At 65.6% G+C, this 57,671-nt stretch carries 51 protein-coding genes, 1 tRNA gene and 2 pseudogenes (2 of these 54 cut by a window edge); 27 read left to right on the top strand and 27 right to left on the bottom strand.

The features are described 5' to 3' along the window. A protein-coding gene (locus HQ354_RS16430; protein WP_068424686.1) for a response regulator transcription factor crosses the window boundary here: on the bottom strand, positions 1-233 show its start. 514 nt of this gene lie to the left of the window's left edge; only the first 233 of its 747 coding nucleotides appear in the window; it begins with the start codon at positions 231-233; the stop codon falls past the left edge of the window. Positions 234-246: 13 nt separating this feature from the next. After that, on the bottom strand, positions 247-453 hold the full coding sequence (locus HQ354_RS16425; RefSeq protein ID WP_068426045.1) for a hypothetical protein: 207 nt from the start codon (positions 451-453) through the stop codon (positions 247-249). A 115-nt stretch (positions 454-568) separates the two neighbouring features. On the opposite strand from HQ354_RS16425, the gene HQ354_RS16420 reads away from it, so the two are divergent. Further along, positions 569-1,912, top strand: coding sequence for a deoxyribodipyrimidine photo-lyase (locus tag HQ354_RS16420; RefSeq protein ID WP_222634679.1), 1,344 nt, complete (start codon positions 569-571; stop codon positions 1,910-1,912). 54 nt (positions 1,913-1,966) lie between these two features. Here HQ354_RS16420 and HQ354_RS16415 read toward each other — a convergent pair whose 3' ends face one another. Continuing rightward, positions 1,967-2,869, bottom strand: coding sequence for a DMT family transporter (locus HQ354_RS16415; protein WP_222634678.1), 903 nt, complete (start codon positions 2,867-2,869; stop codon positions 1,967-1,969). 66 nt (positions 2,870-2,935) lie between these two features. Further along, entirely contained in the window at positions 2,936-4,789 is a 1,854-nt protein-coding gene (locus HQ354_RS16410) for a propionyl-CoA synthetase (RefSeq protein ID WP_222634677.1), read from the bottom strand. 165 nt (positions 4,790-4,954) lie between these two features. On the opposite strand from HQ354_RS16410, the gene HQ354_RS16405 reads away from it, so the two are divergent. Next, entirely contained in the window at positions 4,955-5,818 is an 864-nt protein-coding gene (locus HQ354_RS16405; protein ID WP_222634676.1) for a DUF559 domain-containing protein, read from the top strand. Positions 5,819-5,951: 133 nt separating this feature from the next. Further along, positions 5,952-6,380, top strand: a complete 429-nt coding sequence (locus tag HQ354_RS16400) for a hypothetical protein (RefSeq protein ID WP_157105282.1) — start codon at positions 5,952-5,954, stop codon at positions 6,378-6,380. Here HQ354_RS16400 and HQ354_RS16395 read toward each other — a convergent pair. From HQ354_RS16395 to HQ354_RS16370, 6 genes are all read right to left on the bottom strand, one after another. Next, entirely contained in the window at positions 6,294-7,790 is a 1,497-nt protein-coding gene (locus tag HQ354_RS16395; RefSeq protein ID WP_068424668.1) for a carboxyl transferase domain-containing protein, read from the bottom strand. The genes HQ354_RS16400 and HQ354_RS16395 overlap by 87 nt on opposite strands. 11 nt (positions 7,791-7,801) lie before the next feature. After that, positions 7,802-8,998 (bottom strand): ABC transporter permease, encoded by a 1,197-nt coding sequence (locus HQ354_RS16390; RefSeq protein ID WP_222634675.1) that lies wholly within the window; start codon positions 8,996-8,998, stop codon positions 7,802-7,804. Then, positions 8,995-9,885, bottom strand: a complete 891-nt coding sequence (locus HQ354_RS16385; RefSeq protein ID WP_222634674.1) for an ABC transporter ATP-binding protein — start codon at positions 9,883-9,885, stop codon at positions 8,995-8,997. Before HQ354_RS16385 ends, HQ354_RS16390 begins: the two co-directional genes overlap by 4 nt. 10 nt (positions 9,886-9,895) lie before the next feature. Then, a complete protein-coding gene (locus HQ354_RS16380; protein WP_068424660.1) occupies positions 9,896-10,429 on the bottom strand; it encodes a hypothetical protein in 534 nt (177 codons plus the stop codon). Continuing rightward, positions 10,426-10,689, bottom strand: a complete 264-nt coding sequence (locus tag HQ354_RS16375; protein ID WP_068424653.1) for a helix-turn-helix transcriptional regulator — start codon at positions 10,687-10,689, stop codon at positions 10,426-10,428. The genes HQ354_RS16380 and HQ354_RS16375 overlap by 4 nt, the downstream gene beginning before the upstream one ends. A gap of 117 nt (positions 10,690-10,806) precedes the next feature. Continuing rightward, positions 10,807-12,441 carry an ABC-F family ATP-binding cassette domain-containing protein gene (locus HQ354_RS16370; protein ID WP_222634673.1) on the bottom strand — a complete coding sequence of 545 codons (1,635 nt, stop codon included), beginning with the start codon at positions 12,439-12,441 and terminating at the stop codon, positions 10,807-10,809. Between the two features lie 56 nt (positions 12,442-12,497). On the opposite strand from HQ354_RS16370, the gene HQ354_RS16365 reads away from it, so the two are divergent. Both HQ354_RS16365 and HQ354_RS25605 read left to right on the top strand, forming a co-directional pair. Further along, the gene (locus tag HQ354_RS16365) at positions 12,498-13,346 is read left to right on the top strand and encodes an aldo/keto reductase (protein ID WP_068424652.1); all 849 of its coding nucleotides are present in this window, start codon (positions 12,498-12,500) and stop codon (positions 13,344-13,346) included. A 73-nt stretch (positions 13,347-13,419) separates the two neighbouring features. Continuing rightward, positions 13,420-14,259 (top strand): uroporphyrinogen-III synthase, encoded by an 840-nt coding sequence (locus HQ354_RS25605; RefSeq protein ID WP_261768841.1) that lies wholly within the window; start codon positions 13,420-13,422, stop codon positions 14,257-14,259. 28 nt (positions 14,260-14,287) lie between these two features. Here the strand turns inward: HQ354_RS25605 and HQ354_RS16360 are convergent. The 6 genes and pseudogenes from HQ354_RS16360 to HQ354_RS16335 form a co-directional block, all read right to left on the bottom strand. Continuing rightward, positions 14,288-16,168, bottom strand: a pseudogene (locus HQ354_RS16360) (MMPL family transporter); the annotation flags it as partial. Between the two features lie 198 nt (positions 16,169-16,366). Continuing rightward, positions 16,367-17,281: a VWA domain-containing protein gene (locus HQ354_RS16355; RefSeq protein ID WP_222634689.1), complete on the bottom strand. Its 915-nt coding sequence runs from the start codon at positions 17,279-17,281 to the stop codon at positions 16,367-16,369. 69 nt (positions 17,282-17,350) lie between these two features. Then, positions 17,351-18,286 carry a MoxR family ATPase gene (locus HQ354_RS16350; RefSeq protein WP_222634671.1) on the bottom strand — a complete coding sequence of 312 codons (936 nt, stop codon included), beginning with the start codon at positions 18,284-18,286 and terminating at the stop codon, positions 17,351-17,353. Next, positions 18,283-19,119: a mycofactocin-coupled SDR family oxidoreductase gene (locus HQ354_RS16345; protein WP_222634670.1), complete on the bottom strand. Its 837-nt coding sequence runs from the start codon at positions 19,117-19,119 to the stop codon at positions 18,283-18,285. Before HQ354_RS16345 ends, HQ354_RS16350 begins: the two co-directional genes overlap by 4 nt. Next, positions 19,116-19,946: a mycofactocin-coupled SDR family oxidoreductase gene (locus HQ354_RS16340; RefSeq protein ID WP_068424640.1), complete on the bottom strand. Its 831-nt coding sequence runs from the start codon at positions 19,944-19,946 to the stop codon at positions 19,116-19,118. The genes HQ354_RS16345 and HQ354_RS16340 overlap by 4 nt, the downstream gene beginning before the upstream one ends. A 478-nt stretch (positions 19,947-20,424) precedes the next feature. Then, positions 20,425-21,537, bottom strand: a complete 1,113-nt coding sequence (locus HQ354_RS16335; protein WP_222634669.1) for an NAD(P)-binding domain-containing protein — start codon at positions 21,535-21,537, stop codon at positions 20,425-20,427. 17 nt (positions 21,538-21,554) lie between these two features. On the opposite strand from HQ354_RS16335, the gene HQ354_RS16330 reads away from it, so the two are divergent. The 3 genes and pseudogenes from HQ354_RS16330 to HQ354_RS16320 all read left to right on the top strand — a co-directional run bounded on the left by HQ354_RS16330 (position 21,555) and on the right by HQ354_RS16320 (position 23,847). After that, positions 21,555-22,286 (top strand): enoyl-CoA hydratase, encoded by a 732-nt coding sequence (locus tag HQ354_RS16330; RefSeq protein WP_068424634.1) that lies wholly within the window; start codon positions 21,555-21,557, stop codon positions 22,284-22,286. Positions 22,287-22,495: 209 nt separating this feature from the next. Next, a pseudogene (locus HQ354_RS16325) lies at positions 22,496-23,164 on the top strand (hypothetical protein). A gap of 56 nt (positions 23,165-23,220) precedes the next feature. Beyond that, positions 23,221-23,847, top strand: coding sequence for an FHA domain-containing protein (locus HQ354_RS16320; protein ID WP_068424629.1), 627 nt, complete (start codon positions 23,221-23,223; stop codon positions 23,845-23,847). On the opposite strand, the gene HQ354_RS16315 is transcribed toward HQ354_RS16320, so the two are convergent. Further along, positions 23,830-24,759, bottom strand: coding sequence for an alpha/beta fold hydrolase (locus HQ354_RS16315; protein WP_114330315.1), 930 nt, complete (start codon positions 24,757-24,759; stop codon positions 23,830-23,832). The genes HQ354_RS16320 and HQ354_RS16315 overlap by 18 nt on opposite strands. Positions 24,760-24,984: 225 nt before the next feature. Between HQ354_RS16315 and shbA the strand changes: the two genes are divergently transcribed. Beyond that, entirely contained in the window at positions 24,985-25,548 is a 564-nt protein-coding gene (shbA, locus tag HQ354_RS16310; protein ID WP_068424626.1) for an RNA polymerase sigma factor ShbA, read from the top strand. A 51-nt stretch (positions 25,549-25,599) separates the two neighbouring features. On the opposite strand, the gene HQ354_RS16305 is transcribed toward shbA, so the two are convergent. Beyond that, a complete protein-coding gene (locus HQ354_RS16305; protein WP_068424623.1) occupies positions 25,600-26,400 on the bottom strand; it encodes a crotonase/enoyl-CoA hydratase family protein in 801 nt (266 codons plus the stop codon). Positions 26,401-26,429: 29 nt separating this feature from the next. Beyond that, positions 26,430-27,395 (bottom strand): hypothetical protein, encoded by a 966-nt coding sequence (locus HQ354_RS16300; RefSeq protein ID WP_068424620.1) that lies wholly within the window; start codon positions 27,393-27,395, stop codon positions 26,430-26,432. A gap of 95 nt (positions 27,396-27,490) precedes the next feature. Between HQ354_RS16300 and HQ354_RS16295 the strand changes: the two genes are divergently transcribed. Further along, positions 27,491-28,075, top strand: a complete 585-nt coding sequence (locus tag HQ354_RS16295) for a TetR/AcrR family transcriptional regulator (RefSeq protein ID WP_068424618.1) — start codon at positions 27,491-27,493, stop codon at positions 28,073-28,075. Between the two features lie 58 nt (positions 28,076-28,133). Here HQ354_RS16295 and htpG read toward each other — a convergent pair whose 3' ends face one another. Beyond that, positions 28,134-30,059 carry a molecular chaperone HtpG gene (gene htpG, locus HQ354_RS16290; RefSeq protein WP_222634668.1) on the bottom strand — a complete coding sequence of 642 codons (1,926 nt, stop codon included), beginning with the start codon at positions 30,057-30,059 and terminating at the stop codon, positions 28,134-28,136. 198 nt (positions 30,060-30,257) lie between these two features. Here htpG and HQ354_RS16285 point away from each other — a divergent pair, with 198 nt between their 5' ends. The 14 genes from HQ354_RS16285 to HQ354_RS16220 all read left to right on the top strand — a co-directional run bounded on the left by HQ354_RS16285 (position 30,258) and on the right by HQ354_RS16220 (position 47,183). Next, on the top strand, positions 30,258-31,358 hold the full coding sequence (locus HQ354_RS16285) for an MBL fold metallo-hydrolase (protein WP_308115186.1): 1,101 nt from the start codon (positions 30,258-30,260) through the stop codon (positions 31,356-31,358). Between the two features lie 58 nt (positions 31,359-31,416). Continuing rightward, on the top strand, positions 31,417-33,822 hold the full coding sequence (locus HQ354_RS16280; protein ID WP_222634666.1) for an HAD-IC family P-type ATPase: 2,406 nt from the start codon (positions 31,417-31,419) through the stop codon (positions 33,820-33,822). Positions 33,823-33,867: 45 nt separating this feature from the next. Further along, entirely contained in the window at positions 33,868-34,056 is a 189-nt protein-coding gene (locus tag HQ354_RS16275; protein WP_222634665.1) for an antitoxin, read from the top strand. 82 nt (positions 34,057-34,138) lie between these two features. Further along, entirely contained in the window at positions 34,139-35,776 is a 1,638-nt protein-coding gene (locus HQ354_RS16270; RefSeq protein WP_222634664.1) for a Na+/H+ antiporter, read from the top strand. Then, a complete protein-coding gene (locus HQ354_RS16265) occupies positions 35,773-36,969 on the top strand; it encodes a lipase family protein (RefSeq protein WP_068424609.1) in 1,197 nt (398 codons plus the stop codon). The genes HQ354_RS16270 and HQ354_RS16265 overlap by 4 nt, the downstream gene beginning before the upstream one ends. A gap of 79 nt (positions 36,970-37,048) precedes the next feature. Next, positions 37,049-38,191 (top strand): sensor histidine kinase, encoded by a 1,143-nt coding sequence (locus HQ354_RS16260; RefSeq protein ID WP_254303512.1) that lies wholly within the window; start codon positions 37,049-37,051, stop codon positions 38,189-38,191. Continuing rightward, positions 38,188-39,015: a LytTR family DNA-binding domain-containing protein gene (locus HQ354_RS16255; protein WP_240931089.1), complete on the top strand. Its 828-nt coding sequence runs from the start codon at positions 38,188-38,190 to the stop codon at positions 39,013-39,015. Before HQ354_RS16260 ends, HQ354_RS16255 begins: the two co-directional genes overlap by 4 nt. A gap of 59 nt (positions 39,016-39,074) precedes the next feature. Then, positions 39,075-39,380, top strand: coding sequence for a hypothetical protein (locus HQ354_RS16250; RefSeq protein WP_261768839.1), 306 nt, complete (start codon positions 39,075-39,077; stop codon positions 39,378-39,380). 15 nt (positions 39,381-39,395) lie between these two features. Next, positions 39,396-41,132: a cation acetate symporter gene (locus tag HQ354_RS16245; protein WP_222634662.1), complete on the top strand. Its 1,737-nt coding sequence runs from the start codon at positions 39,396-39,398 to the stop codon at positions 41,130-41,132. 202 nt (positions 41,133-41,334) lie between these two features. After that, entirely contained in the window at positions 41,335-41,622 is a 288-nt protein-coding gene (locus HQ354_RS16240; protein ID WP_068424602.1) for a DUF485 domain-containing protein, read from the top strand. Then, complete coding sequence (locus HQ354_RS16235; protein ID WP_068424600.1) at positions 41,619-43,253, top strand: cation acetate symporter; 1,635 nt, start codon at positions 41,619-41,621, stop codon at positions 43,251-43,253. The genes HQ354_RS16240 and HQ354_RS16235 overlap by 4 nt, the downstream gene beginning before the upstream one ends. Before the next feature lie 78 nt (positions 43,254-43,331). Then, on the top strand, positions 43,332-43,766 hold the full coding sequence (locus HQ354_RS16230; RefSeq protein WP_068424598.1) for an SRPBCC family protein: 435 nt from the start codon (positions 43,332-43,334) through the stop codon (positions 43,764-43,766). A gap of 78 nt (positions 43,767-43,844) precedes the next feature. Continuing rightward, complete coding sequence (locus tag HQ354_RS16225) at positions 43,845-45,476, top strand: VWA domain-containing protein (RefSeq protein WP_068424597.1); 1,632 nt, start codon at positions 43,845-43,847, stop codon at positions 45,474-45,476. 57 nt (positions 45,477-45,533) lie between these two features. Beyond that, on the top strand, positions 45,534-47,183 hold the full coding sequence (locus HQ354_RS16220) for a VWA domain-containing protein (protein WP_068424596.1): 1,650 nt from the start codon (positions 45,534-45,536) through the stop codon (positions 47,181-47,183). 12 nt (positions 47,184-47,195) lie between these two features. Here HQ354_RS16220 and HQ354_RS16215 read toward each other — a convergent pair whose 3' ends face one another. Together HQ354_RS16215 and HQ354_RS16210 are read right to left on the bottom strand one after the other, a co-directional pair. Further along, a complete protein-coding gene (locus HQ354_RS16215) occupies positions 47,196-47,933 on the bottom strand; it encodes an energy-coupling factor transporter transmembrane protein EcfT (RefSeq protein ID WP_068424595.1) in 738 nt (245 codons plus the stop codon). Beyond that, a complete protein-coding gene (locus HQ354_RS16210; RefSeq protein ID WP_308115185.1) occupies positions 47,930-49,951 on the bottom strand; it encodes an ATP-binding cassette domain-containing protein in 2,022 nt (673 codons plus the stop codon). The genes HQ354_RS16215 and HQ354_RS16210 overlap by 4 nt, the downstream gene beginning before the upstream one ends. Before the next feature lie 72 nt (positions 49,952-50,023). Here HQ354_RS16210 and HQ354_RS16205 point away from each other — a divergent pair, with 72 nt between their 5' ends. Next, the gene (locus HQ354_RS16205; protein ID WP_254303511.1) at positions 50,024-50,467 is read left to right on the top strand and encodes a GNAT family N-acetyltransferase; all 444 of its coding nucleotides are present in this window, start codon (positions 50,024-50,026) and stop codon (positions 50,465-50,467) included. 4 nt (positions 50,468-50,471) lie between these two features. Here HQ354_RS16205 and HQ354_RS16200 read toward each other — a convergent pair whose 3' ends face one another. From HQ354_RS16200 to HQ354_RS16180, 5 genes are all read right to left on the bottom strand, one after another. Then, the gene (locus HQ354_RS16200) at positions 50,472-51,890 is read right to left on the bottom strand and encodes a DEAD/DEAH box helicase (protein WP_068424592.1); all 1,419 of its coding nucleotides are present in this window, start codon (positions 51,888-51,890) and stop codon (positions 50,472-50,474) included. Between the two features lie 254 nt (positions 51,891-52,144). Further along, a complete protein-coding gene (locus tag HQ354_RS16195) occupies positions 52,145-53,485 on the bottom strand; it encodes an HNH endonuclease (protein WP_254303482.1) in 1,341 nt (446 codons plus the stop codon). A 76-nt stretch (positions 53,486-53,561) separates the two neighbouring features. Next, the gene (locus HQ354_RS16190) at positions 53,562-53,990 is read right to left on the bottom strand and encodes a DUF732 domain-containing protein (RefSeq protein ID WP_222634661.1); all 429 of its coding nucleotides are present in this window, start codon (positions 53,988-53,990) and stop codon (positions 53,562-53,564) included. A gap of 43 nt (positions 53,991-54,033) precedes the next feature. After that, positions 54,034-54,109: transfer RNA gene (locus HQ354_RS16185), tRNA-Arg, on the bottom strand. Positions 54,110-54,310: 201 nt separating this feature from the next. Further along, a complete protein-coding gene (locus HQ354_RS16180; protein WP_068424589.1) occupies positions 54,311-55,543 on the bottom strand; it encodes a CdaR family transcriptional regulator in 1,233 nt (410 codons plus the stop codon). 413 nt (positions 55,544-55,956) lie between these two features. Here HQ354_RS16180 and HQ354_RS16175 point away from each other — a divergent pair, with 413 nt between their 5' ends. Further along, positions 55,957-56,775 (top strand): acyl-ACP desaturase, encoded by an 819-nt coding sequence (locus HQ354_RS16175; protein WP_068426022.1) that lies wholly within the window; start codon positions 55,957-55,959, stop codon positions 56,773-56,775. A gap of 129 nt (positions 56,776-56,904) precedes the next feature. After that, positions 56,905-57,671, top strand: partial view of a universal stress protein gene (locus tag HQ354_RS16170; RefSeq protein WP_068424587.1) — the 5' portion only. The gene runs 103 nt beyond the window's last position; the window shows 767 of its 870 coding nt (coding positions 1-767); its start codon is at positions 56,905-56,907; its stop codon lies beyond the right edge, outside the window.

Raw genomic sequence — 57,671 nt, 5'->3', positions numbered from 1 at the left:
ACGACGCTCGCTCCGTCGAGGACGGGCATGTTGATGTCGAGGACGACGACGTCGGGTGACTGGCTGGCGACGACGCTCAGAGCGGCGGCGCCGTCGACCGCGGTGATGACCGTGAAACCGGACAGGCGCAATCCGCGCTGCAGTGACGACAGAACGTCCTCGTCGTCGTCGACGACGAGGACGGTCGCGGTGCTCTCGGTCGCTGCGTGGTTGCTCGGTGCTGTCTCGGACACAGCCCCATTGTGCCTAGGCAGCCCAACTGTCGACGGTCTTCTGCCGTTCCTCGGGCGTTTGTGCGAAGAACTCCTCCAGGGCGCTACGACGCGTCGCGTCGGTGTCGAGAGACCAGGCGACCGTCGGCGCCTGCGAGTACAGGGCCTCGTAGTACTTCTCGAAACTGCAGGTGCTGTTCACCAGAGACTGCGCTCCCGGGAACCTCGGCGTGGTCTTCATGATGTGCTCCTTTCCTTCTCGTTCGTGCGTGTTTCCCAAGCTAGGGGGCGATTCTGCGGCGACTGTGAAGCAAGATTGGCGTTTCTCTGAGAAACCGGCGGGTATGTATCGGGCCATGTCTGTCATGTGGTTTCGACGCGATCTCCGACTCGACGATCTGCCCGCTCTCGGTGCCGCGTCGGAGTCGGGTGACCCGGTTCTCGGCCTCTTCGTGCTCGACGACGCCCTGTTGAAGCCGTCGGGTGGTCCTCGTCGCGATTTCCTGTTCCGAAGCCTGTCCGCGCTCGACGAGCAGTTGGACGGACGCCTGCTCGTCGTCAAGGGTGACCCGGCGACGGTGGTGCCGAAGGTCGCGAAAGCCGTCGACGCCGACGAGATCCACATCAGCGCCGACTACGGCCCGTACGGGCGGGAGCGGGACGAACGTGTCGGGAAGCGGGTGTCGTTGCACGCGACCGGCTCTCCGTACGCCATCGCGCCGGGGCGAGTGACCAAGGACAACGGCGAGCCGTATCGCGTGTTCTCGCCGTACTTCCGGCAGTGGATGAACCACGGTTGGCGCGGGCCGGCCGAGACGTCGGAGAAGACCGCGACGTGGCTCGACCCGTCGGACGTGTCAGGCCTACCGCGACGAGCGAAGATCCCGACCGAGAAGGATGCGTCGGAGGCGCCCGCGGGGGAGAAGGCGGCGCTCGACGAGTGGAAGGAGTTTCTGGGTCGGATCGAGGGTTACGACGACGAGCGCAACCGCCCGGATCTCGATTCGACGAGCCGCATGTCGGTGTACTTGAAGTACGGCAACATTCATCCGCGCACGATTCTGAAGGACCTGTCGACACTGCGCAACGAGGGAAGTGCCGCGTATCGACGGCAGATCGCGTGGCGAGACTTCTACGCGGACATACTGTTTCAGCGACCGGACAGTGCGCGAGAGAACTACGACAAGAAGTTCGACGGTATCGATGTCGACTCGGGCAAGCACGCCGACATCATGTTCGAGGCGTGGAAGGAGGGCCGCACGGGCTTCCCGATCGTCGACGCCGGAATGCGTCAGCTCGCGTCCGAGAAGTGGATGCACAACCGGGTGCGGATGATCGTCGCGTCGTTCCTCGTCAAGGATCTGCACCTGCCGTGGTGGCGCGGCGCCCGGTACTTCATGAACCAGCTCGTCGACGGCGACCTGGCCAACAATCAGCACGGATGGCAATGGACCGCGGGCACGGGAACGGATGCGTCACCGTACTTTCGCGTGTTCAACCCGATCACGCAAGGCGAGAAGTTCGACCCCGCAGGCGATTACGTGCGTCGCTGGGTACCGGAGTTGCGCGGCATCGAGGGCAAGGCGGTGCACGCCCTGAAAGGCGGTCGGCCCAAGGAGTATCCGGAGCCGATCGTCGATCACGGGCACGAACGTCAGGTGGCGATCGCGCGGTTCAATTCGCTCCCTCCGCGGGAGTGAAGCCTGCGGAACGACCCATTTATCGCCGGGAGTGAAGCCTGCGGAACGACCCGATCAACGCCGCCGTGACAGTCCGACTCCGACGAGGCAGACGACTCCACCGAGGACAGCGAGGTAGTGCGGGACCTCGCCGAGGAGCGCCCAGGCCATGAGAATCGTCAGCGGCGGGACGGCGTACGTGGTGACGCCCAGTCGGCCGTGGTTCATGCGTGACAGCGCGAATGCCCACGTGCTGAACGCGAGTGCCGTCGGGACGAGGCCGAGGTAGATCAGTCCGCCGGTGGCGCCCGCCGATGCGTGGCTCAGGTCACCCAGAAGCGCGGGTGCGAACGGCAGAGTGCACAGCGCGCCGATCGCGCAGGCCATCCACGTCACCTGCAGGCCGGGAATCGTGCGGAGCACCGGCTTCTGGCTCAGTACACCGATCGCGTAGGTGACGGCCGAGACGAGGCACAGCGCGATGCCGAGGGCGTCGGCGTCGGTCCTGGTGGTGTCGGTCGTCGTGACGGCGGTGACGACGCCGACCATGACGGCACCACCGAACGCGACGGCGGCACCGATGACGAGCCATTTCGGAAAGCCCTCGCCGAGCAGCAGTCCGGCGAACAGGGCCACCAGGATCGGGCCGATCTGGATGAACATCGACGTCGTGCCCGCGTCGACCCGTTGCTCGGCGGCGTTCAGCGCAACGTTGTAGATCGCGAACCAGAACACTCCGACGCTGAGGATCTGCAGCCGCTGTGTTCTGCTCGGCCGCACCCATGTCCTCCGGACGAGCAGGACGAGTCCGAGCGCGACCGTGCCGATGAGCAGACGCCCGAGCGCGAGAGGTCCCGCGCCGAACGACGTTCCGACGCCGCGGATCGCGACGAACGCCGACGCCCACGACAGCACGGTGATCGTGACGGCGCCGAGAGCGAGGAGGTCGGGTTTCGGGCGGGTGTCGAGCTCGGTCATAAGGAGAAACAGTAGGCGACGCCGTCACCCGTGCGTGCGAATGTGTAGAGGGGTATACATTCCCACTCACGAGCGGCGAAGCCGCTCCGCCAACGCGTCGAGCACCGCCGGATCCTCGATGGTCGACGGCACCCCGTACTCCTCACCCGCGACGATCTGGCGCATCGTCTTGCGCAGAATCTTGCCGGACCGGGTCTTCGGCAGCGCCCCGACGACGGTGACGTCACGGAACGTGGCGAGTGCACCGATCTGATCGCGCACCATCGCGACCAGTTCGTCGCGCAGCTGGTCTTCCTCGATCGTCTCACCTGCTTTCAGTACGACGTATCCACTGGGGCGCTGGCCCTTCAGGTCGTCGTGGATGCCGATGACGGCGCATTCGGCCACGGCCGGGTGACTCGCGACGACGGCTTCCATCGAACCCGTCGACAGTCGATGTCCCGCAACGTTGATGACGTCGTCGCTACGGCCGAGCACGAACACGTACCCGTCGGCGTCGATGTATCCCGAGTCGCCGGTGAGGTAGAAGCCGGGGAAGGTGTCGAGATAGGAACGCTGGAACCGTGATTCGTCGTTCCACAGGCCCACCAACGTGCCGGGCGGCAGCGGCAGCTTCACGACGACGTTGCCTTCGGTGCCCGCCTCGACGGGAGTGCCCGTCGCGTCGAGAATCTCGACCTGGAAGCCGGGAACGGGGACGGTCGCCGAACCGGGTTTGATCGGAAGAGGTTCCAGCCCACGTAGATTGGCGCAGATGGCCCAGCCGGTCTCGGTCTGCCACCAATGGTCGACGACGGGACGATTCAGCGTGCGGCTGATCCACTCGTACGTATCGGGGTCGAGGCGCTCGCCGGCGACGAACAGCGTCTCGAGCGACGACACGTCGTACTTCTCGAGTTCCGACGCGTGCGGATCGACCTTGCGGATCGCGCGCAGAGCCGTCGGCGCCGTGAACAGCGCTCGCACACCGTGATCGGCGATGACGCGCCAGAACGCGCCCGCGTCGGGAGTTCCGACGGGTTTGCCCTCGTACAGAACCGTGGTCGCGCCGGCGAGCAGCGGGCCGTAGACGATGTACGAATGTCCGACGACCCATCCGACGTCCGACGCCGTCCACATCACCTGGCCTGCTCCGACGTCGTAGATGTGGCGCATCGACCACGTCAGTGCGACGGCGTGGCCCCCGTTGTCGCGCACGACGCCCTTCGGCTTACCCGTCGTTCCCGACGTGTACAGGATGTACAGCGGATCGGTGGATTGCACCGAAACCGGTTCGGCGGCAGACGCGTCGGCGATCTCGGTGTCCCAGTCGAGCCAGGCGTGGTCGGCGGGAATCTCGTCGCGTTTTTTGACGATGACCGTCGTCGGAGAGGACAGAGACAGGGCCTTCTCGACGATCGGAAGATATTCGACGGTACGTCCCGGCTCCAGACCGCCCGACGCGGTGACGATCAGCTTCGGCTTCGCGTCGTCGATACGCGCGGCGAGTTCCTTGGCAGCGAATCCACCGAACACGACCGAGTGCACGGCACCGATCCGCGCGCACGCCAGCATCGCGACGACGGCCTCGGGGATCATCGGAAGGTAGAGCACCACCCGATCGCCGCGAGTGACGCCGTGTTTCGCCAGAACACCCGCGAACGTGGCCACCGAGTCCAGTAACTCCGCGTACGTGTAGGAACGCTGGGTGCCGACCATCGCCGAGTCGTAGATCAACGCCGTCCGATCACCGTGACCGGCCTGGACGTGGCGGTCGAGCGCGTTGAAGCAGGTGTTCAGCCGACCGTCGGGGAACCAGCCCGCGCCGTCGTACGCCCTGCTCGGCGGCGCGTCCCACGTGACGCTCTCGGCCGCATCCAGCCAGAACCCTTCGCGATCGGTGATGCTGCTGTCGAAGCTCTTTCGGTACTCGCCGCTCATGAAAACCACACTAGTTGCGGATACGCGCAATTGAGTGCACATTGTCAGGCCGAACTGGCGGGATCCCGTCCACATGGCCCGATAATGTGCACTCAGTCGCGGGCTATCCACAGGACGAAAATTGCCCCTACCACCGGGGGTCTCCATAGGCGACGGTTGTTCGTCATGGGGGTATCGACAGCGGCACAGCTGATTGCGTCAGGGATGAGTCGAAGTGCGATTTCCCGACGCGTGAAGTCCGGGGAACTTATACGTCTGCTTCCGGAGATCTATGCGACCGAGAAGCCGGACTACATGGATCTGTGCCGGGCCGTCGCGTTGTGGAAGCCGAAGGCGGTGGTCAGCCACACGACCGCAGCGTGGCTCTGGGGGCTGATCGACTACGAACCGCAGCGCGTCGAAGTCACGATCGATCCGTCGGGCCGATCACGTGCCCCCGATTGGGTGCGTATCTATCGCCGGACGCTGCCCACCGTTGCGACCTACGGAGGATTTCGGATCGTCGCGATCGAGCAGGCATTCGTCGATGTCGCTGCGGTTCTCCCGAAGCCCGAACTGGAGAAGTTCTTCGACGCTGCGATCGGCGCACGGATTCCGTGGCGACGAGTCGCGGAGATCTGCGATATTTCTGCCGGCATGAAGGGCATGGCGGCTCTTCGAGAACAGCTTCGACGCTGCTGCCCTGGCACCCGCTCCGAACCGGAGCGAATCGTCGCGCGTGCCTTGACCGCCCGAAATTTTCGGATGGCGATCAACGCGAGGGTGGGTCCGTTCTACGGTGACCTCGTCGACTTCCGTGCCCGCGTCATCGTCGAGATCGACGGACGCGAGTTCCACAGCGATCCGGCGACATTCAACAACGATCGCCGACGGCAGAACGCTCTGGTCCTCGAAGGATGGTTGGTGCTGCGGTATTCGGCCGCGACGGTGCTTGCCGACCTCGACCGCGTCGTCGAGGAGATCATTACCGTGGTGCGGCGGCGTCGGAAGTCGATCAATTCGTCCAGTCGTACTCTCCCGCGCAACTGAGTGCACATTGTCGGGCCGAACTGGCGGGATCCCGCCCGAATCGCGTCAACACTGTGCAGCCAGTCGCGGCTGGTCCGTAAGGGTTTCGTCAAAACTCTGGTAACCGCGGCGAACCCGACGAACACTCGACGACGTGACCCTTTTCGAACAACTTCCCTCCCTCCGAGCCGCGTGCCCGTCCCGATTCGACATGGCGATCTGGCCGTCGGCGACGCATTTTCACCTGGGGCGCCTGATGGTCGACGGCGTGTGCGTCGAGGATCTCGCCGACTGCGACGGAACTCCGACACGGCTGGGTGGCGTCGTCGTCACGCGGGTGAGGTCGGTACTCGCCGGAACAGTGCGTGTCGACGCGGCCGCGTGCGACTGTGTCGCAGCCGAGGTCGCCAATCGACATTCGGTGGCAGGACGGGAGTTCTTCGCGTTCGGCGACGGCAAGGTCGCATTGCCGTCGGACGTTCGGGCCGGCGACCTGCTAGCTCTGATCCCGAACTCCGAGCCGCCGGTACCTTTCCATACGCAGCGAGACGCGGTCCGGCCCGCCGGTCGCGATCTCACGTAGCTCGCGGGCGATCGCACCGGCGACGCGTGTCGAGAACTCGACGGGTTCGTCTGCCGCGTCCGGGTTCTCGGGGACGATGGCGTCGACGATCCCGTCACGCAACAGGTCTACCGACCGAATGCCCTGTGCCTCCGCCATATCGGGGGCGTGGGCGGTGTCTCGGTGGACGATCGCACTGGCACCTTCGGGCGGCAGCGGCGCGAGCCACGCGTTCTGCGCACACAGCGTTCGGTCTGCAGGCAGCAGGGCGAGAGCGCCGCCTCCCGTCCCCTGTCCGAGCAGCACCGAGACGGTCGGTGTGTTCACGGTGACGAGATCGCTGATGCACCGCGCGATCTCGGGTGCGAGACCACCTTCCTCGGCCTCTTTCGACAGTGCGGCACCGAACGTGTCGATGACGAGTACCAGCGGAATGCCCAGTTCCTCGGCCAAGCGCATTCCCCGACGCGCTTCTCGGAGTGCGGCCGGCCCCATGGTTGCGGTGACGCTGTGACTGCTGCGGTCGTTGCCGAACACCACGCACGAGATTCCGCGGAACCTGCACAGCGACAACAGAATAGTGGTGTCCGATTCGCCCTGACCGGTGCCGCTCAACGGAACCTGTTCGGTCGCAGCGTGTTCCAACAGCTCCCGGACGCCCGGACGGTCTTCGCGTCGGGATGCCTCGACGGAATGCCACGCGGAGTGCTCCGGAATGTCGGCCGGGGCGGGTTCCAACTCGGCGGGAATCTCGGTCTCACCAGTGACGACGCGTAGGGCACGTACGAGCAGGTGGCGGAGGCTGTCGATCGGCACGACCCCGTCGATGACGCCGTGGTGGTACAGATTCTCGGCGGTCTGGACGCCGTCGGGAAATGGCTTGTCGTACAACGCCTGATACACGCGGGGTCCGAGAAAACCGATCAGTGCGCCGGGCTCCGCGAACGTGACGTGCGCCAGCGATCCCCAGGACGCGAACACTCCACCGGTCGTCGGGTTGCGGAGGTACACGAGGTACGGCAGTCCGGCCGTCTTGTGTACGGTGACGGCGCCTGCGATCTTCACCATCTGGACGAACGCGAGCGTCCCTTCCTGCATACGCGTTCCGCCCGACGTGGGAGACGCGATCAACGGCAGTCCCTCGGCCGTCGCCCGTTCGATGGCGGTGACGATCCGTTCCGCGGCGGCCACGCCGATGGATCCGGCGAGAAAGGCGAATTCGCAGGCGACGACGGCCACCGGTCTGCCGTCGATCATGCCGCGTCCGGTCAGAACCGACTCGTCGACGCCGCTCTTCTCCCGCGCCCTGTCGAGGTCCGCCGCGTAGGCCGGGCCGGGGGAGACGTCGAGCGGCGGGGAATCCCACGACACGAACGATCCGCCGTCGAGAATGGCATCGAGAATCTCGGCGGCGGACGTTCGCGTGCTCATGGAACTGGAGCTTAGCGGGCGAATGCTTCCTTCCACGTGACGGTCTTGCCGATCCGCAGGATCGAGCGCTGGTAGATCTTCGCGGCGACGACGGCCAGGGCTGCGGTGGTGGCAGCCATGATGAGCACCGTGCCGACGACCTGATAGACCGGCGCCACACCGGCCGCGATGCGCAGCGGCATCATGACGGCGGAGAACGGGGGAATCCAGCTCAGGACGTTGCTGAGCGTGCTCTCGGGATCTCCGACGGAGTAGAACGCGGAGAAGAACATTGCCATGATCAGCAGGAGCAACGGCATGGTCGTCGAGTTGACGTCCTCCTGCCGCGAGACCATCGAACCGCCTGCCGCGTACAGCACCGCGAAGAACGCGAAACCGAGGACGAACCAGCCCAGGGTGCTGGCGAAGACCGTGATGGCCGTTCCGGTGACGGTGAGAGTGCCGGTGGCGAGTCCCGCTCCGACACCCGCTGCCCCGTACAACGCGAGTTGCAGAATGCCGACCGCGCCGATCCCGATGATCTTGCCCCACAACAACTGCAGCGGCCGAACCGTCGACAGCAGCAGTTCGACGACACGCGACGACTTCTCCTCGACGACGCCCATCGCGACGTACATCCCGAATCCGATGATCTGCGCGTACAGCACGAACACCGCGGCGAGTGACAGCGCAACACGTTGTCCCGCTTCGGGATCCGGAGGATCGATCGCCTCGACCGTCACGGTTGCCTGCGACGCGGCCGCTGCCAATGCGTTCTGGTCGACGCCTTGCGCGGCGAGAGCGGTGTCGGTCGCCTGCGTCTGCACGCTTCCTTCGACGACGGCGCGGAGAGTTCCCTCGAGCTCCGAGTCGGTGATCGCCGTGTACGCGCCTGCGCTACCCGGTACGAGAGCGACTGCGACATCACCGGATTCGACGTCGGCGCGCGCGGTGTCGGCGTCGGAGATTTCGCGAACCTCGACCGGGCTGCCGACGGCGGTGCCGGTCTGCTCCAGGATGGACGCGATCGAAGAATCGCCGACGACGCCGACGACGTCACGTTCCTCGTCGTCACCCCCGGAGAAGATCGAGTAGGCGATGATGCCGCCGATGATGACGGCGAGAATGATGACGTTGCTGATGACGAAGCTCTTCTTCATCACCTGAACGGTGAACTCGCGCTTGGCGATCAATCCGATGGCGCGACTCGAACTCATCTGTTGACTCATGCCACTGCCTCTCGGAACAGGTCGCTCAACGACGGTTTGCGGAAGGAGAATTCGTGCACGGGTCCGGTGGCCAGCGCTGCGCGGAGGATGGCTTGGTCGTCGGCGCCGCTCTTGACGCTCAGGATGGTGCGCCCGTCGGAATGACCGATCGGCGTGACGCCTGCGATGGCGTCGGCCCAGCCTTCCTGGGCGCCCGGCGCGTGTACGAGAAGTTGTGCGTCACCCGCCCCGCGAAGCTCGTCGACGGTGCCGACGGCCTTCATCGAACCGCCGGAGATGATGCCGACCCGATCGCACAGCCGCTGCACGAGATCCAACTGATGACTCGAGAAGATCACGGGCACACCGGACGACGCCTTCTCTCGCAGCACGTCGCTCATGACGTCGACGGCGACGGGATCGAGGCCCGAGAACGGTTCGTCCAGAACGAGTACCGCGGGGTCGTGCACGAGTGCGGCGGCGAGTTGAACGCGCTGTTGGTTGCCGAGACTGAGCGCGTCGACCGTGTCGTTCAATCGCTCGGCGATGCCGAGTCGTTCGGTCCATCGCGCGACCGCGGCCTTCGCGTCGGCCGACGACAGTCCGTGCAATTCGGCCAGATACGCCAGCTGCGGCCCGACCTTCATTTTCGGGTAGAGCCCGCGTTCCTCCGGCATGTAGCCGATGGTTCGGCGGACGTCGAGGTCGACGGGATTGCCGCCCAGGAGAACTCGTCCGGAGTCGGCCGACAGCACGCCGAGGACGATGCGCATCGTGGTGGTCTTGCCCGCTCCGTTGCTGCCGACGAAGCCGAAGAGCTCGCCCGGCCGAACGTCGAAGGTCAGGGAATCCAGGGCGATCTTGTCGCCGTACCTTTTCGAGATGTCGTCGATCGTGAGGGTGCTCATGGGGCCTCTTTCAGAGATCTTCGGGATCGGGGTCGGGGGTTATCCAGGCAAGAATTATTGCGGGAGAACAGATTCCGGTCAGGAGGGCAACCAGGGTCCAGAGGCCGCCTGCGTAGGCGAGGCGGTCGTTGTCGAGGGTGGTGGACAGGAAGACGAGCGCGATGACGGCGGTGAGAACAGTACCTTGGGTGACCGTCAGGCCGATGGAGCGAGCTTCGTTGCGCTGCTCCACTTCCCACTCGTCGAGTGCTCCCACGGGTGCGTCGCTGTGGCGGCCCGACACGGTCTGCAGGATCGTCCACAGGACGAGGAACGCTGCGGTGGCCGGGAGCCACGCAAGGGGCGCCCACTTCCAGAACAGGGTGGAGATCGACAGAACGAGAAGAACGAACAGGGTGGCCAGAACGGCGACGGCCAGAACGCGTCGGCGATGCTGTGTGCGCCAACCCGGCAACCAGTGGCGCGTCTTGGCGTCGTTCTCCAGGAAGCGCCGCGTTCGATAGGTCTGGTAGCGGCTGAGGATGTTCGTGTCCGGGGTACTCATGGTTCCCTTCTGAACAGTTCGGCGGAGAGTGGTCCGAGCTCCGTGCGCGAGAAGACGGCCTCGATGGGGAGGTCGAAGACGTCGCAGATGCGCATGGCCAGGTCCAGGCTCGGGTAGTGGTCACCTCGTTCGAGCGCCCCCACGGTCTGTGGGTTGACGTCGACGAGTTCGGCCAGTTGCGCGCGGCTCATCTTGCGTTCGGCTCGCAGAACTCCCACCCGGTTGTAAATCGGGAGCGTGGTCGCACGCTTGGGGCTCATAGAACGAAGTGTTGTATAAACCCAACGATCTGTCAACCGTTGACGACGCTCCAACGCATCGATGGACCGCGGCAATCGTCTATCGGATGCCACGGTCCATCGATGCCGACGGGAGAGTCACACCTCCGTCAACCGGCCGCCGTCCATGACCCACCGTCGCGTCGCGCGGACGGTGTCGAGCATGCGGCGGTCGTGCGTGACCAGCAGCAACGTGCCCTCGAAGTTCTCCATCGCCCGTTCGAGTTGCTCGATCGCGGGCAGGTCGAGGTGATTGGTCGGCTCGTCCAGCACGAGCAAATTCACGCCACGCGCTTGCAACAGGGCCAAGGCCGCGCGAGTGCGCTCACCCGGGGACAGAGAATCGGCGGCCCGCAGCGCGTCGTCGCCCCGCAGGCCGAATTTCGCGAGCAACGTACGTACATCGGCGTCGGGCCAGTCGGGAACCGCGGCACTCAATGACTCGGCCACCGTCGCCGCTCCGGTGAACAACCCTCGCGCCTGGTCGATTTCACCGACCGCGACGCCGGAGCCCAGCGACGCGGTCCCCTCGTCGGGCACCAGTTTGCCGAGGAGTACCGACAACAACGTGGTCTTTCCCGAACCGTTCGCGCCGGTGATCAGCACACGGTCACCGAATTCGATCTGCGTCGTGACGGGTCCGAACGTGAAGCCCGGCCGACGCACGACTGCCCCACCGAGCACCGAAACGACGGTGCCGCTGCGGGGTGCCGCGGCGATTTCCATCCGCAGTTCCCACTCCTTGCGGGGCTCCTCGACGACCTCGAGCCGTTCGATACGGCGTTGTGTCTGACGCGCTTTCGCGGCCTGTTTCTCGGTGGATTCCGCGCGTGTCTTGCGGCTGATCTTGTCGTTGTCCGTTGCTTTGCGACGCGCATTCCGGACGCCGGATTCCATCCAGTTCCGCTGCATCTGCGCGCGGGACTCCAACGATGCCTTCGTGTCGGCGTAGTCGTCGTACTTCTCCCGTGCATGCTGTCGCGCGATTTCCCGTTCGGCGAGGTAGGACTCGTAGCTGCCGTCGTACACGTCGATGCGGCGCTGACCCCGATCCAACTCGACGATGCCGGTGACCGTCCGCGCGAGGAATTCACGATCGTGACTGACGACGACGATTGCCGCTCGCGTTTCCACGACGAACCGTTCCAACTGCTCGAGCCCCGCCAGATCGAGATCGTTGGTCGGCTCGTCGAGCAGAAGAATGTCGTACCGGGCGAGCAGAATGGCGGCGAGCCCTGCCCGCGCGGCCTGACCACCGGACAACGACGTCATCAGAGCAGAACCGTCGACCGCGAGACCGAGGTCGGCAAGCACCTTTTCGGTCCGTTCGGCCAGGTCGGCGCCACCCAGCGCCAGCCACTTCTCCAGCGCGGGCGTGTAGAGGTCCTCGTCCGAGCCCGAACCGAGCGCCTCGGCCGCGTCGTTCATCGTCTGTTCGGCGGCCGTGACTCCGGTGCGGCGACCGATGAACTGGACGACGGTTTCTCCTGCCCGACGGTCCGGCTCCTGCGCGAGATATCCGACGGTGGCGTCGGGCGGGCTCGTGTATATCTCACCCTCGAACTCGGCTGTTCCGACGCCCGCGAGCAGCGTCAACAACGTCGACTTACCTGCACCGTTCGCGCCGACGAGGCCGATGACGTCGCCCTCGGTGACCGTGAGGTCGAGCCCGGCGAACAGGGTGCGGTCGCCGTGGAAGGCAGAAAGATCGTCGATCCGGAGCGTTGCAGTCACACCCGCCATTATCGCGTGCAGGGAACAGAGAAACCCCCTCGGGAGTTGGCATTCGTATGACGTTTTCACCGAAGACCAGTTCTGTTCCGACGATCGTGCTGAACGACGGGCATGCGATTCCCCAGCTCGGCTTCGGCGTGTGGCAGGTTCCCGACGACGGCGCATACGACGCGGTCGCGGAAGCACTGAAGGTCGGCTACCGCAGCATCGACACCGCGAAGGTGTACGAGAACGAAGCCGGCACCGGCAAGGCGATCGCGGAATCCGGCATCGCACGCGACGAGCTGTTCGTCACGACCAAGTTGTGGAACGACGATCAGGGCTACGACTCCACGCTGACCGCCTTCGATGCCAGCATGGACCGTCTGGGACTCGACTACCTGGACCTGTACCTCATTCACTGGCAGCAGCTCGACCGTGACAAGTACATCGACACGTTCAAGGCGTTCCAGAAGCTGAAGGCCGACGGTCGGATCGGATCCATCGGCGTCTCCAACTTCACCATCCCGACGCTCGAGAAACTGATCGACGCGGTCGGCGAGGTTCCGGCCGTCAACCAGATCGAGCTGCACCCGCGGTTCAATCAGGAAGAGCTGCGCGCGTTCCACACGTCGAAGGGCATCGCGACCGAGGCGTGGAGCCCGCTCGGTTCCGGCACGATTCTGGACGACCCGGCGTTCGCGACCATTGCCGACGCGCATGGCGTCACCCCGGCCCAGGTCATCCTGCGGTGGCACATTCAGCTCGGCAACGTGGTGATTCCGAAGTCGGTGACGCCGGCGCGCATCGCGAGCAACTTCGACGTCTTCGGTTTCGAGCTGTCGAGCGACGAGATTCAGCAGATCAACGCGCTGGACACCCCGGACGGCCGCACCGGCCCTGATCCGGACGTGTTCGCGGCATAGCCACCCGTGCGTGCATAGTTGGGCAGGAGTCCAACTATGCACGCACAGGTGCGGAGCGCCTATCCTTTCCGGCATGGCTCCACTGTCGGGGAAGACGATCGCGCTGACCGCCGAACGGCGGGCGGACGAGTTCGCCGCGCTGCTCGAACGCCGCGGCGCACGGACCGTGCACGTCCCCGCGATTCACGTTCTCCCTCTTCTCGACGACTCGGATCTCCGTGAGAAGACCGCCGACTTCATCGAACGCCCTCCCGAACTGACGGTCATCAGTACCGGTATCGGATTCCGCGGCTGGCTCGACGCGGCCGAAGGCTGGGACAACCGTGAGGAACTCCTGGCGGCCCTCGGGTCCACGCGCATCATCGCGCGAGGCCCCAAGGCGCGCGGCGCCATTCGCGGCGCCGGTCTCCGCGAGATCTGGTCGCCGACGACCGAGGCATCCCAGGAAGTCGCCGATCATCTCGCAGCGGAAGGCGTTGCGGGCATGGACGTCGCTGTCCAGTTGCACGGCACCATCACCGAGTGGGAGCCGACGATCCACCTCAGCGAGGCTCTGGGCAGACTCGGCGCCGACGTCCGCGCTATCCCCGTCTATCGCTGGATTCGGCCGGTCGATCAGCAGCCGCTGATCGACCTTCTGGCCGAGATCCTGAACCACGATGTCGACGCCGTCACCTTCACCAGCGCCCCGGCCGTCGCATCGATGTTGTCGACGGCCAAGGACAACGGACTTCTCGACGAATTCCTCACTGCGCTACGGGGTCCCGTCGTCGCGATCTGCGTCGGACCGGTCACCTCGGCGCCGTTGGACGCTCTCGATGTTCCGACGCGTATGCCGGAGCGGGCTCGGTTGGGTGCTCTTGCGAAGTATGTGGTCGAGCAGCTGGGTGCGGGACCGCAGCCTGCGGAGTGACCCGGGTTCGCGGACTCATAGGCGTCCACCAATTCCATTGTCCGAGAAGCGTCATCGTCGCCGGGACGAGCACCATGCGTACCACGGTGGCGTCGAGGAACACCGCCGTCGCGAGTCCGACGCCCATCATCTTGACCGTCACGTCGGCGTCCATCGCGAAGCCGAGGAACACCGCGACCATGATCGCTGCCGCGCTGGTGATGACGCGTCCGGTCGAGGCGACGCCGTCGACGACCGAGGAATGAGCGTCTCCGGAGCGCAGCCACAGTTCACGGACGCGCGAGAGCAGAAAGACCTCGTAGTCCATCGAGAGTCCGAACAGAATCGTGAACATCAGAATCGGTACCCAGCTCGACACCGGTACTGCGTGCGGAAGCCCCAACAGTTCTGTGCCCCAGCCCCATTGGAAGATTGCGACCATGACGCCGTATGCCGCGGCCACCGACAGTAGATTCATCGCCGCGGCTTTCAGTGATACGACGATCGAACGGAACACCGCGGTCAGCAACACGACCGACAGAGCCACGACGAACGCGACGACGAGCCAGATCCGGTCGGCGAGTTTGTCGGTGATGTCCGCGAAGATCGGGGTCACACCGGTGACGACGACGCCGTCGCCTGCGACGTCGGAGCGTAGCCGGTCGAGCAATTCGGTGGTCGCTTCGTCGGCGGGTCCCGTCGTCGGCTCGATCACGACGATCGCCGTGTCTCCCACTGCGTTGACCATCGGCGGCATCACCGTGGCGATTCCCGGCTCGTCGGCCAATCGCATTGTCAGGGAGTCGATGTCGACCGTTGTCAGATCGACGGCCAGCGTGAACGGCCCGTTGGCGCCTGGACCGTATTCGGCGTCGATCAGGTCGTAGGCCACTCGGGTCGTGTTGGACGTCGGCTGCGTTCCTGCGTTCTGCGGCCACAGTCGCATGTCGAGCACGGGTGCGGCCAGAATAGCCATCAGTACCAGTGCCGATACTGCCCACGCCACCGGTCTGCGACACACCATGCGTGCCCACCGCTCGGTTCGGGACGCGCCGACCATGGTCCGCATTTTTCTCCCCAGAACGCGCGGGCCGGCAAGCGCGCACAGCGCAGGCACCAGAGTGACCGACGTCAGCATCACGGCGCCGACGACGGCCAGCGTCGCATACCCCATCGACGCGTAGACGGGCACGCCGGCGAGGCGCAGGCCGAGCAGGCACAGCAGAACCGTCGTACCGGCGAACACGACGGAGACGCCTGCCGTCGAATTGGCTTGTGCTGCAGACTCCGTCCGGGAGAGGCCCGATCGAAGACCGTCGGCGAAACGGGTGACGAGCAGCAACGCGTAATCGATGCCGACGCCGATGCCGACCATCGTCGCGATCGTCGGGGCCATGGGACCGATCTCGGTGACGGCCGACAGCAACGCGATGATTCCCGTTCCGATCCCGACTCCGACGATCGCCACCGCGATCGGAAGCCCCGCCGCGACGACCGATCCGAACGCCACCAACAGAATGGCCAGCGCGACGACGATGCCGACTGCTTCGGCGACGCCACTCGGAGCGCTGATGTTCTCGGCCACCTGCCCGCCGAGTTCGACCTGCACGCCCTCGCGTTCGAGCGGTGCCGTCGCCGTCCGCAGTGCATCGATGCCCTCGGTTCCGGCGAAGTCGGTCACCGGAACGGAGTACTGGACGGCGATCAGCGCGGTGTCGCCGTCCGAGGACATCCGCGGGGGCGCTACCGTTCCGACGCCGTCGAGATCGCGGAGCCGACTGCCGAGGCCGGCCAGATCGGCCTGGTCGAGACCGTCGGGATCGTGGACGACGACGCGGGCGTCGGTTCCTGCCATGTCCGGAAACCGTTCGGCCAGCAGGTCGCTGCCCGCGACGGATTCGAGTCCGTCGACGTGGTAGTCGTCCTGCATCTGGCCGCCGAACGCGCCTGCAGCGGCGAGCGTGTACACCAGCAGTACGACCCAGACCGTGATCGTTCGCCAAGGGTGTGCGGCGCACAGTGCGCCGAGTCTTCCGAGCAGAGTGCTCATGATGGTGCTCCTTCGGGTGTGGTGTGCACACACTGGCCGGAGCGACTTGGAGGGTTCTTGCAGCTTTCTGAAACGGTGTCAGAAGAACGCGCTCAGCGCGGGCCCGACGTCGCGGTACGTGCGGACCGTGCGGATCCGTCCGTGCCCGAGGCGCGCCAGATCGCGTCCCAGATCGAGGTCGTTCTCACCGGACGTGTCGAGTAGGACGTCGAGACGCGGGATCGACGCGGCGATGTACCGCGGGTCGGGTCCGGCGTTGTGGACGCAGTCGGACAGCAGCACGACACGCGCATCACGCGACGACGTCCCGCGCAGCAGTCCGGCCGCGGTGTCGAGGGCGAACTGAACGTTGGTGAGTCCCTGAGCCGGAATACGCAGAATCGTGTCGAGAATGCCGAGCGGCGTCATCGGATCGCCGAAGCGCGTGAGGACCGCGGCGTCGGACCAGAATGCGACGACCGCCAGATTGTCCTGGTTCAGCTCGCCCGCCAACGCGCCGACGGTCGCCGCGGCCGTCCTGACCCGCTCACCCTTCATCGATCCGGAGATGTCGACGACGAGCACGATCGAGCGCTTGGTGTGCAGACGCTCCCGCACGACGATGTCGTCGTCCTCCGGCAGCGGATTCGCCGCCAGGATGTCGAGGGTGCGATCCATGTCGATCTCGTCGGACCCGCCGCGGTAGCGCAACGACGTCAGATCGCCGATGCCGCGCCGAGCCCGCGCGTCGCGGCGTGGCCGTCGCACCGCCAGACGGGCGGCGATCTTACGGGCCCGAGCACGGGTGGCCGCGTCGGCCGACGACTCCTCCTCGGTTGCGTCGCGCAGCGGAATCACCTCCGCCGTCTCGTCGGTGAAACCGGGTGCCGACGGGTTGTTCTCGCCCGTCGCCTTACCTGCCCGGCTGCGGCCGTCGACGACGAGGACGGCGCCGCTGACGCCGGGCTTGAACAACGACGGGGATTCGTCGAGTTGTTTCGGCTTGCGGCGCAGTGGTTTCAGCGTTCCGGGCGTCGTCCTGCTCCCGGGCCTGCGCACCGGGGAATCGGCCGCGACGGCTCTTCAACCAGGCGCGGCCGCAGCAGGATTCAGGACGAAGTGGTCTTCCCAGAGTCGACGCAGGATCGTCTCCGGTGTCGCATCGGCGGTTTCGTCGACGTGGATTCGGCCGGACAGGGCCACGAGGACGGCGTCGAGCATCAGCGCCTGGTAGTCCTGCGGCAGGTCGCGCGGTGGCGCGATATCGGCGACGACGGGTATCGCGACCGATCGAAGATCGGCCAGCTGCCCAGCGACGAGCGTCAGGTCGATCGCCCCGCGGACACTGCTGCCCTGCGTGATGTCGTCCTGTTCTCGGGTCGCGCGGGTGATCGCGACGGCGTCGGCAATCAGTCGTGGCGAGTCGGATTCCGTTCGGAGTGCGACGATTCCACGTTCCGCTTCGGCGTCCTGATAGTCGATCGCGAGTCGGCAGAGGCGGTCGTGCACGCTCGTGGACAGGCGCGTCGTTCCGACGTTGTCGTACGGATTCATCGACGCGATGACGCGGAACGTGGGCAACGCATGCACCGTCCCGACGCGCGGGATCGTGATGCGACGCTCGGCCATCGCCGTCAGAAGAGTGTTCAGCGTGTCCTCGGGCGCCCGGTTGAACTCCTCGACGTACAGGAATCCGCCGGAGCGCATTGCCTCGACGAGGGGACCTGGTACGAAGTTGTCCTCGCTGTAATCCTCCCGCAGAACGCGAGCGGGGTTGTGGTGTCCGACGATTCGCGCAGGCGTCAAGTCTGCATTGCCCTCGACGAAGAGCAGCGGAATGCCCCACTCGGCGGTGATCGCACCGAGAAGCGTGCTCTTGCTGGTGCCGGGCGGACCTTCGATGAGCATGTCCCGCCCGGCCGCCACTGCGGCGAGCACCAGATCCAGTTCGTAATCACGACCGACGAGATTCGCCGCGATACGGCGGCGAATCTCGGCGATCGACATCAGCGACGTCATTTGATCGTGTACCCGGCGTCCACGGGAAGTGTTGTGCCGGTGATGTATCGAGCCTCGTCGGACACCAGGAACGCGATGGCGTTGGAGATGTCGATCGGCTCGACCCACGGAATCGGCAACGTGTTCGTCGTCGCGAAGATCGGTTCTGCCTTCTCGCGGGTCGGATTCGGATCGTCGGGTGCGAACAATCCCCACGTCTTGCGGTTCTGGATCATCACCGTGTCGACGCCGGTCGGGTGCACGGTGTTGACACGAATGCTGTGCTGCCCGAATTCGTTCGCGAGTGTGCGCATGATGCCCACGACGCCGTGCTTGGTGGCGGTGTAGTGCACGGTGTTCGGTGTGCCCTTGAGACCCGCGGTCGACGATGTCAGCACGATCGACCCTCCGCGGCCGCCGGCGATGAGATGAGGGAGTGCAACCCTGCACGTGTTCCAGACTCCGGTGAGGTTGACGTCGATCATGTTCCGCCAGGCGTCGTCGGTGATGTCGAGAGCGGGCGCGATCTCGAACACGCCCGCGTTGCCGAGGACGATGTCGAGGCGGCCGAGTTCGGCAACCCCGTCGTCGACGGCTTTCTTCAACGCGACGCTGTCCCGCACATCGGCTTTCGTCGCGACGATCCGACGGTCCAGTGCCTCGACCTGCTTCACGGTGTCTTCGAGATCCGATTCCGTTGCAGCCGGGTACATCTCGATGGTGTCGACGGGGCCGCACAGGTCGACGGCGATGATGTCGGCGCCTTCCTGGGCGAGTCTGAGGGCGTGGCTGCGGCCCTGGCTGCGCGCTGCCCCAGTGATGAAGGCGACCTTGCCTTCGAGTTTGCCGGTCATTTGATCACCGATCCTGCATCGACGGGAAGTTGGACGCCGGTGATGTACCGGCCCTCGTCGGAGACGAGAAATGCAATGGCGTTGGAGATGTCGACAGGTTCGACCCACTCGATCGGCAGTGCGTTCAGCGTCTTGAACGCCTCGGCCGCGTCGTCCTTCTGCGGATTCGGGTTGTCGGGGAGAAACGTCTTGTACGTCTGTTCGTTGTGAATCATATCGGTGTTCACCGACGTCGGATGCACCGAGTTGACCCGAATGTTGTACGGCGCGAACTCGTTTGCGAAGGTCTTCACCAGGCCGACGACGCCGTGCTTCGCGGCGACGTAGTGCGCGAGGTTGCCCAGGCCCTTGATGCCCGCCGTCGACGACGTCAGCACGATCGCGCCTCCGCGTCCGCCGGCCTTCAAGTGTGGCAACGCCGCGCGGACCGTCTTGAACACGCCGGTGAGATTGATGTCGATCATGTCGTCCCACATCTCGTCGGTCAGTTCGTCGACCGGCGCGAAGCTGGCAATGCCGGCGTTGGCGAGGACGATGTCGAGTCGGCCGAGCTCTGCGACGCCGTCGTCGACGGCCTTCTTCAGTGCCGCGGTGTCGCGGACGTCGGCTTTCGTGGCGACGATGCGACGATCGAGCGCTTCGACTTCCTTGACCGTCTGTGCAAGATCCTCCTCGGTGGCGAGCGGGAACCCGACGGTTCCGACCTGCTCGCAGAGGTCGATCGCGATAATGTCGGCGCCCTCCTGGGCGAGTCTGACGGCGTGGCTGCGGCCTTGTCCGCGGGCGGCGCCGGTGATGAACGCTACTTTCCCGTCGAGCTTTCCCATGGTCGAACTTCCTTGTTCGGTTGGTGAAAACAGTACGAGCGCAAAACGATTGGCCCACCGGGGCGCTGTGCGTTTCGCGGCAGGATGTCCGAATTGGAGGACATGAGAAGAAACGTATCTGACACCGAGTGCAGAAGTGGGCGATTTGGTCGAAATTTCTATCTGGTACTCAGGGTGTCAAGTAAGTAGGTGTCGTTCGCACCCTTTGCGAGCGCGCACCTTCCAGCGTGCGCGCAGGTTGCAACGTGCGCAGCTGCTGAAACCTGCGCGGAGCGGAACTGGTGGGCGGCCACTTCCCCTGCCGCGCACCTTCCAGCGTGCGCGCAGGTTGCAACGTGCGCAGCTGCTGAAAACCTGCGCGGAGCGGGGTGGGGTGGGCGGCCACTTTCCCTGCCGCGCACCTTGCAGTGTGCGCGCAGGTTGCAACGTGCGCAGCTGCTGAAACCTGCGCGGAACGGGTGGCTCGGACCCGCCAGAATCAGCTCAAGGTCTCCAGTAACTCCGATACCGCTGCTCTGCCCGCGCGGTTCGCGCCGATCGTGCTCGCCGACGGCCCGTAGCCGAGCAGATGCACGCGGTGATCCTTCGCGACGCGGGTGGCGAGCCGCCCGTCCATGACGATTCCGCCGCCGTGACCACGCAACCTCAGCGGCGCCAAATGGTCGAGCGCACTGCGGAATCCGGTGGCCCACAGTATGACGTCGGCGCGCACGAAGGATCCGTCGTCCCACCGGACGCCGTCGGGCTCGACCGAAGTGAACATCGGCCGCCGCACCAGAACTCCGCGATCGCGCGCTGCCTTCAACCTGTCGGTCAGCAGCAGACCCGTCACCGAGACGACCGAGCCGGGCGGCAGGCCTGCGCGCACGCGTTCCTCGACCATCGCCACGGCCGCGCGTCCGGCTTCGGGGCCGAAGTCGCTGTCACGAAACTCGGGTTCCCGACGCGTCACCCACGTGGTCGAGGTGACCAGTGAGATCTCGTCGAGCAGTTGCACCGCCGAGATTCCGCCGCCGACGACGATGACGTGTTTGCCGGCGAACTCGTCGGCGGTCCTGTAGTCCCTGGTGTGCAGCTGTCGTCCGCGGAAGGTCTCGGCGCCGCGGTAGCGGGGGATGAACGGCTTCTCCCAGGTGCCGGTCGCGTTGATCAGGCCGCGCGCCGACAGTACGACGTCCCCGGCCTCGACGCGGAAGCGCGGTTCGCGGTCGCAGACGACCGTGACGGTGACGGGCCGTCGTACCTGCAGGTCGAACTTCTCTTCGTAGATCCGGTAGTACCGGGGCACCGCTTCGGCGGCGACGACGCCGTCGGGGGCCTCACCGGTCAGCGTGTCCGCGAATTCCATGCCGGGGAGGTCGTGGACGCGATTGACCGTGCTCAGCGTCAACGACGGCCAGCGGTACTGCCATGCGCCGCCGGGTTCGGGGGATCGATCGAGCACGACGAACCCGTCGCCGGGCGCCAGCCCCGCCCGACGCAGGTGATATCCCGCAGAAAGGCCGGCCTGCCCGGCGCCGATGACGGCCACGTCTGTCTCGATCACGGTTCCCAGTAGATCAGCCCGTCGAGCGCAGTCGTTCGTACCCATGAGTAACGTCTGCACTCATGATCGGACAGACACGGGACGGCGCTGTCGTCACCCTCGAACTTCAGCGTCCCGAGCGGCGCAATGCACTGAACACCGAGCTGTGCACGGCCTTGCGGGCCGGCATCGAGGACGCGGTCGCGACGGATGCGCGGGTCGTCGTCCTCACCGGGCAGGGGTCCAGCTTCTGTGCGGGCGCCGACCTCAGCGGTGACGATTTCGCCGCGGACTTCCCGCGAGCACTGGAGCTGCTGCTCCGGTCGGTCGACGGCGCACCGATCCCGATCGTCGCGGCCGTCAACGGACCGGCCGTCGGCGCGGGCACTCAGTTGGCGATAGCCAGCGACCTCCGCGTCGTCGCGGACGGTGCGTACTTCGAGATCCCGTCGACACGCCTCGGTATCGCCGTCAACAACTGGACGATCAAGCGACTCGCCTCACTGGCCGGGTCGAGTGCCGCGCGCACGATCCTCATGGGAGGGGAGCGGCTCGACGCCGAGCGTGCCTTCTACAGCGGTTTGGCGAACAAGCGTGGCGACCTTGCCGACGCTCAGGAGTGGGCTGCGTCGATCACCGAGCTCGCCCCGCTCGCCCTTCGCCACCTCAAGCTGGTCTTCAACGACGACGGAACGCACGAGGAGGCCACCCAGGAGCAGCTCGAAGCGTTCGGGGCGGCGTGGACGAGCGAGGACATGAAGGAAGCGCGACGCGCACGCAAGGAGAAGCGCGCTCCGAAATTCCTGGGCCGATGAACGTCCGGCGTGGGAAGTAGTAGGCTCCTCATTACCGTTAGTTGAAAGTTGCCAAATCCGTTCTGTCCCTTTGGCTTAACTCTGCACCGCTGTTTACGCGACGGCCTTGCCGTGGATGCGTTCGGGTCATGTGCAGGTCCCCGTTCTCCCCGTACGTTTGCGCCGCACCCGACCGGGTGCGTACGTACTTTCACCGGGAGACGGGGAACATGAGAATCGGTAAATTCGCAGCCACGTCGGCATTGGTCGTCGCGGCCATGACGACCGCAATGGGAACGTCCTACGCGGACCCGGCTCCGGCTCCGGCGCCGGTCGGGTGGAACGTCACGCAGAGCGGCAACCAGGTCATCGTCGACACGTCTGCCGGAAGTCTCAGCAACGAAGACGATCACCTGGTCGTCCGCGACGCCAGCGGCGCCTTGGTCGACTCCGTGCCGCTGTCCCTCGCCGTCGACGGCTTCGCTCACCCCGTCGCCGCGGACATCGACGGCAATCACGCCGTTCTGACGGCCGACGTCACCCCTGCCGCTGCCACCCCCGTGTCGACGCAGCTTCCCGGTCTGCAATAGGTCGACCTGCCTGCCGCCGTCGCAGGCGTCAAGGACAATCTGAGTCTGACGGCTTCCGTCGGTGGATTCCTCGGTGCCGCAACGGGTCTCGTCGGCGGATGCCTCCTCGGTGCCGTCGCCGCCGGCGTCGACTCCGCACCGGCGGCGCTGTTGTTCGGCGCAGGTCCGATCGCCGGATGCATCGGTGGTGCACTGCTGCTCGGCTCCACGGCGTCGCTCGCCGGAACCGCTGTCGGTGGCCTCGGTGCCGTCGCCGCCAATGCCCAGCAGTTCATCACCCTGCTGAACGCGCCGCCTGCCAAGAAGTAGCCAGCGATCGCCGCTACGTCTTGCTCTGACCGAGTCCGGGAGAGCAGGATGTAGCGGTGAGTGGGGGCGAACACGAGGATCCGCGGCTCCAATACGAGGGCAAGGGCGGCGAGCGGCACGAGGTGACACTGTCGCCGGATCGCAGCCGCCTCACCGTCGGTAGATCACCACACGCCGACATCGCGTTTCCCGAGGATCACGAGGTATCGCGTCTGCACGCGGCCATCGAATGGATGGGCACGCACTGGACCGTCGTCGACGACGGTCTTTCCCGCAACGGCACGTTCGTCAACGGAGACCGATTGACGGGCCGACGCAGTCTGCGTCAGGGCGACACCATCCGCATCGGCAGCTCGTTGCTCACGTTCCACGACTTCTCCGGACTCGGCGACGAGGCGACGCGTATTGCCGCCGAGATGCCGAACACCCGCTCGCTCACCGACACTCAACGGTCGGTCCTCGTCGCACTGTGCCGGCCGTACAAGCACAACGCGACGTTCGCCAACCCGTCGTCGAACCAGCAGATCGCGACCGAGATCTTTCTCAGCGTCGACGCCGTCAAAACGCACCTGCGAGTGTTGTTCGCGAAGTTCGGCGTCGAGGACCTTCCGCAGAATCAGAAGCGCGTGCGACTCGCCGAACGCGCGCTGCAGAGCGGCGTCATCTCACAGCGCGATCTCTAGCGTCCTGGTATCGGCGATCGCGCGCTCGACGAGCGTCGCCACCGCGTCGGCAACCTCGCGTGCACGTTCGAGGACGACCATGTGGCCGGCCTTCTCGACGGTGACCAGGCGCGCTGCCGGGAGGTGGCGCGAGATCGCCTCCGAATGCCGCATCGGGGTCATGACGTCGTCGGACCCGCAGAGCACGAACGTCGGGACGACTGCCAGAGCGGCGATGGACTTCGACTCGTCGAAATCGTGCAGCGACTTCAGGAACGCGGCCATCGTGACGACGGACGTGTCGTTCAGCATCGCGGTGGCCACCGCGACGACCCGTGGGCTGACGCGCCGGGACCCGCAGCCTGCCGCCCGGACGATCGGGGCGCAGATTCCCCTGCTGAGACGCTTGGAACGGCCCATGACCGACGGTGCGTGACGCACCGCGGACTGGAACATCGACACCAGCGGATGGGCCAGATACGCCCCGAGACCGTCCTCCGCCAGGCCCGATGCAGCGGTGGCGACGAGGCCGACGCCGACCAGCCGATCACCGAGTTCGCCAAGTTGCTGACGCGCGTACGCCATGGCCGTCATGCCGCCCATCGAATGTCCGACGACCACGTAACGGCCCGTCGGAACCGTGGTTCTGACGACGGCGGCGAGATCACGGCCGAGTTGTTCGATCGTGTACGTGGATGCGTCGGCGCTGCCGGACGCGCCGTGGCCGCGGTGGTCGTAGGAGACCATGTGGATGTCGTCGCCCCACGTCGCGGCGAGCTCGTCCTGAACGTCGGCCCACGATTCCTTGGCGAGACAGTGACCGTGCACGAAGACCACCGTCATCGGTGCATTCGGATCGCCCGATTCGCGGACGGCAAGGGCTGTGCCGTCGTCCGCGACCACTGTGCTCCGTCCCTGCGTCCGCTGCCTCATGGGTCCTCCGATGTCCGGTGGTGTGTACGGGGTTTCGCCTGTACCGCTGAATGCGTTACGTCCCACTACTGTCGTCGACCTGCACGCGTCGTCGAACCCTCCCGACGACTGACGAAAGATCACCCCCGGGGTGCACTTGTTCACCCTGGGGTGGGTAGTGACCAAACCGGAATCGCCGCAGTATCGAATCATCGACAGGGGAGTTCGGCAGGGAGGACGTGAGCGATGACCGTGGTAGACATCGTGGACACACTCGAGGCGCGCGTGCCGCAGGCAGTGGCCGGTGACAAGGACGCACTGGGAGACGTGATCGCTCTGGTGCGGCCACACCTCGAGCGTTACTGCACAACGCGTTCCGGCAACCTCGACGTGTCCGCGGACGACGTGGTGCAGGAAGTCTGTCTGGCGCTCGTGACGGCGGTGCCGACGTATCGTGATTACGGCAAACCGTTCATGGCCTTCGTCTACGGCATCGCATCGCACAAACTGGCCGACGCGGGCCGCAAAACCGCTCTGCGACGGGCATATTCACTCGAACTCGTGACCGACGAACCGAGTACCGACGACGGTCCGGAACAGCACGCGCTGAATTCCGAATTGCACAGCGATGCCACAGCGTTGATGAACACACTTGCCCCGAAACTGCGCAAGATCGTTCTGATGCGCGTCGTGTGGGGACTGACGGCTCCCGAAACCGGTCGGGCGCTCGGAATGAGCGCCGGCGCGGTGCGGGTCGCCCAGCATCGGGCGATGAATCAACTCCGCGCGGAACTGGCGATGAGCGCCTAGCCCGTGCGCGCGAATGTACAGCCGGCTGTACATTCGCACGCACGAGGCGCGTCAGCGGCCTTCGAACCTCGGCTCCCGCCGGTCCAGCATCGCGTTCACCGCTTCGGAGTGGTCCGACGTCGTGTGCGCGATCGCCTGATACGCCGCGGACAGTTCCAGCAGCGACTCGAGGCTCTGGTGCTGACCTTCGCGCAGGAGTTTCTTCGTCATCCGCAACACCTGCGGCGGGTTGACGGCCACACGTGCCGCCAGCGCGTGCGCCGCGGGGAGCAAGTCGTCGGGGTCGACCACCTGCGACACCATGCCCCACTCGAGCGCCGTCGACGCGTCGATCGCCTCACCGGTGAACGCCATCTCGCTCGCCCGAGCCATGCCGACGGCCCGTGGCAGCAGCCATGCACCGCCGTCGCCGGGAATGATGCCGACCTTGACGAAGCTCTCCGCGAACTTCGCCGTCGTCGACGCGATACGCAGATCGCACATCAGCGCCAGGTCGCACCCCGCCCCGACGGCCGGACCGTTGACGGCGGCGATGGTCGGAATCTCGCAGTGGTACAACGCTTTCGGAATGCGCTGGATGCCGTGACGGTAGCCCTGCCGCAGTTCGGCCGGGCTGCCGCCGAACATTCCTTCCTTGTCCCGCATGTGCTTGACGTTGCCTCCGGACGAGAACGCGGACCCGGCGCCGGTCAGAATCGCCACTCGCACACTGGGGTCGCGGTTCACGTCCCGAACGGCGTCCTCGAGCGCGTCGATCGTCTCGATCTCCGAGATCGGGTTCCGCGCTTCGGGATAGTTCAAGGTCCATACGACGACGTCGTCGCTGCGTTCGATCAGTACCGGGTCCGTCACGTCCAAGGCCTCCATTCGATGGTCGGTGCCTACAGTGCAACACGCTCCGGCTCGGCGACCGAGCTTGCTCGCACGATCGACGCGCGTGTCGCGGCCGTCGTCGTGCGGTGCCCGACGGCCATGAACACGCCACCCAGCGCGACCCACGCGATCAGCACCCACCACGCCTGAGCGGTCGATGCCTCGGGAAAGTAGGACAGCGTCCGCATCAGGGTCGACCCGGCGCCCGGCGGCAAGAACTGTCCGATGGCACCCCACGGCGCCGGCAGGAACTGGGCGGGTTGCGTCGCCCCGGCGATCTGATTTCCGACGAACATCATCAGTACCGCGACGACGCCGATGCCCGCCGGCCCGATGATCGACGTCAGACCGACGATCGGGGCACTGACGGCCAGAACCGCGAGGGCTGCCGCGGCCACGTCGAGAAGCACGGGTCCGTGAAGAATGCCGAACCAACCCTGGGTGATGGCCACGACGACAACACCTGCCCCGACGCCGTAGACCGCGGTGGCGAGGAGCCGTCGCCACACGCCCCTGGTGGTCATCGAGATGACGACACCGCCGATGATGCCGCCGATTACCAGCGGGAACGCCATTGCCGACAGGCCGGCGCCTCGCGCGTCGGTCGACGCCAGCGGCACGACGTCGGTGACCTGAGCATTCATCGCCGACGCAACCCCGGTGAGCATCTGACCGACGACCGCGCCGTTGGCGGAGGCCGTCAGAACCTCCGGGGTCGGGCCGAGAACGACTGCGCCGTACACGTCGCGCGATTCGATCCGCTGCACGGCGTCGTCACGGCTCGCCGCCGTCGTGACGTCGAACTGCTCCGACAACCGGCTGGTCACAGCGGGTGAGTCGCCGACGACAGCGACAGGAATCTCGTGGACCTTCGACGTGACGGACGGCCACAGGAAGGCGAGGACGACGACGGCCAGGGCTGCCGTGCCTGCGAGTGCGACGGCGACGGCGCGTGGCCAGGTGGTGAGCTTCATGGTTCGACTCCTAAATAAAACGAATAATCGTTCTTTTATGCTGAGACGCCGAGGGCCAGTTGTCAAGAACGAGCATTCGTTTTTAATATGGCCGGGTGCCCAAAGTGAGCGAGGACCACCGCGTCGAGCGTCGACGTCAGATCATCGATGCGGCGATGACGTGCTTCGCGCGATCGGGGTTCGAGGGCACATCGATGGCCGACATCATCTCCGAATCAGGGCTGTCGGCCGGCGCGATCTACAGCTACTTCAAGAACAAGCAGGAGCTGATCCTGCAGGTGACGCGTGACGTCCTGAGGAGCCGGTCCGAGGACCTCGACGGGCTGGAGAAGCAGGATCCGTTGCCTCCGCCGCAGGCTGTCATCCGCATGTTCCTGGCGGGGATGACGCGCGACATCGGGAACCCGAGCATCCTGGTGCAGATCTGGGCGGCGGCGGCAGCAGAGCCGCGCGAGACGTCGACGGTGATTCCGGTCGTGGTGGAACTGCGAGGGCTGTACGAGCGCTATCTGCGAGTCTGGTTCGCGCAGAAGGGTTTCGAGGACTCCGACGATCGTGCACGGGCGGTCGCGCCCCTCGTCGTCGGGCTGTGTCAGGGGTACATCCTGCAGTCGGCGCTGCTACCCGACTTCGACGGCGAGCACTATCTGGCCGCGTTGGACGAGCTCGGGTTCGCCTAGCACGTGAGTGGGAATGTAGAGCCTGCTCTACATTCCCACTCACGTGCGACGAAGTCGCCTACACCGTCCGCGTCAACCGGTCGGCCAGCAGACGCGAGAACTTCGCGGGATCCTTCAACTCGGTGCCCTCGGCGAGAAGTGCCGTGGCGTAGAGCAATTCGGCGGTCTCGGCCAACGACGGGTCGTCACTGCGATCCTCGCGTGCCTTCTTCAAGCCCGTCACCAGGTCGTGTGTCGGGTTGAGTTCGAGGATGCGCTTGGACGTCGGAATGAACTGTCCCGACGCCTTGTACATCTTCTCGAGCTGCGGGGAGAAGCTGAACTCGTCGCCGACGACGCACGCGGGCGACGTCGTGAGACGTGACGACAGGCGAACTTCCTTGACGTCCTCGGACAAGGTCTCGCTCATCCACTTCAGGAGCTCTTCGAACTCCTTGTCCTGCTCCTCGCGCTTGGCTTCGGCTTCCTTCTTCTCCTCCTCGGTGTCGAGGTCGACCTCGCCCTTGGAGATGGACTGGAATGCCTTGCCGTCGAAGTCGGGAACGTTGCCGACCCAGACCTCGTCGACCGAATCGGTCAGCAGCAGAACTTCGAGGCCACGAGCCTTGAACGCCTCCATGTGCGGCGAGCTCTCGATCTGCTGACGGGATTCGCCCGTCATGTAGTAGATCTGCTCCTGGCCGTCCTTCATCCGGTCCACGTACTCGGCGAGCGTCGTGAGGCCCGACTCGGAATGAGTCGACTCGAACGACGACACCTGCAGCAGCGTCTCGCGGTTGTCGGAGTCGGAGATCAAGCCTTCCTTCAGCGCCCGACCGAACTGCGACCAGAACGTCTGGTACTTCTCTGCGTTCTCGCTCTGGAGTTCCTTGATCGTCGACAGGACCTTGCGCGTCAGACGTCGTCGGATCGCGCGAATCTGCCTGTCCTGCTGCAGGATTTCACGTGAAACGTTCAGCGAGAGATCCTGTGCGTCGACGACACCCTTGACGAACCGCAGGTACTCGGGCATCAGCTCTTCGCAGTCGTCCATGATGAAGACGCGCTTGACGTACAGGTGCACGCCCGTCTTGCCCTCGCGCATGAACAGGTCGAACGGCGCCTGCGACGGAATGAACAGCAGCGCTTGGTATTCGAACGTTCCCTCGGCCTTGAACGGGATGACCTCGAGCGGCTCGTCCCATGCGTGGCTGACGTGCTTGTAGAACTCCTTGTACTCGTCCTCGGACACTTCGTCCTTGGGGCGAGTCCACAGTGCCTTCTGCGAGTTGATCGTCTGCGTCTCGATCGTGGTGGTGTCCTCGGCGCCCTCTTCGGTTGCCTTGACGGTCTTCTCGACGTCGATGCGAATCGGCCACGCGATGAAGTCGGAGTACTTCTTGACGAGCTGCTTGATCTTCGATTCCGACGCGTAGTCGTGGAGGTGGTCCTCCTCGTCGGCCGGCTTGAGATGCAGCGTCACGGACGTGCCCTGCGGGGCGTCGTCGACGTCGGAGATCTCGTACGTGCCTGCGCCGTCGGACTCCCAGCGCGTCGCGGTGCTCTCCCCGGCCTTGCGCGTCAGCAGCGTGACCTTGTCGGCCACCATGAACGTCGAGTAGAAGCCGATGCCGAACTGACCGATCAACTCTTCCGACGCGGCCGCGTCCTTGGCTTCCTTCAGCTTCTTGCGAACCTCGGCGGTGCCGGACTTGGCGAGCGTGCCGATGAGGTCGATGACCTCGTCGCGGGTCATGCCGATGCCGTTGTCGCGGATCGTCAGGACCCGCGCCTCCTTGTCGATCTCCAGTTCGAGGTGAAGATCGGAGACGTCGACGTCGAGATCCTTGTTTCGGTACGACTCGAGCCGCAGCTTGTCGAGTGCGTCGGACCCGTTCGAGATGATCTCGCGAAGGAAGCTGTCCTTGTTCGAGTAGATGGAGTGAACCATCAGGTCCAAGAGCTGACGCGTCTCGGCCTGAAACTCACGCTGTTCGGTGGTCATGACTGGGTGCGATCTCCTTTCAGAGCAAAAACGACATCGAGAATTCTACTTCCGTACCGGGGCGCCGAGCTGCGGGAGATGGCCGTTACGCCCAGGGAGAACACGACGGGAACATCGGTCCACGTCAGGGACCGCAGGCGACGGGATCGACGCGGTGACCACGCCCTCGATCGCAGCAGTTCACCTATCGTGGCTTCGGTGACGAGCAAATCGATCGTGCCTCTTGCCGTGGGTGTAGCAGCTGCTGCCTGGGTGACGCGTGCCGCGTGGGGTCTGCCCGCGCAGATCGGTGCCACCGCAGCGAAGATCGCGCCGTACGCCGCGAACTCCGCGCGCTACCGCGACCGCCGGTTCCACAACAGCGAGCCGAGCTCGAGTTTTACCGGCGGCAGCGGCGAGTCCCTCCTGGTGTCGTTCCTCAAGCGTCGATCTCACGGCAAGCCGCAGCGACCGGTCCCGTTGGCGCCGACGATCGCGCCGGTCGACGCCGGGGAAACGGCCGTCACCTGGTACGGGCATTCGTCGGTGCTGATCGAGCTCGACGGTCGACGGATCCTCGCCGATCCGGTGTGGAGCAACCGTGTGTCGCCGTCGCGCACGCTCGGGCCGGCCCGGCTGCATCCGACGCCTCTGCCGCTGCGCGCGCTTCCGAAGGTCGACGCCATCGTCATCTCGCACGATCACTACGACCATCTGGACAAGGCGACCATTCAACGGCTTGCGAGCCTGCAGGACGCGCCGTTCGTCGTGCCGATCGGCATCGGTGCGCACCTGCGGCACTGGCGGATTCCGGAGGACAGGATCGTCGAACTCGACTGGGACGAGCAGACCGAGATCGACGGTCTGACCATCACGTGCACCGAGGCCAGGCACTTTTCCGGTCGCGGTCTCAGGCGTGACCTGACGCAGTGGGCGTCCTGGGCGTTCGCCGGGCCGGAGCATCGCGTCTTCTTCGGTGGTGACACCGGATACACGGTCAAGTTCGCCGAGATCGGTGCCCAGTACGGCCCCTTCGATCTGACGCTGCTGCCGGTCGGTGCCTACGACCCGCGCTGGGCCGACATCCACATGAACCCCGAGGAAGCGGTCCGCGCGCACGGGGACCTGAACGGTGGTGTTCTGGTCCCGGTCCACTGGGCCACGTTCAACCTCGCCTTCCATCCGTGGTCGGAGCCGATCGTTCGGTTGAAGGCCGCGGCGAACAAGGCTGGAATCACGACGGCAGTGCCGATGCCGGGTCAGCGGGTCGACGTCGCTCACGGCGTCGCCGACGACCGTTGGTGGGCACGGCTCGGATGACGGCGAACGCATAGGCAGGAGTGGAGCCTGCAGGAACGACCCGATTAGGCTGACCCCCATGTCGATCGAGACGGACGAGCGCGAGGGCGGATTGACCGAAGCGCAGGTGGCGCAGCTTCGGTCCGAGGGGAAATCGAACGACGTCCCGGCTCGTGCGAGTCGGTCCGTCAAGGACATCGTTCGGGGCAACGTCTTCACCCGAATCAATGCGATTCTGGGTGTGTTGCTGCTGATCGTGTTGTCGACCGGGTCGATCGTCGACGGCATGTTCGGCCTGCTGATCATCGCGAACAGCGGCATCGGCATCATCCAGGAGATCCGCGCCAAGAAGACGCTGGACGAACTGGCCATCGTCGGCCAGAACAAGCCCGTCGTGCGACGCGACGGCGTGGCGCGCGAGGTCGCGCCCGACGAGGTCGTCCTCGGCGACGTCATCGAACTCGGACCGGGCGATCAGATCGTTGTCGACGGCGAGATCATCGAGACGGCCAGCCTCGAGGTCGACGAGTCCCTGCTCACCGGCGAGGCCGACGCGGTCCACAAAACCGATGGCGCACAAGTACTTTCGGGAAGTTTCGTCGTCTCGGGCAGCGGCGCCTATCGGGCGACCAAAGTCGGACGCGACGCGTACGCCGCCCGGCTCGCCGAGGAAGCCAGCAAGTTCACGCTCGTGCATTCCGAACTGCGCAGCGGCATCGACAGGATCCTGAAGTTCATCACGTACCTGATGATTCCGGCGGGTGCGCTGATCATCTACAACCAGCTGTTCTCGAGCGGTCAGTCGCTCGGGCCCGCGCTCAACGGCATGGTGGCCGCGCTCGTGCCGATGGTGCCGGAAGGCCTCGTGCTGATGACGTCGATCGCGTTCGCGGTCGGTGTCGTTCGCCTCGGCCAGCGCAAGTGTCTCGTGCAGGAACTTCCCGCGATCGAGGGTCTCGCGCGCGTCGACGTCGTCTGCGCGGACAAGACCGGAACCCTCACCGAGAACGGTATGCGCCTGTCGGAGCTGCGTGTCGTCGAGGACGGCGACGGCGGCCTGCTGACGCAGGTGCTCGCTGCCCTCGCACACGACGATCCGCGGCCGAACGCCAGCGTGCTCGCCATTGCCGAGGCCTTTCCCGACGATCCGAACTGGACCGAGACTGCCGTCGCACCCTTCTCGTCGGCGAAGAAGTGGAGCGGGCTGTCCTACGGGGACCACGGCAACTGGCTCCTCGGCGCCCCGGACGTACTGCTCGACGCGGACACTGTCATCGCGCGCCAGGCCGAGGATGCGGGCTCGTCCGGACTGCGTGTCCTGCTGTTGGCCAGCAGTGACCTGCCCGTCGACGACGCGCACGCTCCCGGCGTCGTGACGCCTCGGGCCCTGGTGATCCTCGAGCAGAAGGTGCGTTCCGACGCCCGCGAGACCCTCGACTACTTCGCCAGCCAGTCCGTCTCGGTCAAGGTCATCTCCGGCGACAACGCGGTGTCGGTCGGCGCGGTCGCGGGCTCGCTCGGATTGGAGGGCAGCCCCGTCGATGCACGCACGCTGCCCGAGAACGACGACGAACTCGCCGACACCGTCGAAAGCGGCATCACCTTCGGACGCGTGCGTCCCGATCAGAAGCGGCAGATGGTCGGCGCGCTGCAGTCTCGGGGCCACACCGTCGCGATGACCGGCGACGGCGTCAACGACGTGCTCGCCCTCAAGGACGCCGACATCGGCGTCGCGATGGGTTCGGGAAGCGCGGCAACGCGCGCGGTCGCACAGATCGTGTTGCTGGACAACAAGTTCGCGACGCTGCCGTATGTCGTCGGTGAAGGTCGACGCGTCATCGGCAACATCGAGCGCGTCTCGAATCTGTTCCTCACCAAGACGGTGTACTCGGTGCTGCTCGCGTTTCTCATCGGGACCTCGGGTGTGCTGTCGCAGATCTTCCACTTCGAACCACTGCCGTATCCGTTCCTGCCGAGGCACGTCACGATCGCAGCGTGGTTCACCATCGGCATTCCGGCGTTCATCCTGTCGCTCGCGCCGAACAACGAACGCGCACGCACTGGATTCGTGGGCCGCGTCATGCGTCTGGCGGTGCCGTCGGGACTGATCGTCGGTGTCGCGACGTTCGTGTCGTACCTGCTCGCGTACCAGGGGCCCGAGGCGTCGGAAACCCAGGTCACGCAAGCCAGTACGACGGCACTGATCACGTTGATCATGATCGCCGTCTGGGTACTCGCCGTCGTCGCGCGGCCGTACGTGTGGTGGAAGATTCTGTTGCTCGCCGGGTCGGTCGTCGGCTACCTGCTGCTGTTCACGATCCCGTTCTGCCGCACGTTCTTCAAGCTGGACCCGTCGAACATCGCCCTGACGACGACGGCACTCGTCATCGGCGCAATCGGCATCGTGGCAGTCGAAGCGGCCTGGTGGATCAGTGCGGCACTGCACGGAGAAAGACGACGCCTGTTTGCAGGCGCGCCGGCCTGAGTAAGCTTTTCGGGGTCGGACACAACCACACGAGATGGAGCGATCATGGGTTTCGCAGACAATCTGAAGGGTCTCGTCGACAAGGGCAAGAAGGCCGCTGCCGAGAACTCGGACAAGATCGAGAGCGCCGTCGACAAGGCCGGTGACTTCATCGACAACAAGACCGGCGGCAAGTATTCCGACAAGGTCGACAAGGTTCAGGAAGCCGCGAAGAAGGCGATTCCGGAAAACTAGGCGCGTAGCGCCCGTGCGTGAATAGTCGGCCCCTGCCTGGGCCAACTATCCACGCACGGGTGCGTTGGCGCACTATGTTCGTGTGGACGGACCGATTCTTCTCCTCGTGGTGATTGCCGCCGTCGCGGTTGCCGGTTTCGCGAAGCGTCTCGATCTGCAGGTTCCGCTCGTCCTGGTGACTGTCGGGTCCATCGCGTCGTTCGTCCCCGGCGTCCCGCACATCACCCTCGCGCCGGATCTCATCCTCGGTGCGGTTCTGCCCCCGCTGCTGTACTCGGCTGCGCTCGACTTCTCGTTCGTCAGTTTCCGTAAGAACCTCGGCCATATCCTGCGGCTCGGCATCATCATGGTCGTCGTGACGACCTTCGCCGTCGGCTACTTCGCGAACTGGCTCGTCCCGGAACTGACCCTCGGTGCAGCCCTCGTGCTGGGCGCCGTCGTCGCACCTCCCGACGCGGTCGCGGCCGTCGCCGTCGGCCGAAAGCTCGGCCTGCCGTCGCGCATGATGGCGATCCTGACGGGTGAGAGTCTCGTCAACGACGCCGCCGCACTGACCCTGTTCACTCTCACGGTCGCGTCGGTCACCGGTAAGAAGATCGCCATCGACTCGCCCGTTCTGTTCTTCGCGTACGAGATCGTTGGCGGAGTTCTGATCGGGCTGATACTGGCGAGAATCGTGCGTTTCGTCCGATCCCGTATCCAGGACTCGGCCTTGGAAACAGTTCTCGGCCTCGTTCTTCCGTTCGCGGCGTACCTCGCCGCCGAGGAGATACACGCGTCGGGTGTGCTGGCCGTGGTGACGGCGGGATTCGTGCTCGGACGCGTCACCGCCGACGTCCCGGTGACGACGCGAATCCAGGAGCGGCAGGTGTGGCCGACCCTCGACCTGCTGCTCGAGGCATTCGTGTTCGCGTACATGGGCCTTCAGCTGAAGTCGGTCATCGCAGAGGTCGAGCGGAACGGCCTGCCCGTGCTGCACATCTTCGCCTACTCGCTGCTGATTCTCGCGGTCGTCATCGCGGTGCGGCCGGCGTGGATCTTCGTCAACACCGGTCGACGGGCCGCAAGCCGAAAACTGCTGCGACGGAACGGATCCTCCGGCACCGATGCGGTGGGTCTCACGTGGCGGCAGAACCTCGTGCTGTCCTGGGCCGGGATGCGCGGTGTCGTCACGCTCGCCGCGGCATCGGGTGTACCACTCGTGACGGTGACGGGCGATCCCTTCCCGGGCCGCGGCGTCATCCAGGCGGTCGCGTTCGTCGTTGCCGTCGGAACACTGTTGATCCAGGGTCTGACGCTGCCGATGCTGATCCGGCGCCTCGACGTCGCGGATCCGCTCGAGCAGCAGCAGACGGAAGAGCAGCATGCGTTGGCCCGCGCGATCTCTCGGGCAGCCGCCGAGACGTACCTGTCCGAGGTGGCCTCCGACGGCATCTCGGGGTCCGACAAGGAATCGGTCGACGCGGTGCTCGACCGAGTGCGACGCTCGGTCCGCGCCCGTCTCGAAGCCGACGCGGCCGAGGACCACGAGGAACGCAAGAAGTCGGCGAGTGCGACGTTCGACCGGTTGCGACGAAACGTGTTGGCGGCGCAGCGAACTGCGCTCGTGAAAGCGCGTGACTCCGGCGATCTCGACGACGAGGTGCTGCGGGAGGTTCTGGACGGTCTCGACGTCGAGGAGGCTGCCGCCGAGGCGCGAATCGAACGGCGTATTCGGTGACGCGGCTGGCAGCGGCGTTGGCCGTCGCGGTCTGCGTGCTGGCGGGTTGCGCTCAGCCACAGGCAGAGACGAAGCCACAGGCAGAAACGCAGCCGCATTCGGCAGTCGTGCCTGCAGCCCCGGTCGGCGACGAGCGGGGCGCAGTGGTCTCGTCGTTCGCCATGGGTCATGCGGACTTCGCGGTCCGTGTGCTCGGTGCGACGGCGACCCGCGTCGTCTACCGGTCCACGTCCGGGGACGGCACTACAGGTACCGAGGTGTCGGGCGTCGTGTTCACACCGAGCGGAGCGCCGCCCGCGGGTGGATGGCCCGTCGTGTCCGTCGCGCACGGAACCACGGGCGTCACCGACGAATGTGCACCGTCCCTGTATCCGAACCTGTTGGGCACCATCGGAACTGTCGCACCGTTCCTCGAACGCGGCATGGTCGTCGCCGTCACCGACTACGAGGGTATCGGCACCGACGGACCACACCCGTATCTCGATCCCGACGCCGCCGCGTACAACGTGATCGACATCGTGCGCGCGGCACGTGCGCTCGTGCCGGGAACTGGAACGCGATGGGGCGCCATCGGCAATTCACAAGGCGGACAGGCGGTCTGGGCTGCGGCGGAGCGCGCGGATTACGGTGACGGTCTCGATCTCGTCGGCGCGGTCGGTCTGTCGCCCGTGTTGGATCTGAGCCCGCTGTATCGAAGCGGTGCGACACCGACCCTTCCGCAGGCGTTGCTGACGCCGTTTCTGGTCGACGGTGTGCAGTTTCGGCAGCCCGACGTCGACTCGTCTGAGTACATCCGCGGCGTCCTGAGCAGCGAACGCCGTGCACTCACCGCGTGCACGGATCTGCTCGGAGTGCAGAAGGCCGAAGCCGCAACGCGTCTGACGCCCGGCGATTCCGCGCCTGCCACCGAGGCGTCGCGACTGCGCATGGAGGAGTGGCTGACGTCCGTCGCGCTTCCGCGTGCGCGGTCGTCGGTTCCGTTGGCGGCGTTCGTGGGCGACCAGGATCAGTTGATCGACCCGAAGTGGACACAGGACGCCGTCGCCGAGGCATGCTCGTTGGGAGACGTCGTCGAACTTCGGCGGGACCCGGGACAAGGTCATTCCGACCAGGCTGCGATTCCGTACGGAGTGTCATGGCTGTCCGACCGTTTCGCGGGTGCGCCCGCGCCGAACACCTGCGCAGGAGGGTGAGGGCCGTGCTGGATCGACCGACGCAGCTCGACGCGGAGCGGCAGCCCGAGTGAACTCTGCGCCTCTCTGGCTCGCCGTCATCGCCGCGTGTGCGGTGGCGGCGATCGCGCTGATCAGCTTCCGTGGCCGTCGCGCGCTGACGACGCCCGAGGAACGAGCCGTGCATTCGACGCTCCACACCGCATCGCTGGCTGCGCGCCCGCTGCGGCAAGGGTTGGACGCGGAGTCCGCCGCCGAGGCGGCACCGCATCTGCGGGCCCTGACCGGCGGCGATGCGCTCGGTGTCGCCGACGCGGATGCGAGCCTGCTGACGTGGAACGGCCCCTACGACGAACTGGCGGGGCCGTTTCTGGAGGCGTCGTCACGTGCGATCGAGGGTGAGCGACGCGTCCTGCTGTCGTATCCGCTGGGGCCGGATCACGCGGTACGTGCTGTCATCGCGCAACCGCTGCTGATCGAGGACGTCGGCGTCGTCGGCGTTCTCGGAGCCGTGACGACGTCGGTGCCGGGGCCGGGCATGCTCGGCGCGATTTCGGAGGTCGCCCGGTACGCGTGCGGGCAGATAGAACTCGCCGAGCTCGACGCGTCACGCGCTCGATTGGATCGCGCCGAGGTACGCGCACTGCGAGCGCAGATCAGTCCGCACTTCATCTACAACGCACTCGGCACGATCGCGTCGTTCGTGCGGACCGACCCGGACCGGGCTCGCGAGCTGGTGCTCGAGTTCGCCGACTTCACGCGCTACTCGTTCCGGACGGCAGGCGAATTCACGGTGCTGGCCGACGAGCTGCGCAACATCGACCGCTACCTGACTCTCGAACGCGCCCGCTTCGGCGACACTCTGCAGGTGACGCTGCGGGTCGCGCCCGAGGTGTTGAGCGTGGTGCTGCCGTTCCTCGCGCTGCAACCGCTCGTCGAGAACGCGGTTCGACACGGGCTGGCCGGACGTTCGGGCGGCGGCACCATCACCATCGTCGCCGCCGACGAGGGGACCGACTGTCTGATCAGCGTCGAGGACGACGGCGTCGGCATGGATCCGGACATGTTGCGCTCGGGCTCGTTGAACGTGGAGGAAGGCGCGCACGTGGGGCTGTCCAACGTCGACGACCGATTGCGTGCAGCGTTCGGCAACGACTACGGACTCGTCGTCGACACCGCGCCGGGCGCCGGAACGAAGGTCAGCATGCGGGTACCGAAATTTCGAGCAGGTATTCGGGCATGACCGGCGCGTCTGGCACGATGACGTCCGTGGATACTGCGTCGTCGACAGGGCTCGTCGTGCTCGCGGTCGACGACGAGAAACCCGCGCTCGACGAGCTTGCCTTTCTGCTGAGCAGACAGGACTCGGTGGCCGAGGTCAGTACGGCCTCGGACGCCACCACTGCCTTGCGTAGGCTGCAACATCCCGCCGGACCGGGTGTCCCTGCTGTCGACGCCGTGTTCCTCGACATCAACATGCCCGGACTCGACGGCATGGAACTCGCAGGAATCCTGTCGAATTTCGCGCGCCCACCTGCCGTGGTGTTCGTGACCGCGCACGACGACCGTGCACTCGCGGCATTCGACCTCGGAGCGGTCGACTATCTGCTCAAACCGCTGCGCGAGGAGCGGCTCGCGGAATCGCTTCGCCGGATCGTGTCGGCGGGTAGACAGAGCGAACCGCAGGACGCCGTCGCCTCGGACGAGATCATTCCCGTCGAACTCGCCGGGACGACGACGCTCGTCCAGCGCTCGAGCGTCGGATGGGTCGAAGCGGAGGGCGACTACGCCAGGCTGCACACCACGTCCGGCTCGCATCTGGTGCGTATCCCGATCTCGACACTCGAAAGCCGTTGGGGGAGCAGTGGTTTCCTTCGGGTGCACCGATCTTTCCTGGTGTCGCTCGCGCTCGTGACCGGAATCCGCAGTGTCGGTTCGGGTTTGGTCGTGTGCCTGCGCGCCGACGGCGCACTGCCCGCCACCGAACTGCCGGTGAGCCGCCGTCACACCAGAGAACTCAAGGACCGACTGGTCCGCGGTCCGCTGCAGTCCTGGTCGAGCCGGTGACCGGGCCACGACGCCGGCCGAGGGAACGCGTCGTTCTCGCGGGCAGGCGCGGAGCACGCATGGTGCGCACCCGCGTCGAGGTCCAGGAGCAGACCGAGGTCGGCGACGCGATGGTCCGTGGTCTCGTACGTGCACAACTGCTGCTGTCCGTCCGGTTGGCGCTGCTGACGTTGGCCGTGCTGTTCGCCATCCCGCTCGTGTCCCTCGTCGTGCCCGCGTTCGCCGACGCGACGCTGTTCGGAATTCGGCTGCCGTGGCTTGTGTTGGGTGTCGCGGTCTATCCGCTGCTGCTGGTCGTCGGGTGGGTGTACGTGCGTCAGGCCGACCGCAACGAACACGAGTTCGTCGACCTCGTGGACGACTAGATGGACACCGCGTAGATGGAGACCGTGCCTTGGGTGACGGTTGCCGCGCTGCTGCTCGCAGCCGTCGCCACGGTCGCGATCGGTGTCTACGGCGTGAGACTGGCACGCACGACGTCGGACTTCCTGGTGGCGTCGCGCAGTGTCGGGCCGAGGTGGAACGCGGCGGCGATCTCCGGTGAATACCTCTCGGCTGCGTCGTTTCTCGGCGTCGCCGGTCTCATCGCGAAATACGGTGCGGACGCGCTGTGGTATCCGATCGGATTCACCGCGGGCTACCTCGGATTGCTGCTGTTCGTCGCCGCGCCCTTGAGACGTAGCGGGGCGTACACGGTCCCGGACTTCGCCGAGTTCCGCCTCGGCTCACGGCGATTGCGCACACTGGCGATGTTCGTCGTCGTCATCATCTGCGCGCTGTATCTGGTGCCGCAGTTCCAGGGTGCGGGCCTGACGCTGAACATCCTTCTCGGCGTGCCGAGTTGGGTCGGCGCGGCCGTCGTCGGTCTCATCGTCATCGCGAACGTCGTCGGGGGCGGGATGCGGTCGATCACGTTCGTGCAGGCGTTCCAGTACTGGCTGAAGCTCACGGCCGTCGCCGTTCCCGCCGTCGTGCTGGCCATGCATTTTCTCGCGGACGACCGCGTCGTCGGCAGTCCGGCGCCACCGACCGTCGATCGTGAGACGACCGTCGAGATCTCCACCGACGTTCTGGTACAGGTGGATTCGCCGATCGAGGTGACCGCGCGGGGAACCGTCGACCAGGAGGCCGTGGACGGACGTCTTGTTCTCGACCCCGGAACGCACGAACTCGGCGACGGCACGACCCTCGTTCTCGACGCGGACTCGCCGGTCCCCGTCGTCGCGGGGGCGCCGACGACGGATCGACAGTGGGCGCAACCGGGGTGGGGACTGGGCGGGACGCACCCGCTGTACCAGGTCTACTCGCTCATTCTCGCGACGTTCCTCGGCACTCTCGGCCTGCCCCACGTGCTGGTGCGGTTCTACACGAACCCCGACGGACGTGCCGCACGCATCACGTCGTTGACGGTGCTGGGTCTGCTCGGCGTGTTCTATCTGTTCCCGACGCTGCTCGGGGTGTTCGCTCGCCTCTACGTGCCGCAACTGTCGATCACCGGCACGTCCGACGCCGCGGTGTTGCTGCTGCCGGGGTCGGTCCTGTCGGGTGTCGGTGGCCAACTGCTCGCTGCCGTCGTCGCCGCGGGTGCGATCGCGGCCTTCCTGTCGACGTCGTCCGGCCTGCTCGTCAGTATCGCGGGCGTGCTCAGCACCGATGTGCTGCGCGGTCGGGTCCGCGACTTCCGTATCGCGGCCGTCCTCGCCGGCATCGTCCCGCTTGCGCTGTCTCTGGGTGTGGTGTCGCTGGATCTCTCGCGCACGGTCGGGTTGGTGTTCGCCGTGGCCGCGTCGACGCTGTGCCCGCTGCTCGTGCTCGGAATCTGGTGGCGCGGTTTGACGGCGGCGGGCGCCGCGGCGGGGCTGATCGGCGGCGGCGTCGTGTCCCTCACCGCGGCGACGCTGTCGGTGTTCGGAGTGTCCGACGCCGTGTGGTCCGGCTGGCCCGCAGCGATTCTCGGCTACCCGGCGGCGGTCAGTGTTCCGCTCGCGTTCGCGCTCATGATCCTGGTCAGCAAGGCCACGGCACGATCGGTGCCTGTCGACGTCGGACGTATCTTCACCCGGCTGCACGCGCCGGAACGACTCGACATGGGCCGCGACCGCGAGCGCGAGCTGTAAGTCCGTTCGTCGTCGTTCGGCGACCGTTCGTCGCATCGACGGTCGGTTCACCGTCCGATCGCTGCCGCATCGTTCCTTTGTGATGTGGCTCTCATTACCGTCTCCTTCAGTTCCGAGTCACAGACCGTGACGGCCGAAAGAGGGAGCAACGACGGTGACCAAGCCGGATACAACACCCCCGGATGCGCAAGCGTTCGTGGAGATGCAAGCAAGCCCGGAGTTTCAGGAGCTGCGACGACGCCTGCGCAGCTTCGTCTTTCCGATGACCGCGTTCTTTCTGATCTGGTACATCGTCTACGTGCTGCTCAGCAACTACGCGCACGACTTCATGTCCACCCCGGTGTGGGGCAACATCAACGTCGGCCTGCTGCTGGGTCTCGGTCAGTTCGTGACGACCTTCGCCATCACGGGCATCTACGTCCGGTTCGCGAACCGTGAGCTCGATCCCCGCGCCGAAGCGCTTCGCAACGAAATGGAGGCTCGGTCGTGAACGTTCTAGCTCAGGCCGCCGACACCACCGTCGGCGAACCGATCGTCAACATCGCGATCTTCGGTGCGTTCGTCGCCGTCACCATGTTCGTCGTCATTCGCGCGAGCAAGAAGAATGCGACGGCGTCGGAGTTCTTCACCGCGGGCGGCGGATTCTCCGGGCCGCAGAACGGCGTCGCGATCGCCGGTGACTATCTGTCCGCGGCCAGCTTCCTCGGCATCGCAGGTGCCATCGCGGTATACGGGTACGACGGCTTTCTGTACTCCATCGGGTTCCTCGTCGCGTGGCTCGTCGCATTGCTTCTCGTCGCCGAATTGCTCCGCAACACAGGCAAATTCACGATGGCCGACGTGCTGAGCTTCCGTCTGAAGCAGCGTCCGGTCCGTACCGCGGCCGCGTTGTCGACGCTGACGGTGTCGTTGTTCTACCTGCTCGCGCAGATGGCAGGCGCGGGTGGACTCGTCGCACTGCTGCTCGACATCTCCGATCGCACCGGGCAATCCATCGTCATCGCCGTCGTCGGTGTGTTGATGATCGTCTACGTCCTCGTCGGCGGCATGAAGGGTACGACGTGGGTGCAGATCATCAAGGCTGTTCTGCTCATCGCAGGCGCGCTGTTCATGACGGTGCTCGTGCTCGCGAAGTTCGGATTCAACCTGTCCGACCTGCTCGGTAGCGCACAGGCGACCATCTCCGGCTCGGCCAGCGAGACCGTCGCTGCGACCAACGTGCTCGAGCCCGGTGCCCAGTACGGCGGCAGCAACATGTCCAAGCTGAACTTCCTGTCGCTCGGCATCGCACTCGTGCTCGGAACTGCCGGTCTCCCACACGTTCTCATGCGCTTCTACACCGTGCCCACCGCGAAGGAAGCCCGTCGCAGTGTCGTCTGGGCCATCGCTCTGATCGGTGCGTTCTACCTGTTCACCCTGGTTCTCGGCTACGGCGCCGCGGCCATCGTCGGACCGGATCGCATTCTCGCGTCGGCAGGCGGACAGAACTCGGCCGCACCGCTTCTCGCGTTCGAACTCGGCGGTGTCGTCCTGCTCGGCGTCATCTCTGCCGTCGCCTTCGCGACGATCCTCGCCGTCGTCGCGGGTCTGACGATTACCGCATCGGCGTCGTTCGCACACGACATCTACGCGTCCGTCATCAAGAAGGGCGACGTCGACGAGCGGAAGCAGGTCAAGGTCTCGCGGATCACCGCCGTCGTGATCGGTTTGCTCGCGATCGGCCTCGGCATCCTCGCGAACGGACAGAACATCGCGTTCCTCGTCGCACTGGCGTTCGCCGTCGCCGCAGCCGCGAATCTGCCGACCATCGTGTACTCGCTGTTCTGGCGTCGCTTCAACACCACCGGCGCGCTGTGCAGTATGTACGGTGGCCTGATCTCGACGCTCGTGCTCATCGTCTTCTCGCCCGCCGTGTCCGGGTCGAAGACGTCGATGATTCCCGGTTCGGACTTTGCCTGGTTCCCGCTGTCCAACCCGGGCATCGTGTCCATCCCGCTGGCCTTCGTGCTCGGCATCGTCGGCACCCTGTTGTCGAAGGACAACGAGGACAAGACCAAGCAGGCCGAGATGGAGGTGCGGTCGCTGACCGGCATCGGTGCCGAAAAGGCGTCGGTCCACTAGGAACTGTCACAAAACCACGACGCCCGTGTGAGTCATGCCTCACACGGGCGTCGTGGCATGTGTGGTTACTATCCCTGCGTGGCCAAGCTGAAGGTTTCCGTCAACGTTCCCCTCGACCCCGACACGACGTGGTCTCACGCGTCGGATCTCGCGGACTACGAGAAGTGGTTGTCCATCCACGAAGCATGGCGAGGCGAGCTCCCCGACCAGCTCGCTGCAGGCACCACGCTGGAGAGCGTGGCCACCGTGAAGGGCATGCGCAACCGGGTCCGCTGGACCATCGAGAGCTACGACCCACCGAAGAAGTTGAAGCTGAAAGGAAACGGAAAGGGCGGCGTCAAGATCTCGCTCGTGCTGTCGGTGTCCGAAGCCAAGGCCGGCGGATCGGACCTCGCGCTCGACATCGATCTCGGCGGAGCGCCGTTGTTCGGGCCCATCGGCTCGGGCGTCGCACGAGCCTTGAAGGGCGACATCGAGAGCTCGCTGAAGAAGTTCGAGACTCTGTACTCGTAGAACCCGTTACTATCGCCGCCAACCGCACAGCGGGAGTCATCGCAGTTCGGCTTCTGCTCACTACGGAGAGGTTCTGCAATGCCAGGCAAACACAGCGCGCCGTCCGCCGCGTCCGGCTCGACGGGATTGGTGAAGTACGGCGTCATCGCCGTCGTGGCGCTGCTCGTGGTCGGCGGCGGTGTGTTCGCAGCACAAAAGGCCTTCGGTTCCGATTGTTCCGATCCGGCCACGTACACCCTGGCAGCCGATCCTGCGATCGCGGACGTGGTGGCCGGCGTTCTGGCAGGCAAGTCGGCCGACGAACTCGGGTGCGGCAGCGTCGACGTCACCGCCCAGGATTCGGCCGACGCGTCGGCCGCGGTGTCGAAGGGTGCCGACGCGCCTGCTCTGTGGATTCCCGACTCGTCGCTGTGGGTCGGCAAGACCGTACGTGCGACGGGCGCCCTCGTCGACCTGGCCAGCCAGTCGGTGGCCAGTAGTCCGGCGGTCATCGCTGCCCGCAAGGACGAGGTTCCGTTTTTCGACACCTGGCTCACGGCACTGCAGTTGCGTGGCCTACGAATCGGTAATCCGCTCAGCAACACCGTGTCCGACGCGGCCATCCTCGGCGCGCTCGCCGAAGCCGGGTCCGACGCCGAGGCCGTCGACTCGGTGTCCGCTGCCCTCGTTCCCATCGCGCAGGCGCAGGCCGCGACGCGTGGGGAGGCGGACCCCGTCGTGCGTCTCGACGAGATGTCCTCCGACGGCGGCGTCGCCGTCGTGTCCGAACAGTCGCTGCTGACGTACGAGAAGGACACCGGCACCGAACTCGGTGCGACGACACCACCCACCGGCAGCTTCTTTCTCAACTTCCCGCTTGCCGTCACCGAGCCCGCGGGGGAGCGGCACGACGAGGCCAAGGAGGTCGGCCGCGCCGTCGCCGACGCCCTCGCTTCCGAGGCCGGTCTGTCGGCGCTGTCCGACGCAGGCTTCCGAGCTCCCGACGCGACCGCCCTGAGCGACGGCCGCGGTTTGGGTGATGTCACAACGTTGACCATCGCGGATCAACAGACCGCCGAGGACACGTTGCAGCGGTATCAGGTCCTGGCGCTGCCGTCGCGCACGCTCGTCATGGAAGACGTGTCCGGCTCGATGGGCTACAGCGCGGGCGCCGACACCCGGATCGGACTGACCGTGCAGGCCAGCGACACCGGCAACCGACTGTTCCCGGACAACGCAGCTCTCGGACTCTGGGCGTTCTCGATCGGACTCGGCGGCGGCAACCAGGACTACCGCGAACTCGTGCCGATCCGGCGTCTCGACGAGAACGTGAACGGAACCTCGCAGCGTGAGGTCTTGCTGCAGCAGACGCGGACTCTGCCGAGCCTCGTCGGTGGCGGAACGGGCCTCTACGACACCACGTTGGCGGCGTTCCGGAAGGTCAAGGAAGGGTACGACCCCGACTACATCAACAGCGTCATCATCCTGACCGACGGCACGAACGAAGATCCCGACAGCATCTCCCTCGACGAATTGTTGTCGACGCTACGGGCGGAGCAGGACCCGACGAAGCCCGTCATCGTCGTCACGATCGGGATCACCGACGACGCCGACGCCGGCGTGCTGCAACAGATCTCGGCGGCCACCGGCGGAACCAGCTTCTTGGCGAGAAACCCAGCGGAAATCCCCAACGTCTTTGTGAATGCTCTCAAAAGCCGGTCCGGCCGCTGATTCAGCAGCTAGGTTGGTTTGCCGGATGCACAGAGACTCGTTTGGGGGCGAAGGAGAATGTCGGGGCGGCACGGAACTGGATCGCGCACACATCCTGCCCTGACGTGGGGTGCCATCGTCGTAGTCGCCGTGGTCGTGGTGGTCGGAGGGTACTTCGGAGTTCAGGCCGTCCGGGCCGGATCCGCCGGGTGCGACGGCACCCGGCAGGTCTCTCTCGCCGTCGATCCGACCATTGCGCCGGTGATCACCGACGTCCTCGCGCAGTCCGACGAGGTGTCGCGTGGCTGCACGGATTTCGAGGTCCGCGCCGAAGCTCCGAGCGACACGGCTGCGGAATTGGCGGGCGAGAACGCGAACCGTCCCGATCTGTGGATCCCGGATTCGACGCTGTGGCTGCTCAAGACGTTGCGATCCACGGGGGCGCTCCCGGAGCTGGCCAAGTCCTCGGTGGCCAACACGCTTCCGGTCGTTGTCTCGCAGGACGATTCGCTGCCCCCTGCCGTGACGTGGCTTCAGGTTCTGCAGAAGCAGGGTCAGCGCATCGGCGATCCGCTCACCAGCAGTGCGTCGTTGGCGTCGATTCTCGGTGCGCTCGCCGAGTCCGAAGTCGCGATCACCGACGCCAACGCGGTGTCGGCGGCGCTCGTGCCGATGGCTCAGGACTTCGGGCGCATCGCCGACACACCTCACGAGGTAGCCGATCTGGTGAAGCAGGTCGCGACCGACGGCGGTACGAGTGTGTCGACGGAACAGAGTCTCGTCGCCTACAACGACGCGAATCCCGGTGCGCCGCTGACGGCGTCGGTGCCGCCGACGGGCAGCTACTTCCTGAACTTTCCGCTCGCCGTCACCGCCGCAGCCGGACCCGACTACGACAGAGCCAAGGACGCCGGCGCGTCGCTGTCGTCGGTGTTGTCGACGAAATCCGCCACGGATGCGTTGACGGCCGCCGGTTTTCGGCAGTCGAACGGCACGGCGTTGCCCGACGGCAAGGGCGTCGGATCGGCGGCATCGCTCGAACTGAAGAACCCGTTGGCGATCGAGACGACGCTCCGCGACTGGGCCGTGCTCGCCTTGCCCCTGCGCACGTTGGTCGTCGAGGACGTGTCGGGTTCGATGGCAGCGAAGTCCGGTGATTCGACGCGCATCGCGTTGACGGTCGATGCCAGCCTCGGTGCGAATTCGTTGTTCAGCGACCAGACCGAGATGGGTCTGTGGGCGTTCTCGATCGGCCTCGGCGGTGGCAACCAGGATTTCCGTGAGCTGGTTCCCCTGGGCCCGGTGAGCAACATGGTCGACGGAGTGCCGCAGCGCGAAGCCATTCTGTCGGCCATTCGCACGCTGCCCTCGCTCGTCGGCGGTGGAACCGGTTTGTACGACACGACTCTCGCCGCCTTCCGCCGGGTGAAAGAAGGCTACGACCCGAACTATGTCAACAGCGTCATCATCCTCACCGACGGCGCGAACGAGGATGCGGGCAGCCCGAGCCTCGACGAACTGCTCGCCACGCTGCAGCGCGAGCAGGACCCGGTTCGTCCGATCGTGATCGTGACCGTGGGAATCACGACGGACGCGGATCCTGTTGCGTTGCAGAAGATTTCGGCTGCAACGGGCGGAACCAGCTACATCGCCGAGGATCCACGCGACATCCCCGAGGTCTTCGTCAAGGCACTCAATTCGCGCACCGAACGGGTCGGCGGGCAGTAGACGCGGCGCCGATCAGCCGAGCATCACCGTGAGCACGATGCCCAACGCACAGCACGCCGCGACCACGACGAGTGCAATGGCGTCCGTCATGCCGGGCCTGCTCGGGTACGCGGTGATCTGGCCGGTGCCACCGCGAGCGGTGATGGCCTCGCCCATCTCGGTGGCGCGCCGGATCGCGATCGACATGGTGGCGGTGACGAGGTCGACGATCGAGTTGTCGGCCGCGCTGTTGAGTACCGATTTCGGACGCAGTCGACGTGCCGCGTTCATGACCCGCATCTCCTCGATCAACAGCGGAAGCGATCGCAGGCACAGGGCGACGGTGGCTGCCCATTCGTCGACCGGCAACCGCATCTTCTTCAGCGGATAGCCCAGCACGGCGACTGCAGGCGCGATGTCGCTCATCGACGTCGTCCAGCCGAGCATCATCGACGCACCCAACAGCACGAATGCGAACGTCGTCGCACGCAGGAACAGCAGGATCGCGTCGAACCCGAGCGGCGCGTTGATCAGCGCGCCGATCACGAACAGGCCCCAGATCCAGATGGGTGGACGCGGTATCGCCGTCGGCGGCACGCGCGCGACGATTGCCGTGACGACCAGAAGTGCGACGATGACACCGATGGTCGGCCACGACGGTGCGACCACGAGCAGAATGCTCAGCAGCAGAACCGAGATCAGTTTCGTACCTGCCCACAGCCGGTGGATCGGCGACGTCCGCGGAACCTGCCGCAGCACAACGGTTGTCACGACGTCACTCCTCTTCTCGACAGGTCCTGTGCGATGCGGCCGTTGTCCAACACGATCGTTCGGTCGCAGATGCGGTCCATACCGTCGACGTCGTGGGAAATGACGACGATCGCGATGCCGCGTCGCCGGAGATTCCCGAGCACGCCGATGATCTCCGTTCGGCCCGGCGGATCGAGACCGGCGAGGGGTTCGTCGAGCACGAGCACGCGAGGTTTGTTGACGATCAATCCGGCGATGACGACCCGACGCATCTGCCCGCCGCTGAGTGCGTCGATGTCGCGCCCCGCCAGACGTCGATCCAGTCCGACGGCGTCCATCGCATACGCCACGTGCGCCGAGCCGACTTCGGGACCGCCCGCCGCTTCGATGTCCTCCGAGACGGTCCGGCGTTGCAGTTGCAGACGAGCATGCTGGAAAGCCAGGCCGACGGTTCCGACGTCCCGGGAGATCGGGGAGCCGTCGAACTCGGCCGTGCCGTGCGACGGCGTCGTCAGGCCCGCGAGAACCCATGCGAGCGTCGATTTCCCGGACCCGTTTCCGCCCAGAATCAAAATGCCGTCGCCGTGACGAACGGTGAGGTCGAGACCGTTCAAAGCCTTCTGCGACCACGGCGTACGCCGGTTGTACGTGTGCTCGACGCCGCGTAGTTCCATCAGCGGAGCCCCCGCACGGAACGGCGTGGGGTCGTCGTCCAGGAAGCGTGCACGCATCCAATCCTGGGCGTGCTCGACTTGTCTTCCTCCGTCGAGATGGATGACGCGATCGGCAGCTGTCGTCTCCGATTCCTGATGCGTCACGAGCACGACCGACATGCGGTGCCGCTTCGGGAGATCGGCGAGCAGCGCGACCAATCGGGCCCGGCCGTCCGCGTCGACCATCGTCGTTGCCTCGTCGGCGATCAGCAACGCGGGTCGTCTCGCCAAGGCTGCGGCCACGGCGAGTCGTTGCATCTCACCGCCGGAGAGAGATGCGGTTTCACGTGGACCCATTCCTGCCAGACCCACTTCGGCGAGCAGTGCGTCGACGTCGGTGTCGGAATCCGGTGCGAGACCCCACACGACATCGTCGGCGACGCGGCTGCCCAGAATCTGACTTTCCGGCCGCTGCAACACCACTGCGGTGCCGCCGACGCGTCCGAGACCCGCGATACCGGGACGTTCGACGACGCCCGACGTCGGCACGCGGCCGGCCAGGATCCGTGCAAGGGTGGATTTTCCGGAGCCGTTGTGTCCGACGATCGTGACGAATTCGCCGTATCCGATCGTCAGGTCGATGCCCTGCAGGGCGTCCGAGTGTGCGCCGTCGTAGCGAAAGTGTATGTCGTGCAACCGAACCGGAAGTGGGCCGATGTCACCGTCGCCACCTGGGGGCAGATGATCGACGACGGGAATGGTGGCGAGGCGGTCCAGAACGGCGCCGAGGATCAGCCAGGTGAAGAATGCGCCACCGACGGTGCTGACGCTCATCGTGCCGAGAATCCACCACCACCAGTTGTCGATCACCGCGCCTGCGCTCGATCGCACGACGTCGGCGGTCGACACGAGAGCATCGGCGCGGGCGAGCAGTCGGGCGATGCCCTCGATGGTGTTCTCGATCGTCCGGAGGAACAGCTCTCGAAGCGGCGTCAAGACCCACAGCGCGAGGACCGTCACCAGGCCGAGCGACGGGCCGATGATCGACGCGGTCCCCAGAACCGACAGCAGGCCGTGTCCTTTGCGTTTCGCGCGACCGACCAGCCCGCCGAGCAACGCCGACGTCGCAACAGTGATGGCCGTCGTGGTGCCTGCCGCGACGAACGCGACGAGTGTGCCCGCCACCGCGGCGGACACGAGCGCGCGCGTGCGGTGACGTTGCGCGACGACGGCCATCGGCACAGCTGCAACGATCTGCAGCGCCGTCGCAAGGGGGACCACCATCGCGACGACGGACAGCGCGACGGAGAAACTGCTCATGACCGCAGCCGTGGCCAGTTCTGCAGGCGTCAGGGCCTGCCTGTGGACACGGGGGTTCTTACTCACTTGTCCAGTGTGCCAGGAACCGACTTAAACTCTTGATCAGCGAAAACGAGAGAGGCGCACGAATTGGTCACCGTGAACGAAGAGAGCTGGGACACCCCAGTGGGCGCCCAGTTGCGTGCGGCTCAGCGAGCAGAATTGGATGCTCGCTACGGAAACAGCAACCACGAGCCGGGCAGTGCACCGTCGGCCGACGACATCGCGGTCTTCGTCGTCGCCCGCGACGAGAACGCCGTCGGCATCGGCTGCGGCGCATTGAGACTGCTCGGCGACGGTTCTGCCGAGATCAAACGGATGTACGTCATCCCCTTCGAGCGCGGAGGAGGCGCAGCCGTCGCCATCCTCCGCGAGCTCGAACGTCTGGCCCGTGACCGAGGAATCGAGGTACTCAAACTCGAAACGGGGTCGGGGCAGCCCGATGCGGTGAGGTTCTACGAACGCGAGGGATATTCGCGAATCGATTCGTACGGCCCGTACGTCGACGAGCCGACCTCACTCTGCTTCGCGCGGAGCTTGTAGAAACTCAGCGCGTCCGCTGGCTCGCGGCGGGCCCTGCAGGACGACGGCGACGGCGTCCGCCGCCTGCTGCGTGCTGACGGCCGTCGGCTCCGGCTGCTGTCGCACCTGCACCTGCACGCGGGTTGCCCGACGCGCTGCGGGAATTGCCGCCGCCGCGAGCAGCGGTGCTACGCGGATTGCTGCTGCGGCCGGAACCGTTGCGGGGCTTGGCCTGACGCGGCTGCTGCGTCGCGGCCTTGGGCGCCGGGGCGACGTAGGCTGCCTGCTCGCCGACGAGGCGTGCCACCTCGGGGGAGTCCGCGGTGACGCGGATGGGAGTGACCTTGATGTCGGCCTTGCGCAACAGGACTGCCGTGTCCTTGCGCTGTTCCGGGAGCACGACGGTGACGACGTCCCCCGCACTTCCGGCGCGCGCGGTACGACCCGAACGATGCAGGTACGCCTTGTGTTCGGCCGGCGGATCCACGTGCACGACCAGTGCGACGTCGTCGACGTGCACACCGCGGGCGGCGACGTCGGTGGCGACGAGAACCTTTGCGTCACCGGACGAGAACGCGAGCAGGTTGCGGTCACGCGCAGCCTGGGACAGGTTGCCGTGCAGGTCGACCGACGGGATTCCGGCCTCCGTCAACTGTTTCGCGAGCTTGCGGGCCTGATGCTTGGTACGCATGAACAGGATCCGGCGGCCGGTGCCCGACGCCAACGTGTGCACCAGCTTCTTCTTGGTCTCGACGCCGTCGACCTCGAACACGTTGTGCGTCATGGCGGCAACGGGGGAGGTGGCTTCGTCGACCGAGTGCGTCACCTGGTCGGTGAGGAATCGCTTCACGAGCTTGTCGACGCCGTTGTCCAGCGTCGCCGAGAACAGCAGGCGCTGTCCCTTCGCGGGCGTGGCGGACAGGATGCGGGTCACGCCGGGGAGGAATCCGAGGTCGGCCATGTGATCGGCCTCGTCGAGGACGGTGATCTGCACGTTCTCGAGGCTCACGTAGTGCTGCTTCATGAGGTCTTCGAGACGTCCGGGGCACGCGACGACGATGTCGACGCCTGCGGACAACGCCGCCACCTGACGGTTCTGCGAGACGCCACCGAAGATGGTGGTGACCTTCATCGAGTAGGCAGCGGCCAACGGCTCGATCGTTGCGGCGATCTGGGTGGCCAGCTCACGCGTCGGGGACAGAATGAGGCCACGTGGGCGGCCCGGCCTGCGGCGTCCTGTCGATCCTTCGGCGAGGCGGGCGACCATCGGGATGGAGAACGCCAGGGTCTTGCCGCTGCCGGTCTTGCCGCGGCCGAGCACGTCGCGTCCCGCGAGTGTGTCGGGGAGCGTGTCTGCCTGGATCGGGAAGGGCTCGGTCTTGCCCTGGGCGGAGAGAACTTCGGCGAGTGCAGTCGGGACACCGAACGAAGCGAACGTAGTCATAGAAAGTGGTGTGCCTTTCGGGCAAACTAGTGCACCCATGGGCGAATTCGCCCGCGAATGCAAGGTGGCGAGACTGCCGGTGGGCAGTATCGATCGCCGTAAGAAAAGCCTGTGCAGGGTGCACATGGACAACGCGGCCGGAGCCGGGCGGAAAGTCGAAGCAATCCACGACGTCTGACGAGCAGCTACGCGCGCCATCGTCGAGTGTAACGGGTGAGGCCTCGAAATCATTTCCCGAGTGATGCATCAGGCACTCACGCAGCCGACAGACCGTCGTCGAGATCCTGCTCGACGAGCGACACATACACCCTGCCGACGGGCATCGGCGGTGCCTCCGAGGTGTACCGATGCCCGGTCGGAGTCTCGAAGTCGTACCCGTGCACCACGCCGTATCTACGCGGTCGTGGTGTCGACACCCAGCCTTCGGCTTCCTTCGCGTGGTTGCACGCCGCGCACAGACCCGCCCCGTTGTCCGCGCTCGTCTTTCCTCCCCGTGCATGGGGGCGTATGTGGTCGCGGTGACGAATCGGCGCGTCGCACCACGGTGTTCGGCAGGTTCGGTCACGGATGTCGATCAGCCTCGCCAACGCTGTCGGGAAGTGTCGCGATTTCGACTCCATCGCGGTGAGGGCGCCGGTCGCCGGCGTGGCGTAAAGCCTCCGCAATTCGACGTCGGTGTCGGACTCGCATGCTTCCTTCACGAGATGCCGCGCGATGGTCGCAGGGATGTCTCCGTAGCCGATGAGGTGCGCGGGCTTGGCCCCGTCCGACAGTAGTGAGTCGTCGGAGATGACCAGGTTCACCGACACCGGCGCACTGCTGGTCGCCGACGCGGCGCCTGTAATGCGCTCGTACGCAAGGTCGGCCATGATCTGGTCTCGCGTCCTGGGCTCTTTGCCGACGCCCACCATCGAGTCGGCGTCACGTTTCAAGGTGGCCCACATGGAGACAGCACGATCCATGGATGTCAGCGTGGTGAACTGGGCCATGAAGTCCGGCTGCGGTCGAGTAGCGGTGCGACGCTGCGAATATGCCTTCGCACGCTTCTTCACGACGGACGCCGGATCGAGCTCGGCAGCCAGTGCCCGCGCCTTCCCCTCGATTGCCTTGTCGCCGAGCCCCTTCAGCGTGTCGGGGTTCTCGCAGAGCCGCTTGTCGATCTCCCGTCGGTCGTCGGCGGCCAGGCACGCGGTCTCGCGGGCAATCATGGTGACGCGCCATTCGTTGAGTTCGCCTGCGAGCAGACGTCGGTAAGCATGGGGCATTTCATCGACCAGCGCGCGTGCGAGCCCGAGGAATCTGCCGCCCTTGCTGGGTGATTCGCGGCGAGCCAATCCGATCTGCGACGCAATTCCTTTGCGCCACTGCGATTTCGGCTTTCCGGATTCTTTGCGCTTCGTCTCGATGGTAGTTGCAACCGACACCGTCGCCGTAGCCTGCACGGCCGACGCTGCAGATTTCACGGTTTCGAGGGCGGAGATCAAATCGACGCCGGCCGCTGCGTCGGGCAGGTCGAGCCGCTGTTGCAGCCTCGACACGAACGCGAGCACTTCTGCCGCCCCCAGTGCGTCCTGCGCGTCGTCGATTGTTTCCACGAGATCCCCCAATCTCTTTCGAACACATGTTCGAGACTAGCGGACCGCCGTGAGCCGTGCAAGGGATCGCGACGTGCTAGTTGTCGATCAGGGTAAGGTGCTCGGGGCAGTAGAGCGTGACCGAATTGTCAACGAGGAACTGAGAATCCGCGGGAACCCACGACGCCGAATCTCCTGGCGGCGGGTAGTTCTCGAGGTAGCCTGCCAGCGAAGTCTCGACCGATGACGTCGATTCGCCCCGATCGAATGCTTGGCAGACCGATCTGGCCCAGTCGACCACGGGAACACCCGACGCGACGTATCTGTCGAACAGTCGACCGAAGTCCGCCGGGTCGGACGGAGTTCGTTCGGGCGGAGTGCTGGGAGAAGCGACTGTCGTCTCGGTGGCCTCGACGCGCGCGCTCGCCGACGGTGCGGCGTCAGTTGATCGGTCGGGCGCACTGCATCCTGCGACGACCGCGCCGACGGCGCAGACCGCCAAAACTGACAGAACGCATGGTTTCATATGCCGCATAGTAGCCAGTGACTTGGAACGTCTCGGTTGTACGTGGTGCCCTCGGCAGGATTCGAACCTGCGACCTACCCTTTAGGAGAGGGTTGCTCTATCCCCTGAGCTACGAAGGCGCACGGTCAGGGTACCCGATGACTTCGAGAAAGAAGGAAGCCGCCCACACGATGTGTGGACGGCTCCCGAGGTGACAGTGCCCGCCAGTGCGCCTCTCGGCAGGTGGCCGCTCGCAGCGGCAGAGTGTTGGTACCCGGGGCATGGATCGAACACTGTAGACGGGTGCAACTGCATGCCTTCTCGAATAATTCCCGCGATGGTTACGCAGCCCCCTGCGAAGCTTCGAGCCGGCGCGCGACCAACGCCGCCTGTAGATGCCTGATGCCCGACGGTCGGGTCGGATCGAACCCGGTGAGCTGCGCGATCCTCTTCAACCGGTAGTCGACGGTGTTGGTGTGCAGGTGCAGCTGTCGGGCCGAGCGCTGACGGTTGAGGTCGTGTGAGATGTGGATCTCCAGCGTCTCGAGAAGTTCGGGGGACGCGTCGAGCGGTTCGAGGATCTGCCGGAGGTGACGTCGACCCGGTCCCGGACGTGTCAGCTGATATTCGAGAACCAGATCGTCCATGCGGTACAGCCCGGCGGGACGGTGAAGTTGATGTGCGAGCACGAGCAACTCGTGAACCTGGTCGGCGGCCGTGGGAATGTCGGCGATGGCCGACTGCTCGGCGGTGGCGGTCACCTGAACCTCGGCGGCGGTGCTGATCCGGTGGACGAGCGCCTCGACCCATTCCTCGTCGTGCACACCGGGAATGAGAACGGTGCCGCCCTCGGGGCTGAGCATCGACAGCGGCGTGCGACCGCAGATGGTCGCGAGTTCGGCTTGAACGCGACGTAGTTTCCGACGCGCGGCGACGGTCCGCTGGATGGCCGGGTCGTTCTCGTCGGGATGAGGAGGAACGGACAACGCGAGCACCAGGTAACTGTCGGCCAGCTCGATTCCGCTCTGACGCGCGAACGACACCGCGTTGTGTCCGCTGAGCAGCGACGACACGAGAGTGTGTGCCGCAGTGTGGTGCTCGCTGGCGACGGCTTGAAGTTCTTCGACGTAACTCTTCGATGCGGCGATCGACACCTTCTCCGACAGAAGTACGAACACTCGCGCTGCTTCGATGAGGCTGCGTGCATCGCCGTCGCCCGCTCGCTTGGACACGAGGTTCCAGCCGATCTGAATTCCCTCGTGATAGACGGTCAGCACAGATTCGAGTGGCACACCTTCACGCGCCCACTGGCTCGCCTTCGCACGAAGTTCGGCGAGGTCCGCGTCGTTCGGAGCGCGACGCTCGTCGAGCATCTGGACCGCGATGCTGATGCACTTGACCGTGAACTCGGTGACGTCGCCGTGCAGTTGCTCGCCAGGTAGCGAACCGCACGGCGTGTTGGCGGCGAAGTGGCCGACGAGCAGCCGGGCCACGGCACGGAAGTCGCGAAGTGGAGCGGAAGCGGGCTCGCCCGCGACCATGATTCCGAGGCTCGTCGTGTTGTGAACGGTCACAGATCAGCCCTTCGTGTGGGAACTTCAGCTCTGGCGGAAACAAAGTTACTGGTGCGTAGTATGGCGTACTTACCTAGTTGTCGTAGGCAAACTTCGACGAAATTCCAACGTTTTCGTACTTGGAGATTGTTTCGAGCCCTCTAGCGGACTAGATCATAGGTTGTTATCAACGCGTTATCCATAGGTTCGGCGAAGAAACTTGTGAGGACTCTCGAGGCCCGGCGATCCGGCCTTGCGACATTGCCTAAACCTTCGAAAACCGGTTCCCAGCGCCGTGATCCGGCGCCTACGTTTTCACGGTGCGGATCCGACGACGCCGACGCACCGACGGGGGCGATCACCATCGATTCAGGGGGTAGGCAGTGCGCGGACGGGTGACTCAACTGGCGTTGCTCCGAGAGCTGGAGCCTGTCATGGAGGCGAAACTCGGTGAGTGCTTCGGCAACTCGTCGACCTGGACGTCGTCGGACTACGTCGAACCCGAATCGTTCTGGAGCGCACAACGTTCCACGCTGACCGAAACCGCCAAGGCGGCACTGATCACGACGCTTCTGACGCACAACAACTATCGCTCGGTGGAGTCGCCTGCCATTCCTGGCGCGTGGACGTCGTGGACGTCCGCCTGGTCCGACGAGAAGGCGCGTCACGCGGCAGCGATAGAGAATTACCTCGTCGCTACGCGCAGCGTCGATCCCGTTGCGCTCGACCGCGCCCGGTTCCAGTGCATGACGGTGGGGATCGCGTCGTCGATGGAAGGTGACCACCTGCTTCGATCGATCGCGCACGCCACGATCGATGTCATGGCCACGATGGTCAGCCACCGCAACGCGGCCGTCGAATGTGCCGATCCGGTGGCGACGGCCCTGCTCGGCCGCGTCGTCGCCGACCAGGAACGTCAGGTCGAGTTCCTCCGCAGCATCGCGGCCGCGGCTTTCGACATCGTGCCCGCGCAGACAGCGTCGATCGTCACCGAGGTCATCATGAACTTCCAGATGCCGGGAAGCGGCCTTCCTGGGTTCGAGCGCAGTTCGATGCTGATCGAACGCGACGGCATCTACGACCTCCGACTCCACCTCGACGAGGTGGTCCTACCGGTCCTGAAGTTCTGGCGATTCTTCGAACGGACCGACCTCGACCTCGGTGCCCGCAGCACCAAGATCCTGGCCGAGTTCCTCGGCGATCTCGAGGCCCGAGCGGCATCGTTCGAAGCGAGAAGACTGCGCGCGTCCTAGGTCGGGCGCGCGACCAGAAAAGCCCCCGGGGGGTCCGAGGGTAGCGTGCCTCTCTCCGGTGTCGAGCCGGAGAGAGGCACCTTCGTCTATCCTGAGGCCGGACATCCGATCCCTACCGGAGGTGGTCCCGTGTCGGGCGCGCATACGATCGTGGTGGGCATCGATGGTTCCGAAAGCGCCGACCGCGCCGTCGTCTGGGCCGCGCTGACAGCTGCACCACGCGGTTGGACGTTGCGGATCGTCACCGCCGTCGATCCTCCTGCGCATCTGGCTGCAGACGACATCACCGAATACCGAGCGGTTGCCGATGCCCGTCTGGCATCGGCCGAAGTCCTCGCACGCGAAAGCGTCGACGAATCCGGGTTCGACATCGTCACCGCGGCGGTGGACGGCAAGGTCGCCGAGGTGTTGATGGCCGAGTCGCACGGTCGGGAAGCGATCGTCCTCGGTGCGAGTGGCCTGGGCGAGTCCGAGTCGGGAGTGCTCGGGTCTGCAGCTGTGGCGTTGTGCGCGCACGGTTCGTCGCCCGTCGTGGTGGTGCGAGGTCGCAGTATCGACGGCCGCCCGCCCACGCTCGGTCCCGTCGTCGTGGGTGTCGACGGTTCCGAGCAGAATCAGGCAGCAGTAGGCGTTGCGTTCGAGGAAGCCGCACAACGTAATTCGCCGCTGGTGGCCGTGCACGTCTGGTCCGACGTGAGTCTTGCTCAGGTGGCGGGCCCGCCGCGCGACTGGGAAACCATCGCCGCGTCGGAAGAAGTTCTGCTCGCCGAGAGTCTCGCGGGATGGCAGAACAAGTACCCGGACGTCGAGGTGCGACGCGTCGTCGCGCAGGACCGTCCGGTGCGCGTGCTCAGCCAGATGTCGGAGCAGGCGTCACTGATCGTCGTCGGACACCG

This window comes from Rhodococcus sp. BP-261 (assembly GCF_019835205.1).
GTDB classification, from domain to species: Bacteria; Actinomycetota; Actinomycetes; order Mycobacteriales; family Mycobacteriaceae; genus Rhodococcoides; species Rhodococcoides kyotonensis_B.
This window is presented reverse-complemented; position numbering and strand designations above follow the sequence as displayed.

Bases quoted from the DNA above. Each gene is read 5' to 3' on its own strand.
- HQ354_RS16340 (WP_068424640.1), bottom strand. From the start codon at position 19,946: ATGGGAAAGCTCGACGGGAAAGTAGCGTTCATCACCGGCGCCGCCCGC.
- HQ354_RS16395 (WP_068424668.1), bottom strand. From the start codon at position 7,790: ATGAGCACGCGAACGTCCGCCGCCGAGATTCTCGATGCCATTCTCGAC.
- HQ354_RS16390 (WP_222634675.1), bottom strand. From the start codon at position 8,998: ATGAGTCAACAGATGAGTTCGAGTCGCGCCATCGGATTGATCGCCAAG.
- HQ354_RS16365 (WP_068424652.1), top strand. From the start codon at position 12,498: ATGACGTTTTCACCGAAGACCAGTTCTGTTCCGACGATCGTGCTGAAC.
- HQ354_RS16280 (WP_222634666.1), top strand. From the start codon at position 31,417: ATGTCGATCGAGACGGACGAGCGCGAGGGCGGATTGACCGAAGCGCAG.
- HQ354_RS16255 (WP_240931089.1), top strand. From the start codon at position 38,188: ATGACCGGCGCGTCTGGCACGATGACGTCCGTGGATACTGCGTCGTCG.
- HQ354_RS16240 (WP_068424602.1), top strand. From the start codon at position 41,335: ATGCAAGCAAGCCCGGAGTTTCAGGAGCTGCGACGACGCCTGCGCAGC.
- HQ354_RS16250 (WP_261768839.1), top strand. From the start codon at position 39,075: ATGGTGCGCACCCGCGTCGAGGTCCAGGAGCAGACCGAGGTCGGCGAC.
- HQ354_RS16275 (WP_222634665.1), top strand. From the start codon at position 33,868: ATGGGTTTCGCAGACAATCTGAAGGGTCTCGTCGACAAGGGCAAGAAG.
- htpG (WP_222634668.1), bottom strand. From the start codon at position 30,059: ATGACCACCGAACAGCGTGAGTTTCAGGCCGAGACGCGTCAGCTCTTG.
- HQ354_RS16190 (WP_222634661.1), bottom strand. From the start codon at position 53,990: ATGAAACCATGCGTTCTGTCAGTTTTGGCGGTCTGCGCCGTCGGCGCG.
- HQ354_RS16420 (WP_222634679.1), top strand. From the start codon at position 569: ATGTCTGTCATGTGGTTTCGACGCGATCTCCGACTCGACGATCTGCCC.
- HQ354_RS16345 (WP_222634670.1), bottom strand. From the start codon at position 19,119: ATGACCGGCAAACTCGAAGGCAAGGTCGCCTTCATCACTGGGGCAGCG.
- HQ354_RS16380 (WP_068424660.1), bottom strand. From the start codon at position 10,429: ATGAGTACCCCGGACACGAACATCCTCAGCCGCTACCAGACCTATCGA.
- HQ354_RS16335 (WP_222634669.1), bottom strand. From the start codon at position 21,537: ATGGGTACGAACGACTGCGCTCGACGGGCTGATCTACTGGGAACCGTG.
- HQ354_RS16300 (WP_068424620.1), bottom strand. From the start codon at position 27,395: ATGAAGCTCACCACCTGGCCACGCGCCGTCGCCGTCGCACTCGCAGGC.
- HQ354_RS16385 (WP_222634674.1), bottom strand. From the start codon at position 9,885: ATGAGCACCCTCACGATCGACGACATCTCGAAAAGGTACGGCGACAAG.
- HQ354_RS16245 (WP_222634662.1), top strand. From the start codon at position 39,396: ATGGAGACCGTGCCTTGGGTGACGGTTGCCGCGCTGCTGCTCGCAGCC.
- HQ354_RS16415 (WP_222634678.1), bottom strand. From the start codon at position 2,869: ATGACCGAGCTCGACACCCGCCCGAAACCCGACCTCCTCGCTCTCGGC.
- HQ354_RS16330 (WP_068424634.1), top strand. From the start codon at position 21,555: ATGATCGGACAGACACGGGACGGCGCTGTCGTCACCCTCGAACTTCAG.
- HQ354_RS16200 (WP_068424592.1), bottom strand. From the start codon at position 51,890: ATGACTACGTTCGCTTCGTTCGGTGTCCCGACTGCACTCGCCGAAGTT.
- HQ354_RS16220 (WP_068424596.1), top strand. From the start codon at position 45,534: ATGTCGGGGCGGCACGGAACTGGATCGCGCACACATCCTGCCCTGACG.
- HQ354_RS16410 (WP_222634677.1), bottom strand. From the start codon at position 4,789: ATGAGCGGCGAGTACCGAAAGAGCTTCGACAGCAGCATCACCGATCGC.
- HQ354_RS16425 (WP_068426045.1), bottom strand. From the start codon at position 453: ATGAAGACCACGCCGAGGTTCCCGGGAGCGCAGTCTCTGGTGAACAGC.
- HQ354_RS16175 (WP_068426022.1), top strand. From the start codon at position 55,957: ATGGAGGCGAAACTCGGTGAGTGCTTCGGCAACTCGTCGACCTGGACG.
- HQ354_RS25605 (WP_261768841.1), top strand. From the start codon at position 13,420: ATGGCTCCACTGTCGGGGAAGACGATCGCGCTGACCGCCGAACGGCGG.
- HQ354_RS16375 (WP_068424653.1), bottom strand. From the start codon at position 10,689: ATGAGCCCCAAGCGTGCGACCACGCTCCCGATTTACAACCGGGTGGGA.
- HQ354_RS16405 (WP_222634676.1), top strand. From the start codon at position 4,955: ATGGGGGTATCGACAGCGGCACAGCTGATTGCGTCAGGGATGAGTCGA.
- HQ354_RS16350 (WP_222634671.1), bottom strand. From the start codon at position 18,286: ATGACGTCGCTGATGTCGATCGCCGAGATTCGCCGCCGTATCGCGGCG.
- shbA (WP_068424626.1), top strand. From the start codon at position 24,985: ATGACCGTGGTAGACATCGTGGACACACTCGAGGCGCGCGTGCCGCAG.
- HQ354_RS16225 (WP_068424597.1), top strand. From the start codon at position 43,845: ATGCCAGGCAAACACAGCGCGCCGTCCGCCGCGTCCGGCTCGACGGGA.
- HQ354_RS16315 (WP_114330315.1), bottom strand. From the start codon at position 24,759: ATGAGGCAGCGGACGCAGGGACGGAGCACAGTGGTCGCGGACGACGGC.